Here is a 55,991-nt window from a genome sequence, read left to right on the forward strand (position 1 = left end):
CTATGGAGCCGCTGCTCCGGGTGCCCCGCTCGTTTCGCCTTCTTTCGCGCTCGACGGCGGCGAAGAGCCTGAGATGGCCGGCATCTACGTCATCGCCAAGGACGGCACGCCGTTTCGTATCGGCTTTGCCCTTTCGAACGAGTTTTCCGATCACGTCACCGAGCGGATCAACTATCTCTACCTCGCCCATTCGAAGCTGCGCCCGGCAAGCTTCGGCCCGGAAATCCGCATCGGCGTTGCCCCTGAGGATATCCGCGGTGCGTCGCGCATCAAGCGCGGCGACAAGGTGATTTTCGAAAAGCCGTTCCTGTCGGGCGAAGCGAACATGTCGCACACTTTTGCCAATCTGGAATATCACCATTTCAAATATGGCATCTTCCGCGTACCCGGCGATGTGCATGTACATATGTTCGGTACTGCGACGCTTTCCTTTGCCGATGGCATCAAGACGGAAGAGGGCGATGTCTTCGAAATCGAGGTGGCCGAATTCGGTCTGCCGCTGCGCAACCCGCTGAAGATTGCCGCCGAAGAAGAAATCGCCGTCAAGCAGCTCTGATATTCGAGGTCCGGCCGTGTCTTGCGCGCGGCCGGCTCGCCTTTTGTAAGCGGTAGAGGAGGCTCGTTAAGCCCATGACCATTTATCAAAACCTGATCGCCGGCGAATGGGTCGGTTCGGACGCAACGAAGAATATCAATCCATCGGACACGAATGAAGTCGTCGGTCTCTATGCCACGGGCAGTGCCGAAGACACCAAGGCGGCGATCGCGGCTGCCAAGGCGGCCTTTCCCGCCTGGTCCCGTTCCGGCATCTGGGAACGCCACGTCATCCTGAAGAAGGCTGGCGACGAGATCATGGCGCGCAAGGACGAACTCGGCGCTCTGCTCGCCCGCGAGGAAGGAAAGACGCTGCCCGAGGCGATCGGTGAAACGATCCGCGCATCGCAGATCTTCGAATTTTTCGCCGGTGAAGCGCTGCGCCTGGCAGGCGAGGTCGTTCCCTCGGTGCGTCCTGGCATCGGTATCGAGATCACCCGTGAGCCGCTCGGCGTCATCGGCATCATCACGCCCTGGAACTTCCCGATCGCCATTCCCGCCTGGAAGATCGCTCCGGCGCTCTGCTACGGCAACACTGTCGTCTTCAAGCCGGCCGATCTGGTTCCCGGCTGTTCCTGGGCGATCACCGACATCCTGCACCGCGCAGGCCTGCCGAAGGGCGTGCTGAACCTCGTCATGGGCAAGGGCTCGGTCGTCGGTCAGGCCATGCTCGATAGCCCTGACATTGCCGGCATCACCTTCACTGGTTCGACCGGCACGGGAAAACGCGTCGCCACCTCTTCTATCGAGCATAACCGCAAGTTCCAGCTGGAAATGGGCGGCAAGAACCCGATGGTCGTGCTCGACGATGCCGATCTGACCGTCGCCGTCGAAGCTGCCGCCAATTCCGGCTTCTTCTCCACCGGCCAGCGCTGCACGGCTTCGTCGCGGCTGATCGTTACCGAGGGCATCCACGACAAGTTTGTTGCCGCGTTGACCGAGAAGCTGAAGACCATCGTCGTCGACAACGCCATGAAGCCCGGTACCCATATCGGCCCTGTCGTCGATGAGCGGCAGCTGAAGACCGATACCGATTATATCGAAATCGGCAAGAAGGAAGGCGCCAAGCTTGCCTTCGGCGGCGAACTGCTCTCGCGCGAAACGCCCGGCTTCTATCTGCAGCCGACGCTCTTTATCGAGGCGACCAATCAGATGCGCATTTCGCGCGAAGAGATCTTCGGGCCCGTTGTCTCCGTCATCCGCGTCAAGGATTACGAAGAGGCGCTGGCGACCGCCAACGACACGCCGTTCGGCCTGTCTGCCGGCATTGCCACGACGAGCCTGAAGCATGCGACGCATTTCAAGCGCAACTCCGAGGCCGGCATGGTGATGGTGAACCTGCCGACCGCCGGCGTCGACTTCCACGTTCCCTTCGGCGGCCGCAAGGGCTCGTCCTACGGCCCGCGCGAGCAGGGCAAGTACGCCGCCGAATTCTACACAACCGTCAAGACGGCCTACACCCTGGCTTGAGACGAAGTGCGATAACCCTGATCGTACGAGGCGGTCAGGGGGTATCCTGAAGGACAGAGATTATGAAGAAGAAAGCAGAATGGCCGCGTAAGCTGAGGTCGCAGGAATGGTACGGCGGCACGAGCCGCGATGTGATCTATCACCGCGGCTGGCTGAAGAACCAGGGATATCCGCACGACCTGTTCGACGGCCGTCCGGTCATCGGTATCCTCAACACCTGGTCGGACATGACGCCGTGCAACGGTCATCTGCGCGAGCTCGCCGAAAAGGTGAAGGCAGGCGTTTGGGAAGCCGGCGGCTTCCCGCTCGAGGTGCCGGTCTTTTCGGCTTCCGAAAACACCTTCCGCCCGACGGCGATGATGTACCGCAACCTTGCGGCTCTGGCGGTCGAAGAAGCGATCCGCGGTCAGCCGATGGATGGCTGCGTGCTGCTCGTTGGCTGCGACAAGACCACGCCGTCGCTGCTGATGGGTGCCGCCTCCACCGATCTTCCGTCGATCGTCGTCACCGGCGGTCCGATGCTGAACGGCTATTTCCGCGGCGAGCGCGTCGGCTCCGGCACGCATCTGTGGAAGTTCTCCGAGATGGTGAAGGCCGGCGAGATGACGCAGGCCGAATTCCTCGAGGCCGAAGCTTCGATGAGCCGTTCGTCGGGTACCTGCAACACGATGGGTACGGCCTCCACCATGGCTTCCATGGCGGAAGCGCTCGGCATGGCGCTGTCCGGCAATGCCGCGATTCCAGGCGTGGATTCCCGCCGCAAGGTCATGGCGCAGCTCACCGGCCGCCGCATCGTGCAGATGGTCAAGGACGACTTGAAGCCTTCCGACATCATGACGAAGCAGGCCTTCGAAAACGCCATCCGCACCAATGCGGCGATCGGCGGATCGACCAATGCCGTCATCCACCTGCTGGCCATCGCCGGCCGCGTCGGCATCGACCTTTCGCTCGACGATTGGGACCGTTGCGGCCGCGACGTGCCGACCATCGTCAACCTGATGCCGTCGGGCAAGTACCTGATGGAAGAGTTCTTTTATGCTGGCGGCCTGCCGGTCGTGCTGAAGCGCCTCGGCGAAGCCGGCCTGCTGCACAAGGACGCGCTGACGGTGTCGGGCGAAACCGTCTGGGACGAAGTCAAGGACGTCGTCAACTGGAACGAAGACGTCATCCTGCCGGCTGAAAAGGCGCTGACCTCTTCGGGCGGCATCGTCGTCCTGCGCGGCAATCTTGCGCCGAAGGGCGCGGTGCTGAAGCCGTCTGCCGCTTCGCCGCACCTGATGGTGCATAAGGGTAGGGCGGTCGTCTTCGAGGATATCGACGACTACAAGGCCAAGATCAACGACGACAGTCTCGATATCGACGAGAACTGCGTCATGGTCATGAAGAACTGCGGTCCGAAGGGCTATCCGGGCATGGCCGAAGTCGGCAACATGGGTCTGCCGCCGAAGGTGCTCAAGAAGGGCATCACCGACATGGTGCGCATTTCCGACGCGCGCATGTCCGGTACGGCCTATGGCACCGTCGTGCTGCACACCTCGCCGGAAGCGGCCGTCGGCGGCCCGCTCGCTGTTGTCCGCAACGGCGACATGATCGAGCTCGACGTGCCGAACCGTCGCCTGCATCTCGATATTTCCGAAGAGGAACTGGCGCTGCGCCTGGCCGAATGGCAGCCGAACCATGATCTGCCGACCTCGGGCTACGCCTTCCTGCATCAGCAGCATGTCGAAGGGGCCGATACCGGCGCCGACCTCGACTTTCTCAAGGGATGCCGCGGCAGCGCTGTCGGCAAGGACAGCCACTGATCCAGCCTATTCCGGACTGAACATTGAAAGGCGGGGCGAGAGCTCCGCCTTTCAATTATATGCCGTGCAGTCAGTATTTGTCGCGAGACTGAGATCTTGGCGGGTTTTGCGACAAACCGCATCGATCAGTGTGCGGGAGGACGGCCAACGGTAAGGGACTTACCGCATCTGAGCGTTCTTATTTCCCCTTTTTCTCCAGGAAATCATGCAGGATCTGTCTTTGCCCCTTGTGCATCTTAAACTCCGCTTCCTTGGCGCAAAACCAACCTGCACGGTCGACTTCGGGAAAGACCTCCGTCTTCCCCGAGCGCGGCGGCCATTCCAATTTAAAGGTTGAACTGAGTTCGACTCTGGGCTCGAAGCCACTTTCGGCTTCCGTGAGCCAGACGATAACGAGCTTTCCGCCAGGCTGCTTGTATTCGCCAAGACGCTCGAAGGGGCCGGAGACATTGACTCCAAGTTCTTCGAAAGTCTCCCGGCGGGCAGCGGCAAGTTCATCTTCGCCCTCTTCGACAAGACCCTTTGGTATCGACCACGCGGCCTCATCCTTTCCCTTCCAGAACGGTCCGCCGGGATGGACAAGCAGCACTTCCACCGCCGTATCTACAGAACGGTAAATAAGGAGCCCTGCGCTTCGGACAGCCATCGGGGATTCCTGACGTTAACCAGGAGAGGTTCTAAACAGCCGACGGCGAAACGCGATCGGAAGGTGCCGCTACAAGTTCTGCCATCATTTCCTTGGCCCGGACGATCGCCGCTTCGTCTTGCATGCCAGGCTCCGCCGACATTCGAACAGTGATCAAGTCGTTTCCTTCGCCCCGGAATTCCACCGTAATCGTTCCAGCCGTCGTTCCTGCAACGTTCGTATTTTCCAGCCGCATCGCGACCTCCGTTGAATAAGCGTAGCGTTTCTCCGCGAAAATGGATGATGGCGGACCTGCCTGACAGTGGCCGAGGCGAACGCGACAGTCTTCATTCTATTCGCCGACGGCCCTGATGGAAATGGTCCGGCGACCAGACGCGATGCACTCCGGTTCTTCCGGAAGACGAGAGTGCAAGCCAGGGGATTTCCGTCCAAGCGGCTAGCCTATCGTATAGGCGGCCCCACCTTCGAGTATGATACTCGTCGTGACTTCAATGCAGCTAACTTCTCATCGGACAACCAATGGAGAATTCGATGAGAACGAAGTCCGAAGTATCCGAGATGCCGATTTTCCCGCTCTTCGTGATCGGCACAACTATGCTCGCAATCATCTTGTATCTGGTCGCTTCCCAAGCGCTACTACCTAAGCTACGCGGAAACCGCGTCTACGTACCGTCGGCCTACGGCGTCTCGGATGATCTATCTTCGGCGCAGGCCATGGCCACTTCATCCGAGTTTACCTTCGAAAAGCCTAGACACATCGGGGCCGGCGGCCCTTGATCGCGTGTCTGCCGGGTTTGACGGCCGACCAGTTCGTCCAGGACGAAGCCGCGCTTTTGTCAGCTCTGGCTTTGGCTCTGCATCTGGCCGCCGTCCTGGACCTTCACGATGACGGACAGCTTTTCGCCCGGCGTGCCGATGCGCATGCCCGAGACCGGCGCGGCGTCACGGTAGCAGAGGCCGGAGGCCGTGCGGACGTAACGGTCATCGGGGCAGATCTTATTGGCGGGGTCGAAACCGACCCAGCCGAGGCCCGGAATATGAGCCTCGCCCCAGGCATGGGTGGCAGCCTGCTCGACCTTTTCTTCCATCATCAGGTAGCCGGAGACGTAGCGCGACGGAATATCCAGTAAACGCGCCGCAGCGACAAAGATATGGGCATGATCCTGGCAGACGCCGCTCTTGTTCTCCAGCGCCTGTTCGGCTGATGTTTCGGTGCTGCTGGTGCCGGGCTTGTATTCCACCGCCTCGTGGATTGCCGCCATCAGCGCATGCATGCGGGCAAGCGCGTTCTCGCCGCTTACCTCCTTGATCAGTTCCCTCACCAGCTTGCCGCTCTTCGTCAGCGGCGTCTCGCGCAGGAAGAGCCAGAGCGGGCAGAAGCCGGTGTGAGGCCCGATAACGCCGTTGCGATCCTCGGTTTCGACCTCGCCTTCCGCGACGATGCGCGTTACCTGCTGCTCGCCTTCCAGCGAGACGAGGTTCACATGGTTGCCGTACTGGTCGTCATATTCGACTTCGGACTTGGCGCCTTCCACATGCAGCGACCAGTTGATCACGGTCTGGCCCACCGTGGTCGGCGGCGTCAGGCGCAAGCGCTGCAGGGAAAACTGCGCCGGCTCGTCGTAGCGGTATTCGGTGAGGTGGCTGATTTTCAGTCTCATGATCTGACCCGCTTAAGCATAGAACCGGTAGCCATCGGAGATCTCGTTGCCGAGCTTGTTGTTGCGCGAGACGAAATCCTCGAGGAACTCATGCAGGCCCTGATCCATGATATCCTTGATCTTCAGGGTCTGCAGTGCTGCGCGGATCGCATCCGCCGTGTCGTGGGCAGGCAGGCGCTCGTCGTAGTCCTTGGCGATATAGCCGAGATTGCTGACGATCTTCTCGTAGCAATAGGCGAGCGAGCGTGGCATCTGGCCGTTCAGGATCAGGAAATCGGCGATGTTCATGGCGCGGTATTCGCCGTCATAGGCCCAGCTGTAGGAACGATGGGCAGAGACCGAGCGCAGGATGGATTCCCACTGGACATTGTCGACCGAAGAGCCGACCTGCGAGATCGACGGCAGAAGCACGTAATATTTCACGTCGAGGATGCGGCTCGTATTGTCCGCGCGCTCGATGAAGGTGCCGATGCGAGCGAAATTATAGAGCTCGTTCCTCAGCATTGAGCCGTGGAATGCGCCGCGGATGAGGCCGGCGCGATGCTTGATGACATCGATGACTTCGGGCAGTTCGGCGGCCTTCAGCTTTTTCGACAGCAGCTCCTTGAGGTCGATCCAGCATTCGTTGGTCGCTTCCCAGGTCTCGCGTGTCAGCGCGGTGCGCACCATGCGGGCATTGTTGCGGCCGAAATCGATGCAGGACATGACGCTCGACGCGTTGGAACGATCACGCAGCAGGTAGTCGATCGCGTCGGGGCCGGTCAGTTTCGTATGCGTCTCGTCGTAGAGTTCACGCACGCCGGCACTTTGCAAGACACCGTCCCAGTTGTCGTCGCCGGAATCGCTGCGGGTCAGCGACATGCGCAGGCCGGCATCGACGAGGCGTGCGATATTCTCCGCGCGCTCGATATACCGGAACATCCAGTAGAGCCCGTTTGCAGTTCTTCCGAGCATCAGTCCTCCAATACCCAGGTGTCTTTGGTGCCGCCGCCCTGGCTGGAATTGACGACCAGCGAGCCCTGCTTCAGTGCCACGCGGGTGAGCCCGCCCGGAATGATCTGCACCTTGTCGGAGACCAGCACATAGGGGCGCAGGTCGACATGGCGGGGTGCGATGCCCTTGTTGACGAGGATCGGGACGGTGGAGAGCGAAAGCGTCGGCTGGGCAATGTAGTTGCTCGGCTTGGCCTTCAGCTTCTCGGCGAAATCCGCGCGTTCCTTCTTCGATGCGGTCGGGCCGACAAGCATGCCGTAGCCGCCGGAACCATGCACTTCCTTGACGACCAGTTCTTCCAGATGTTCCAGCACATATTTCAGGCTCGATGCTTCCGAGCAGCGCCAGGTCGGCACATTCTCGAGGATCGGCTTGCGACCGGTATAGAACTCGACGATCTCGGGCATGTAGGAATAGATCGCCTTGTCGTCGGAAATGCCGGTGCCGGGCGCGTTCGCAATCGTGATGTTGCCGGAGCGGTAGACATCCATGATGCCGGGAATGCCGAGCGCCGAATCCGGCCGGAAGGTGAGGGGGTCGAGGAAGTCGTCATCGACGCGGCGGTAGAGTACGTCGATCGCCTCATAGCCGCGCGTGGTGCGCATCTTCACCTTGCCGTCGATGACGCGCAGGTCCGAGCCTTCGACGAGTTCGACACCCATCGTGTCGGCGAGGAACGAATGTTCGTAATAGGCGGAATTATAGATGCCGGGCGTCAGCACCGCGACACGCGGCTTGCCCTTGCAGCCGGGAGGGGCGAGCGAAGCAAGGCTCTGGCGCAGAAGATAGGGATAATCCTCGACGCGCTGCACACGGTTCTCATGGAAGAGCTCCGGGAACATCTGCATCATCGTTTCCCGGTTCTCCAGCATGTAACTGACGCCCGAGGGTGTGCGGGCATTATCCTCCAGCACATAGAACTGGTCTTCGCCCGTTCGGACGATATCGGTCCCGACGATGTGGGTGTAGACGCCGCCCGGCGGACGAAAGCCGATCATTTCGGGCAGGAAAGCATCGTTCTTTTCGATCAGCTCGCGCGGGATACGGCCGGCGCGGATGATTTCCTGCTTGTGATAGATGTCGTCCAGAAAGGCGTTGAGCGCGATCACCCGCTGCTCGATACCCTGGGCGAGCTTGCGCCATTCGCGGCCGGAGATGATGCGGGGGATGATGTCGAAGGGGATGAGCTTTTCGGAACTGTCGGCGTGGCCGTAAACTGCGAAGGTGATGCCGGTTTTGCGGAAGATATTTTCCGCATCGCGGGATTTTGCAATCAGATGCGCTCGGTCTTGGCTGTTGTACCACTCAAAGTATTTTTCATATGGCGTTCGGGGACTTTCGTCGCCCGTGATCATTTCATCAAATGCCAAAGGTGTGGCTCCCCTTTTTTGTTCATTTGAATACAACGCAAAAGGCAATGCAAGAACCATGCACAGTTCGCATGGAAGATTCATAAAATCTTTTGCAGCGCAAAAAGCGGCTGAAAAACTGGGCATTTACCAGGGCTTAGCGGGATGCGAGTTCATATCGAACCTGACATGTCGCACAAAAGATGAGCAGGTGATTATTTCCTGCTCCGCCAATGGACCAAACTCTATCCGGTGCAGAAGGTCGTAGACGGGCAAAAGGAAAGGGCCGGATCGCTCCGGCCCTCATGATGTCTCAAGCTTATGCGCGTTCGCGGCGCTGGCCGCCGCCCTTGCGGCGCATGCCGCCGCTACCGTCACGGCGCTGCTCGCCATTCTGCTGGTCGCCGTGATTGCGTGGCGGGCGGCCATGGACGTGCTGCTTGTTGCCGCGATGATGGCCGGTCGCTTCAGCCGGCTGAGCCGGGCGCTGTTGCTGCTTGCGGGAAGGGCGGAAATCAGAGGTCGACGCCAGATCGTTGTCAGGGCCGAGATCCGGTGTCCGTTCGTCGCGACGCTGGCCGCGGAAATCCTGGTTGCGGCGATCGTTGCGCTGCGGACGGTTGCGACGCTCCTCACCGGCACGGACTTCAGAAGCTTCGCCTTCGTGGCGGGGACGACGGTCGCCGTGGCCGGCGGGACGACCGCTGCCGTTGCGGGTTTCGCTGCGGCCGCCTTCGCGGCGCTCTCCACCGCGCTGGCTGCCTTCGCCGCGACCACCTTCACCGCGACTACCCTGGCCACGTTGCTGGCCCTGGCCACGGCCGCGATTGGTGCTGCGGGGAGCCGCACGCAGATCGGCCGGCGGCTCGCCGCTGGCAACGGTGATCTCGATGCCCATCAGCTTTTCGATATCGCGCAGCAGGCGGGCCTCATCTGGGGCGCAGAAAGCAATGGCAATACCGTCGCGGCCGGCACGCGCCGTGCGGCCGATGCGGTGGACGTATGCATCCGGCACTTCCGGAAGATCGTAATTAAAGACGTGGCTGACAGCAGGGATATCAATGCCGCGGGCGGCGACGTCGGTCGCAATCAGCGTCTTGATGGAGCCGTCGCGGAAGCCTTTGAGCGCCCGTTCGCGCTGGCCCTGGCTCTTGTTGCCGTGAATGGAGGCGACCGAGTAACCGACCTGTTCCAGATGCTTGGCGAGCTTTTCGGCGCCGTGCTTGGTGCGCAGGAAGACGATCGCGCGGCCGTCAGGATTTTCGGTCAGCGACTTCTTCAGAAGAACGGTCTTGTCGTTCTTGCCGGGAACGAAGTGCACGTACTGTTCCACCTTGTCGGCAGCCTTGCCCGGAGGCGTCACTTCGACCTTGACCGGATCGGTCAGGTAATCGCCGGCGAGATCGGCAATCGCCTTCGGCATGGTCGCCGAGAAGAGCATGGTCTGGCGGCGCTTCGGCACCATCTTGGCGATCTTGCGCAGGTCGTGCACGAAGCCGAGGTCGAGCATCTGATCGGCTTCGTCGAGCACGAGGTAGCGCACGGCGGTCAGCGTGATGGCGTTGCGGTTGCAGAGATCGAGCAGGCGACCGGGTGTGGCCACGAGGATATCGGAGCCACGCTCGAGCTGAAGCTGCTGCTTGTTGATGGAGACACCGCCGACGACGACATTGATGCGCAGCGGCGACTTGCGGATGAACTTCCGCAGATTGTCGGCGATCTGGTTCACCAGTTCGCGGGTGGGAGCCAGGATCAGCGTGCGGACCGAGCGATTGTCGGGGCGCTTTTCTTCCTTGAGCAGGCGCTCGAGGAGCGGCAGGCCGAAGGCTGCGGTCTTGCCGGTGCCGGTCTGGGCGAGACCGATGAGATCGCGACCCTGGATGAGGAGAGGAATAGCCTGTTCCTGGATGGGCGTCGGGGTTTCGATGCCGAGCTGGAACAGAGTGGCGACGACCGGCTTGGAGACGCCGAGCGATTCAAAATTGGTCAAGTCATAACCTTTTAGGGCGCGCCAAAAACAAACGCCGGCTCGCGACATTGCGGTCCGGTGTCAATCTGGCGTCAAGAACCCCGCGTGAAATGGGAACTTGTAAGTTGGAAAAAGCTTTCCAGCGCGTCTTGCCGCTTTTGGAACACGGCATCATCAGAATGCGCTCTATCCTTCTTCAGCATCTGTTGCAGTGGCACGCTCACGCGGCGGCCGGAAGGTGAAAGCTGAGTGCCATGTGGTCTATTTCCTACCGAAAGTCAAGGGGATCAGCCAATAGCGGGTTCTGAAGGCATTGAAAGTACGAAAGCTCCCGAGGCTGTCTCCGCGCCATTGATGAGAATGACGACACGATGTTCGCCGGGATAATAGCGCCGCGTCGTGATCGGCCGCATCGCGTGGCGGCGCTGAACCACATGGTCTTCACCGGCTGCCAGCGTGACGGTTTTCCATTTGAAGACCTTCGGCGAGAGCGTACCGTCAGCCTTCATGTGATAGATCGCATAGTCGATCATCAGGGATTGTGCGGCCCTGCCGGCATTGCGCACACGGATTTCGAAATCCAGCCCCTCGCCGAAAAGCACCGATGGATTGAGCAGCCGCAATTCGCATTTCAGAGCTGATGCCGCGCCGAAGCCGAAATTGGCGAGCGCCTGAGCATGGCCCTTCTTCAGCAGCGTGCGCGAGGCGTGTTTCAGGAGCCAGCGGCGCTCGGCCGATGCAGCTTCGATATGGTCGGCGATGAAGGCCGCGACGAGATCCGGGTGATCTTTGGCGATATCATTCAGGCTGTTTGCGACGGAGCGGCGGACATAATCTTCGGGATCGTCCATCAGCGCTGTCAGGATCGGCAGGATGGGAGAGGGGTCTTTGATCAACTGCGGCAGTCGCATCGCCCAGGGCAGACGCGGGCGGGTGCCCTCGCTCGCCAGCCGGCGGACGTGGTGGTTCCGATCCTCAACCCAGCGGGCGATCGTTGTAAGCGCGCGCTGTTGATCCTTATGAATGAACTGGCGGATGCCGAATTCTGCCGTGAAATGCGGCGTCAGTGCTTTCAGGAGCTCGAGTGCGATATCGAAATGCTCAAGGCCGCGCGCGGCGATGAACTGGTTGACGGGCAGCAGCATCCAGCCCGAGAGTCCTGCCCTGCCTGACGTCGGAAGGCTCGCCTTCAGGATGGCGGCGGCTTCAGGAAAATCCTTGGGAAGGATTGTAAATAACGCGTCTCGGATCAGCGCCGATCGCTCCATCAGTTCCAGAGCTGCGAGGCCGTCGGTTGCGAGCCTTGCGAAGCGCTCCTTATCGAAGGACGGTGCGTTGCCGGCAATGAGATCGGCCATGTCGCCGACCAGCCCTTCATGCAGCAGGTTCTTGAGCGGTTCGGGCATCGCATGTCCTCCCTTGGGTCATGCGATGCATGGACTGGCGCCGCCGGGAGGTCAAGCGGCGCCGGATGTGGGTTTCTATTCGGAGCAGACTTTGATGCGGTAGGGGTCGCCCCAATCGTCATAGCGCCATTCGAAATGGCAATAGCGCGGACGGTAGTAGGTGGGATAAGCGGGGTAATAAGCGTAGGGGCGCGGATAGTAAGCGTAAGGCGCCGGATATGCCGGACCAGAGGCGATCGCTCCGCCGACCAGGCCGCCGACGACGCCGCCGGCGAGACCGCCCCAGAAGGCATCGCGCGGTCGGGCATTTGCGGTATCGGCGGTAGCCAGCGAGGCACCGGTGAATGTCAGTACAATCAGGCCCGCCGCCATTGTCTTATGAAGAACGGACATGTCGAATTCCTTTCCTGCTAGGCTCGTCGTTGAAGCCGTGAGCAGAATCCACCTCGATCGCGGCGCGTTGATGGTTGCGCAAACCGCGCCTGAATTAAATTTTCTCCATAATCGTCGCTCTCGAATTGGGCTGCCGATGTTTCTCCCGTGAATTTCGAGTCTTTTCAGCTTCGTGCAAGCCTTTGTTGCCACTCTGATTCATCAACCTCATGAGCCGGCTTCGAATTCTCGCCTCGGAATTTTATGGTTAACAGCTTGTTAAAAGCCTTGGCGTTATAGTTGTTGTAGGGGATATTTCGTTCGTTGCGGGAGTGAAGATTTTTTGAATTCGAGCGGGGAACTCTTGGAATTGGCCTGTCGCCGGATCGCTGATCTGGATACCCCTGCTTATGTCAAGAACAGCGAACTGCGCTATGTCGCCGTCAACGAGGCCTATGCCCGGTTTTTCGGCCGCGAAATCTCTGATTTCATCGGGCGGCGCAGCCGCGAACTCTTCGACCGGCCGGAAGAGGAAGAGCGCGAGGACCGCGAGCGCCGTGCGCTGGTTTTCGGCACGGAAGAAAACGCCATCGCCTTCGATGCGGCCGGCTTCAGCCATGAGCGGGTGCTGATCGAGAGCTTCTCGCCCTCGCAGGATCGGGCCTATGTGCTCGGGATTTTCGAAGCGCGCGAACCACGCCATGCCATTCCCGAAATCGCCGATACGATGGCGGCCGATCTCGGCCGTATCCGTGAGACGCTCGAAAATTTCGATCATCCGATCGGCATCTTTGCCGATGATGGCCGCCCGCTGATCGTCAATGCCGCTTATCGCAGTGGCAGCAGGTATGCGCCCGATGGCAGCAGGTATGCGCCAGATGGCAGCAAACCCGCGCCGGCGGGCGAGACCGCTTGGCATGAGAGCGTGCGGGAGCGCGACCTGCTGCGCACCATCATGGAGGATCTTCCGGTCGCCGCCTTCGTGCGCGACGAGGATCACCGGCTGGTCTATGCCAACCAGTATTACGAGACCTTCACCGGCCATGCCCGTTCCAAGGCGCTCGGTATGACCGAGCATGACATGTTTGGGCAGGAAGCCGGAGAGGCGATCTATCGGGAAAACCAGCAGGCGCTGGAAAACGGCGTGTTGACCGAGATCGAGAGCACCCTGCCGAATATCCACGGCGAGATCTTCCAGGTGATCTCCCGCGTCAACCGCGTCGTCACGCCTGACGGCAGGCGGTATGTCGTCGGTTCCTTCTCTGACATCACGTCACTGAAAGCGCGTGAAAAGGAACTGATCGAGGCGCGCCAGCATGAGGAAGCGCTGCATCAGGAGATCGAGAGCATCCTGCGCTCGCTACCGGTCGGCGTGCTGATCCTCGATAACGATCACACGATTCTCTACGTCAACGACGAGTTCTACAACATCTGGGAACTGCCGCTCGACGATCGCTTCGACGGGCGACCCTTCATCGACGTCGTCAAGCGCAATTACGAGCTCGGCCGCTACGGCGACACGCAGACGCCCGAAGAGATCTATGCTTTCCGCAAGGGGCTGTTCGAGGCTGCAAATCCGGAGCCGATCCAGCTCGATTGGGCTGCCGGCAAGTCAGTCATCTTCGACTCCAGGCGCATTTCCTCCAACCGTATCCTGCTGACCTATTCCGACATTTCTGCCGTGCGCGAGCGCGAGCAGGAAATCCAAGAGGCGCGCGTAGCACTGGAAAGCCTCGGCGAGATGATGCGCGATGCGACGCACGCCATGTCGCAGGGGCTGGCAATCGTCCAGGACGGCGTGATCAGGCTCTCCAATGACGGGCTCGCCGACGTGCTGCGCATTCCGTCCGAGCTCACCGAAGCGGGCCGAGGCTGGATCGACCTCTTCCAGTTCTGCGCCAATCGCGGCGATTTCCACGACAAGGCGGTCGAAACGCTGGAAGAGTGGCGCGCCAATATCGCGGCCCGTCAGCCGATCTCCACCGTCTTCCACGTCGGGGGCGAGCGCTGGGTGAATATGGAAGCCACCGTCAGCACACGGCAGCACTGGGTGGCACTGTTTACCGATGTCACCGACCTCAAGCAGCGTGAGGAGGAGCTGACGCAGCTTCTGTCGCGTGCCGAGGCTGCGGATCGCGCCAAATCGGAATTCCTCGCCAATATGAGCCATGAGATCCGCACTCCGATGAATGGCGTGCTCGGCATGGCGGAACTGCTTGCCAAAACCAATCTCGATACCCGCCAGACGACCTTTGTCGACATCATCGTCAAGTCCGGCAATGCGCTCTTGACGATCATCAACGACATCCTGGATTTCTCGAAGATCGATGCCGGACAGATGAAGCTGCGCAAGGCGGCTTTCGATCCGGTCGAGGCCGTCGAGGACGTGGCGACGCTATTGTCCTCACCCGCAGCAGAAAAGGATATCGAGCTTCTGGTGCGTGCTGCGCCCGATCTGCCTGCCGCCGTTATCGGCGACGCCGGGCGCTTTCGGCAGATCGTTACCAATCTCGTCGGCAATGCGGTGAAGTTCACCGAACGCGGCCATGTCTTCGTGGATGTCGGCTTCGAACCTTCTGCCGGCGGCGAGATCATGGTCAACGTGCGCATCGAAGATACCGGCATCGGCATTCCGCCCGAAAAGCTGGAGTCGGTCTTCGACAAGTTCTCGCAGGTCGATTCTTCCTCGACCCGACGGCATGAGGGTACAGGTCTCGGCCTTGCGATCACCGCCGGCCTTGTCGATCTCTTCGGCGGCTATATCAATGTCGACAGCGAATGGGGCAAGGGCTCGGTCTTTACCGTCCAGCTGCCTTTTGCGGTCGCTGCCGCCCGTATCGAGCCGAAGCCGCTGCCGATCAATGTGCAGGGTGCGCGCATCCTCGTCATCGACGACAACGAGGTCAATCGCCGTATCCTGACCGAACAGCTGAGCCTCTGGGGTTTCGATGGCGTTGCTGCAGAAGATGGCTCCACCGGCTTTGCCATTCTGGAAGCCGCCGCCGATCTTGGCATCAAGGTCGATGCCGTCGTGCTCGATTATCACATGCCCGAGATGAATGGCGCCGAAGTCGCGCGCCGCCTGCGCGCAGACAGCCGCTTCGTGGATCTGCCGATCATTTTCCTGACGTCGATGGATATTTCCGGCACCGAGAAGGAATTTGCCGCGCTGAACGGCCATGCGTATCTGATGAAGCCGGCGCGCGCCAATGTGATGCGCAATACGGTCGTCGAGGTCGTGCGTGCAAGCCGCGTCAAACAGGCGTCCGAAGCGGAGATCGCGCGGCTGCAGAAGGAGGCGGAGGTGCCGCCGCCACCTGCAGCTCCGGCTCCGGCCCCGCGACAACGGGCAGCAGATTTCGTCGATGTTCTCGTGGCCGAAGACAATGAGGTCAACCAGATCGTCTTCACGCAGATCCTGCAGGGAACCGGGCTTTCTTTCGTCGTCGTCAATAATGGCGAGGAGGCCGTGGAGGCCTGGGAGCGGCATACGCCGCGGCTCATCATGATGGACGTCTCGATGCCGATCATGAACGGTCATCAGGCGACCAAGTTGATTCGCGAGAAGGAGCAGGGGCAGGGCCATCGCGTGCCGATCATCGGCGTCACCGCGCATGCGCTGGAAAGCGACCGCGAGCTTTGCCTCGATGCCGGTATGGACGACTATATGTCGAAGCCGATCAGTCCGGAGCTTCTGGAAGACAAGATCCGCCAGTGGCTTGGTTACGGCCAAATGCAGCCGGGCCGCTCAGGTTACTGAGACTTTACTCCGCAGAGCATTTCCCGCTTGCCGGCAAAACCCTTGCGCCGCTCGACAACAAAGCCGGCCGCCGCGAGATTGCGGCGCACGAAACCCGCAGCCGCGTAGGTGGCGAAGCGTCCGCCGGCAGTGGTCTTCTCGCAGACGAGGCGCATCAGTTCTTCCGACCACATATCGCTGTTGCGGGAGGGAGCGAAGCCGTCGAGATACCAGGCGTCAAATCCGGGAGCCGCTGCAGCGACGCCGTCGAGTGCACGGCCGCAGACAACACTGAGCCTCGTCTGGCTGTCCAAATCGAGAGAGACAATGCCTTCGGGCATATCAGGCCAAGCGGCTGCCAGCGCCTGTCTTTCGGCATCGATCTCGGGCCAGTGGGCCAGTGCGCGATCGATTTCCTCGCGGCGCATCGGATAGAGTTCGAAGGACATGAAATGCAGATGCTGACCGGGCTGGCGATGGAGCTTCCATTGGCGCCAGGTCTCCGAGAAATTCAGTCCGGTGCCGAAGCCGAGTTCGCCGATGAGAAAACTCGGGCGACCATTCCACCGTTCGGGCAGGCCATTGCCGGCGAGGAAGACGTGACCGCATTCCAGCCTTCCATCGGTCTGGCAATAAAAATGGTCGCCAAAGGCGGTCGAATAGGGCATATCGCCGTCGCGCCATTCGAGGGGCTGCGGCTTGCCCGCGCCGATCTGATCGGGATTGATATCTGTCATGGAAAAAGCCGATAGTCCCGCCCCGGTCTCGGGTCAATCATCCATCGACCTTCTGATTGTCGGTGGTGGCATTATGGGTCTATGGGCGGCCGTCCACGCCGAGCGTCGCGGCATGAAAACTCTGCTTGTCGATGCCGGACATCTCGGCAGCGGAGCGAGCGGCGGGCTGCTCGGCGCCTTGATGCCTCATATGCCGGATCGCTGGTCGGCGAAGAAGCAGTTCCAGTTCGATGCGCTGGTCTCACTAGAGGCAGAGATTGCCACCATTGAGGAGGCGACCGGCCTTTCGGCCGGTTATAGGCGCTCCGGCCGGCTTATTCCGCTGCCAAAGCCGCATCTGCGCAAGATCGCGCTTGGCCATTCCGCTGATGCCGAGGTTTATTGGAGAGCGGGAGAACGGCGTTTCCATTGGCATGTGCTGGACCGGCCGCCGGGTGAAGGCTGGCTCGACCCGGCCGCCGGCGAAAGCGGTTTCGTGCACGACACGCTTGCCGCTCGTGTTGCGCCCCGTGGGCTGGTTGCTGCCCTCAAGGCCTTCTTGCTGACGGCACGGCATGTGCGCGTGCTCGAGAATACGGAGATAACGAAGCTCGATCCGGCGCGGGGGACTGCGGCGATCGAGGGCGGAACAATCGCTTTCGGGCGCAGCATCCTTGCTGCCGGGCATCGCTCCTTTCCCTTGCTCGCGACCCTGACGACGGGATTGCAACGTCCTCTCGGCCAGGCTGTGAAAGGCCAGGCGGCGCTGCTTGCCGCCGATATCGACCCTGGCTTGCCGACCATCTTCCGAGACGGGCTTTATGTAGTGGCGCATGAGGGTGGACATGTGGCTGTCGGCAGCACCAGCGAGAACAGCTTTGCCGATCCCTTTTCCACGGATGAACAGCTCGACGCGCTGATTGAAGCCGCGCGCGAGATGGTGCCCGCGTTGCGCGACGCGCCAGTTGTCGAGCGCTGGACCGGACTGCGGCCCAAGGCGATCGATCGAGATCCGATGGTCGGCGCACATCCCGAGAGTCAGAATCTCATCGCCCTGACCGGCGGGTTCAAAGTCAGTTTCGGGCTCGCGCACCGGCTGGCGGAAGCGGCAATATGCATTGCAAGCGATGCAAATGCAGAATTTTTATTGCCGGAAAGCTTTGCGATTTCAAACCACATCGCAGTCTCTTCACGTTAAACGTGAATTAGAAGCCGCTCCGTTTCGTTATTCTGTCATGCAAATCACCTATCTGCTTGCGCATCGAAAGCGCGGAATGTGATCCGCGCTCACCTCAATCAGTTGGAGGAAATTGCATGCGCTATGCCATTTGCTTCACGCCATCAGCGAGCGATCCGCTCTCGCATGTGGCCGCCAATTGGCTTGGCCGCAACGTATTTTCAGGCGAAATGGTCGAGCCCCCGGCAGTCCGCGGTCTCGGTATCCACGAGATCGCCTTTCATACGGCAGTGCCGCGTCGCTACGGGTTCCATGGCGTGTTGAAGGCTCCTTTCCACCTCTCTTCAGAGGTTTCCGAATCGCAACTCCTGCGCGATCTGATGCGATTTTGCGGGACGCTTACGCCTTTCCAGATTCCGCGTCTGGAGGTTGCGCGCCTCGGCACCTTCTATAGCCTCTCTCCGATCCGACCCTGCGATCAGGTTCACTATCTTGCCTCGGCAATCGTTCAGGAGTTCGATCGTTTCCGCGCGCCGCTAAGTGAAGCGGATATCGAACGCAGCGATCCGGACGGTCTTTCGGCGGCGCAATTCGCCAATCTGCATCGCTGGGGCAACCCCTACGTGATGGATGAATTCCGCTTCCATATGCCGGTTACGGGACCGGTCAACGCTGTCGACATGCCGCGCATCGAACAGGCGCTACGCTCTGTCTTCGACGCCGTGCTGCTCGAACCGGTGACGGTCTCGAATGTGGCGCTGATGATCGAGGAAGGTACCGGCGGACCATTCCGCGTGCACTCGCTGCACCCGATGGGCAAGGTGAGCGCGCGCAAGATCGCCTGAGGCGCGCGCTGAAGGCCGAAAGGCGATACCGCAGTTTTACGGCTCGACATTCCGCCCGTGGATGCTACCGTTTCACCTGTCTTTTCAGAAGGTGATTTGATGGTATCCGAGACCTATCCGCGTAATCTCGTCGGCTATGGGCGCGCCACGCCCGATCCGAAATGGCCCGGCGAGGCACGCGTCGCAGTGCAGTTCGTCATCAATTACGAAGAGGGTGGCGAAAGCTCTATCCTTGACGGCGATTCGGCTTCGGAAAATCTCCTGTCGGAGATCGTCGGCGCGCAGCCCTGGCCGAACCAGCGCAATCTCAACATGGAGTCGATCTACGAATACGGCTCCCGCGCCGGTTTCTGGCGGCTCTGGCGTCTCTTCACCGATCTCAAGGTTCAAGCGACCGTCTATGGCGTGACTCTCGCGATGGCGCGCAACCCGGAAGCGGTCGCCGCCATGAAGGAAGCCGGCTGGGAGATCGCCAGCCACGGCTATCGCTGGCTGGAGTACAAGGATTTCTCTGAGGAACTGGAGCGCAAGCACATTCAGGAAGCCGTACGGCTGCATACGGAGCTGACGGGCGAGCGGCCCTACGGCATGTACCAGGGCAAGCCCTCCGATAATACGTTGCGGCTGGTGCAGGAGGAGGGCGGTTTCCTCTATTCGTCGGACTCTTATGCCGACGATCTGCCCTATTGGGTGAAAGGCATCGACGAAAAGCCTTTCCTCATCATTCCCTATACGCTTGAAACCAACGACATGCGCTTCGCCACGCCGCAAGGCTTCAATTCCGGCGACCAGTTCTTCACCTATCTCAAGGATGCGTTCGACACGCTCTATGAAGAGGGCAAGGAAGGCAGCCCGAAAATGATGTCCGTCGGCCTGCATTGCCGTCTCGTCGGCCGGCCGGGTCGTGCGGCGTCGCTCAGGCGTTTCATGGAATATGTGCTGAAGCACGACAAGGTCTGGATCCCGCGCCGCATCGAGATTGCACAGCACTGGCATGCGAACCATAAGCCGGAGACGATCTGATGATTTCGCGTAGTGAATTCGTGTCCCGCTTCGGCGGCGTCTTCGAGCATTCGCCCTTCATCGCAGAGCGAGCCTATGATGACGGCTTTGTCGGTGAAAAGCTGACGGTGGACCGCGTGCACACGGAGCTCGTCGCCATTTTCCGTGCGGCAAGCAAGGAGGAGCGTCTCGGCGTCTTGCGCGCTCATCCCGATCTTGCCGGGAGGCTGGCGATATCGGGTGAATTGACTGAAGAGAGCAAAAAGGAACAGGCGAGCGCCGGGCTCGACCGGTTGAACCCTGAAGAGCACGCCCGTTTCACCGAGCTCAATGCCGCCTATACGCAGAAATTCGGCTTTCCTTTCATCATCGCGGTGAAGGGGCTGAACAAGGACGATATCCTCGCCGCTTTCGAAAAACGGATCGACAATACCAGCGACGAAGAATTCGTGACTGCGGCAGCCGAGGTCGAAAAGATCGCGCTGCTGCGCCTGACATCCATGCTTTCGGAGACCTGAATGACCGATACGACCGATACCAGCCTGCCGGCCTTTGCCAACGGCGCCATCAACCTCGCCTCGGCCCGTCTCGGCGCCAAGGGGCTTTATGCCACGGACGAGTTCTTCGCGCCGCTAGAGCGCATGCTGCAGGATGTGCCGGCAAGCTTCGATCCGGATCTTTACGACGACAACGGCAAGTACATGGACGGCTGGGAAAGCCGCCGCAAGCGCGTTCCCGGCCACGACTGGGCAATTGTCAAGCTCGCCATGCCAGGCCGCATCTTCGGCTTCGATGTCGATACCAGCTTTTTTACCGGCAATTACCCGCCGCATTGCTCCATCGAAGCTGCCTTCGTCGAGAGCGGCGATCCAACCGATGCGACGGCATGGATCGAAATTCTGCCGAAGTCGCCGCTTGGCTCCAGCGCGCATCATTTCTTCGAAAATGCCGACAAGCAAAAAATCTGGACGCATCTGCGCCTGCATATCTATCCGGATGGTGGCGTGGCGCGTCTTCGTGTCTACGGCTCTGCCTATTTCGACTGGTCGAAGGTCGGTCCCACCGAGGAGGTCGATCTTGCCTATATCTTCAACGGTGCAAAATCGCTTGCCTGGTCGGATGCGCATTACGGCCATCCCGACAAGATGCTCGGTCCCGGCCGCGGCCTCAATATGGGCGACGGCTGGGAAACCAAGCGGCGCCGCGGCCCCGGTCACGACTGGGCGATCATCCGCCTCGGCCATGCCGGCACGATCAAGCGCGTGATCGTCGATACCGCCTTCTTCAAGGGCAATTTCCCCGACACCTGCGAATTATTCGGTGCGTATCTGCCCGATCTCGGCGACACCTTGTCTGAGGCCGATATCGCCGCATCGGAAAACTGGAAGCCGATCCTGCCGCGCAGCAAGCTGCAGATGGATCACATCCACGAATATGGCAGCGATGCGATCGCCGATATCGGCTCGATCACGCACGTGCGTTACGCTATGCATCCGGACGGCGGCACGATGCGTCTTCGGCTCTTTGGGGTGAAGGCTTGAGTTCTTTCCTCTTTCAGCCCCGTCCCTTATATTTGCGGCATCAGGAGTGATGCCGCAATGAGACCGTCGGAAGTATTGGAAAGGAACAGGCAGGCGATCCGCGAAGCGACCAAACGCTTCAACGCGGCGAACCCGCGTGTCTTCGGCTCGGTTGCGCGCGGTGAGGATCGGCCGGACAGCGATCTGGACATTCTTGTCGATGCACTGCCAGGGACGACACTATTCGATCTTGGCGGATTGCTGGAGGAATTGCAGGATATTCTGGGGATCAAGGTGGATCTGGTTACTGCGGGTGGATTGCCGGAGCGCATCAAACATCGTGTCCTGTCGGAAGCCTCCGCCATATGAGCCGCGAGCGTCTTCTTGAACATGTGGATCGCATGCGGGAGGCCGCGCAACAGGCCTTCAACCTGACAGAGGGCATGAGCCAGGAACAGTTTCTCCATGATATCCGCACTCAATTGGCGGTGACGATGTCGCTAGTCCTCGTCGGCGAAGCGGCAGCCCGAATTTCGGCAGGCGACCCCGGCTTTATCCACGATCATCAGGAAATTCCGTGGACCCGGATCAAGGGCATGCGAAATTTGATCATTCACGATTATTATCGGGCAGAATTGCCCGTCATCTGGCAGACGGTAAGAACCGACCTTCCGGCTCTGGTTTCCCAACTTGAAAATGTTCGCCACTGGCGCGTTCAGGGCGAATAACACCGTGTCCCAATATCTCGAAATCCAGCCCCTTACCAAATCCGCCTTCGCACCGTTCGGCGAGGTGATCGGAGCCGATCCGACGACCATGCGCTATATCAATGGCGGCAATACCGAGCGTTTTCATGCGCTTGCGGCGCCTGAAGCCGTGGGCGAGGGTGCGCGGGTCATCATCAATCTCTTTCGCGGCCAGCCGCGGGCTTTCCCATATGAGCTCGGCATGATGGAGCGACATCCTTTCGGCAGCCAGAGTTTCTCGCCGATATCGGGCCGCCCCTTCCTCGTGGTTGTTTCTGAGGATGAAGGTGGTCGTCCGGGCCGTCCGCAGGTCTTTCTCGCACGTGGGGATCAGGGCGTGAATTACCGCCGCAATGTCTGGCACCATCCGCTGATGGCTCTCGGTGAGCCGAGCGATTTTCTGGTTGTCGACCGTGACGGGCCGGGCAACAACCTGGAAGAATTTTTCTTCGAAGATCCCTTCATCATCAGAGAGCCAGAGCTATGACCGGACTGACCACGCATGTTCTCGACACGGCTCTTGGCAAGCCGGCACAGGGGCTGAGGATCGATCTCTTCCGTATCGAGGGTGAGGCTCGCCACCATCTCAAGTCCGTCGAGACCAATGCCGATGGCCGCGTCGATGGCGGGCCGATGCTGATTGGTGAGAGCTTTCGCGCCGGAACCTATGAATTGCTCTTTCATGCCGGCGACTATTTACGGGCAAACGGCACGCCGCTGCCGCATCCGGCCTTCCTCGATCTCGTGCCGATCCGCTTCGGCATTGCCGATACGTCGGCGCATTATCATGTGCCTCTGCTGATCTCGCCCTATGGCTATTCCACCTATCGGGGCAGCTGACATGCGCTTTGCTGCCATCGCCGATATTCACGGCAACTATCCGGCGCTGGAAGCGGTGCTTGCCGATATTGCGGCACACGGAATTACCGATATCGTCAATCTCGGTGATTGTTTCAGCGGTCCGCTGGAGGCAGGCAAAGTGGCGGACCGGCTGTTGTCGCTTTCCATTCCGACCGTGCGTGGCAACCATGATCGATATCTGATCGAGAAGCGGCCGGAGGATATGCATCTCTCTGACTCCGCTGCCCATGCACAGCTCAATGGTGAGCATCTTGATTGGCTGCGGTCGCTGCCGGCTGAACAGATTTACAGGAACGAAATCTATCTCTGCCACGCGACGCCTGCGGACGATAATCTCTACTGGCTGGATATGGCCATCGCCGATGGCAGCGTCGTGCTGCGGCCGCAGGCGGAGATCGAGGCGCTGGCAGAGGGTATCGATGCGCCGCTGATCCTTTGCGGCCATACGCATATTCCGCGCATGGTGGCGCTTTCCGGTGGTCGTCTCATCGTCAATCCCGGCAGCGTCGGCTGCCCAGCCTATGACGACGACAAACCGTATCCGCACAAGGTCGAAACCGGCCATGCGATGGCGAGTTATGCGGTGCTGGAAAGATCCGCTGCCGGCTGGACAGCGCAATTCCGCAACGTCCGCTATGACAATATGGCCATGTCGGCGCTGGCAAAGGCCAATGGACGCCTGGAATGGGCTGCTGCACTCGCGACCGGCCGAATGCCCTGATCCTACTGGCGTCCTAATATAATCGAGGAGTCGATGTCCTTGATGTCGCGCTTGCCGCAGAGCGCCATGGTGATGTCCATCTCCTTGCGAATGATCTCCAGCGCCAGCGTGACGCCCTCCTTGCCCATGGCGCCGAGGCCATAGAGGAAGGGGCGGCCGATATAGGTGCCGCGCGCGCCGAGCGCCACGGCCTTCAGCACATCCTGACCGGAGCGGATACCGCCATCGATATGCACTTCGACACGGTCGCCGACGGCATCGACGATCCGCGGCAGCATGCTGATCGTAGACGGGGCGCCATCGAGCTGGCGGCCGCCGTGATTGGAGACGATGATAGCATCGACGCCGGTTTCGGCTGCCTGCCTCGCATCCTCGACATCGAGAATGCCCTTGATGATCAGCGGCCCACCCCACTGTTCCTTGATCCAGGCGACATCTTTCCACGACAGCTGCGGGTCGAATTGTTCGTTTGCGAAGGTCGTGATCGAGGGAAGGTCGGCAAGGCCCTTGGCGTGGCCGAGGATGTTGCCGAAGTTGCGCCGTTTCGTCTTCATCATCTCCACGCACCAGAAGGGGCGCGTCGCCATCTGCCAGATATGTTTCGGCGTGAATTTCGGCGGCGCCGAGAGGCCGTTGCGCAGATCCTTGTGACGTTGGCCGATGATCTGCAGGTCGGCGGTCAGCACCAGCGCAGAGCATCTGGCGGCCTTGGCGCGGTTGATGAGATCAACCACGAAACCTCTGTCGCGCATGACATAGAGCTGGAACCAGAAAGGCTTGGTCGTGACCGAGGCGACGTCCTCGATCGAGCAGATGCTCATGGTCGACAGCGTGAAGGGCACGCCGAATTCTTCCGCCGCGCGCGCCGCCAGCATTTCTCCGTCCGCATGCTGCATTCCCGTCATGCCGGTCGGAGCGAGGGCCACTGGCATGGAGACCTTCTGGCCGATCATCGTCGTCTCAAGCGTGCGATTGGTCATATCGACGAGAACCCGCTGGCGCAGCTTGATGTCGCGGAAGTCGGCCTCGTTGGCTGCATAGGTGGATTCTGTCCAAGCGCCGGAGTCCGCATAGTCGAAGAACATCTTTGGCACGCGGCGCTGGGCCATTTTCTTGAGATCGTCGATGGTCAGCGGCTTGGCCATGAAGAGAACCTTCATATCTGGAGGGTTCTCTCCTGTACCATGCTTTTTCGGCCCTTTGCTATTTGATTTCAGGGCCGTTTTTATATTAGGCGGCAGGTTCGGAAAGCTTGGCCTTCATCGCCACGCCAGCCACGTAGGTCTCGGCCACAGCACGGTCGTCGCCCATGGTTTGCAGCAGGAACAGCTCTTCGGAAAGCGTCTTCACCACGTCCATCTTCAGCGCCATGGCCGGCGTTGCGGCGGCGTTGAGAACGACGAGGTCGGCGTCGGTGCCCGATTCCAGCGTGCCGATCCTATCGGCGAGCGACAGCGCCTCGGCATTGCCGAGCGTCATGTAATAATAGCTGTCGAGCGGGTTCAGGCGTTCGCCCAGAAGCTGCTGGATCTTGTAGGCCTCGTCCATCGTGCGCAGCATGGAATAGCTGGAGCCCCCGCCGATATCGGTGGCAACGCCAATACGGACCGGCTTGTCGCGGCGGGCGAGCGCCTTCAACGGGAAGAGGCCGGAACCGAGGAAGAGGTTAGAGGTCGGGCAATGGACGGCGATTGCGCCGCTCTCGCTCATGGCGTCTGCTTCGCGGTCCGACAGATGAATGGCATGGCCGAAGAGGCTCTTCGGCCCAAGCAGGCCATAGCGGGCATAGATATCGGTGTAGTCGGTCGCCTCGGGGTAGAGCTCGCAGGTGAATTTGATCTCGTCGTGGTTTTCCGAGAGGTGCGTCTGGATGTGCAGGTCGGGGAATTCGCGGGCGAGGGCGGCCGTCGCCTCCATCTGCTTCGGCGTGGAGGTGATAGCGAAACGCGGCGTGATGGCGACATGGTTGCGGCCCTTGCCGTGCCAATCGGCGATCACCTGGCGGGTCTCGTCGTAACCCATCTGCGGCGTGTCGAGCAGGCCCTGCGGTGCGTTGCGGTCCATCATCACCTTGCCGCCGACCATGCGCATGTTGCGGCGCACGGCTTCCGCGAAATAGGCGTCGGCTGAGGTCTTGTGAACCGAGCAATAGGCGGCGGCCGTCGTCGTGCCGTGGCGGATCAGCTCGTCGTAGAAATGCGTGGCGATCCTCTCGGCATGGTCGCTTTCGACGAAGCGACATTCCTCCGGAAAGGTGTAGGTGTTCAGCCATTCAAGGAGATTGGCGGCATAGGAGGCAATCACCTGCATCTGCGGGAAATGCAGGTGCATGTCGATCAGGCCCGGCAGGATGAGATGCGGGCGATGATCGACCTCATTGACGCCTTCAGGTGCCTTCGCCTTGATATCGGCATAGGTGCCGGCTGCGGCGATGATCCCGTCCTCGATCAACAGGCCGCCATCCGTCTCATAGAAATAACTTTCGCTATCGGCGAGGCTGAGCGGGGCACGGCGGAAGGAGAGCAGGCGCCCGCGCAGGAGTGTTGTGGTCATTCTTGTTTGCTTTCGACTGCGCTTTCGAACCAGGCGACGAGCAGCTTGCGCTCGTCGGGCGTGATATCGGTCACGTTGCCCGGCGGCATGGCATGGCTGCGGCCCGCCTGTATATAGATTTCGCGCGCATGAGCGGCAATTTCCGCGTCATTCTCCAAGATTACGCCTTTTGGTGCCCGGGCGATACCTTCATAGGCCGGCTCTGCCGCGTGGCACATGGAACAGCGCGTGCTGATCAGTTGCTTGACATCAGGGAAATGCGGATCGCCGGCAAATTGCTGGAAGGCGGGTGCCACGGATGCACTCTGATCCTCGCCGGTCAGGATCTTCGGCGCGGTCGACAGCCACATGATGAGGATGAAGAGCACGACGGTGACGATCCAGGTCCAGGTCGGCCGACCCTTGCGGGAATGCGTGGTATTGAACCAGTGGCGGATCGTGACGCCCATCAGGAAGACCAGTGCGGCAATCACCCAGTTGAAGGCGGTGCCGAAAGCCAGCGGGTAGTGGTTCGACAGCATGAAGAAGATGACGGGCAGCGTCAGGTAGTTGTTATGGAGGGAACGCTGCTTGGCCATATAGCCGTATTTGGCGTCCGGCGTGCGGCCGGCGATCAGGTCTGCGACGACGATCTTCTGGTTGGGAATGATGATCATGAAGACGTTGGCCGACATGATCGTTGCGGTGAAGGCGCCAAGATGCAGGAAGGCGGCGCGGCCGGTGAAAACCTGCGTATAACCCCACGCCATGAAGACCAGCACGACATAGAGAACCGCCATAAGGCCCCAGGTGTTCTTGCCGAGCGGCGATTTGCAGAGCAGGTCGTAGATGATCCAGCCGAGGCCAAGCGATGCCAGCGAGATCAGAATGGCGACCGGCTTCGAAATATCGAGCACATGGCGGTCGATGAGGAAGAGATCGGCCCCGGCATAATAGACGATGCAGAGCATCAGGAAGCCGGAGAGCCAGGTGAAATAGCTCTCATATTTGAACCAGGTCAGATGTTCCGGCATCTCGGCCGGCGCCACCAGATATTTCTGGATGTGGTAGAAGCCGCCGCCATGGACCTGCCATTCCTCGCCATGGACGCCCGCAGGCAGATGCGGGCGCTTCACCAGACCAAGGTCGAGCGCGATGAAATAGAAGGACGACCCGATCCAGGCGATCGCGGTGACGACATGGAACCAGCGCGCCGCAAAGGCCAGCCACTCCCAGGCTATGGCATATTCATACATTCAGTTCCCCTGTTCTTTTTCCGACTCGTGAGATTGCGAGAAATTCCGGCGCGAGGAAAGGGGGGATCGTGGGTTTCTTGCCACGGTGGACATTGCAGGAAGAGCATGCGGGGCAGGAAGAGCTTGCCGGGTTCGGCATTTATGCTAAGGCATCGCCAAAGACGCTGTTAAGGAGCCGCTGAAATATGCAGATCGAAGTCCCTTGCCCGAAATGCCGGAACACGCGCATGAAGTTTCCGCGCCCGCAGCCGATCGACAGCGACATCATCACCTGCTTCAGCTGCAATTTTGAGCTCGGCACCTACGGCTCCATCAAGAAAAAGATGGTGGCGATGCTGAACCGCGTCGCGGCTGCCGAGCAGCAGCAGAAGAAGCACTAGGCCACGGATCAGGGTGTTCAGCTGCATCGGTCGACGCCGCTGTCCGGGTGCATTGCGCAGACGCGCGATCGCTACCGGCGCCCTCTCCGAACGGGCGCCCACTGGCGTCGAGCAGCGCCTTGAGCAGAACGATCGCGCGCTGGCTGAGTGGGACTGGCTGGCCATCCCGCTGCGGCATTCCACTGCCGAGGTCGCGCATGAACCGGCCAAAGGCATATCGGCTCTTCCATCTGAGCTTTCATATCCACGCAATTTGCGGTCGCAATCGCGCTGAATGCTGCGCTGCGGCGCTGGATTGTCAGTGGCATGCCTTAAAAAATGGCGGATTTCTGCGACATTTTATCCACTGCGAATGCGCCGGCGTGGAGCAGGCGATTCCTTGAAATGTGAAATTTGGGTTACAGTTTTTAAACCTTGGCCGCCGGGATGAGGTGGAAACCGCACGACACTGGCGGCGCATTCATCGACGGAGAAGATGCCCATGCGAAGCATTCTGACATGCGTGATGATTGCATATGCGTCGTTTGCGACAGCCCACGACGCCGCTACAGGTTGGAGTTACGACCCCTATTGTTGCAACGGAAATGCCCATAACGGCGATTGCCAGATGATCCCGTCCAAGACCGTGGCCATCACCCCCGATGGCTATCTGCTGACGTTGAAGCCCGGGGATCACCGGCTTGTTACCCGCGATCATGTCTTTTTGCTGCCGATGACAAAGGCGATGCATTCGGGCGATAGCGATTACCACCTCTGCCTGTTCCCTAACGAGGATACGCCGCGATGTTTCTATGCGCCCGATATGGGCTTCTGAGCGAGATCTAGATCTGTCGCCCTGGCGCGACGAGCTCAATCCTGCTCGACATTGAATTTCTCCAGCAGCCATTTCCGGAAGTTTCTGATTTTCGGCACGTTGCGTCTATTTTCGGGATAGGCGAGCCAATAGTCGCGCCCGTCATTACCCGTCAGTTCGAAGGGCTGGTAAAGCCGACCCGCAGCGACATCGTCCTGAAAATGGCCGGGATTGAGCATCGCAACACCGCCGCCGGCGATCGCGATGCTGGCATCGAGGATCTGGGTGCCGAATTCGCTTTTCGGATAGCGCGAGAGATCGGCATCCTTGACGCCGGCCGCCGCAAACCATTCGGCCCACCAGGAATCGCCGGCGCTGATCAGGAACAGTTTCAACAGATCCGCCGGCTCGTGGATGCCGCCGATTTCGGCCGCGAGTTTCGGGCTCAGCATAGGGGAGTAATCGAGTTTCATCAGCCGATGGCTGATCAGGCCCGGCCAATCGCCGCGGCCCCAGCGGATCGCCACATCGGCAGCCTCCTTCTGGAAGTCGACGATTGTGCCAGATGTGACAAGCCTGACGGCAATATTGGGAAACTGCAGCTGGAACGCACCAATGTAGCGCGATAGCCATTGCTGGGCGAAGGTCGCGGTCGAATGGATCGTCAGCGTCTCCTCGGTCGTCTTGCGCAGCGAAGCCATCGCTTCGGCGAGAATGGCGAAAGCATCCGACACTTTTGGTGCCAGCCGTTCGCCCACTTCCGTCAGCTCGATCTGGCGCGGGCGGCGCAGGAAGAGGGGTTCGCCGATGTTCTCCTCCAGCAGCTTGATCTGATAGCTGACGGCGGTCTGCGTCATGCCGAGTTCATCACCTGCTCTCGTGAAACTGCCGAGACGCGCCACGGCCTCGAAGACGCGCAGCGCATTCAGCGGGAACTGCTTCGACAGTTTCATGGATAAGTTCTCTTTATGGGCGCAGACGGAAGTTCGATTGGAATTGCAGCATTTTTCTCGGCAAACTGCAATCATCTCATCAAACTATCGAGGTGATGTCATGAATTGCCAAACTATCGAAGAGAGCAATTCTTCCGCAAGAGAGGCATTGATCACCATCGTTGTCCGACGGTTGATCGGTGGGATCGGCAGCCGGATGCCTCGGCTCGATATGGACGTCACGCCCGATCGTATCAAGCGTGATCTTGGTTTTCTCGACGGGCGCGAACCGCGCTATGAGGAAGATGGCTCGCGATAGGCCGCAAGCGCGGCGAGGATTTCGGCAGCGGTCATGGCGGCGATCACTTCGGGCCGTTTGTCCTTCACAGCCGATCCGCCGATCGGCAGCGTCAGACGAGTAAGCCAGGAACGCTCGCCACCTGCCTCACGGGAAAGCCAGTTTGCAAAAGTCGCCCGCTTGGTCGCCGAACCGATCATGCCGACATAGGCAAGATCGGTTCGGGCGAGCGCTTCGCTGGCGATGAGGAAATCCAGCGCATGGTCATGGGTCAGGATGACAAGTGCTGCGCCGGCGGGGATATCCTTCACCAGAGCCTCGGGCATCGGCACTAACAGGCTTTTCGTCGAGACCGGGAGATTGGCAAGCTCATCCCGGCGGGTTTCGATGACGGTGACCGAAAGCGGCAACGGAGCAAGGGCTGCCGCTAGGGCACGGCCGACATGGCCGGCACCGAAGACATAGACCTCGGGCAGACGTTCCGCTTCATCTTCCTGTTTCTTCTCGAGTTCATCGCTCACCGCATCCGTCACGCGCCGGAAGCGCAGCTGCGTGCGGCCGCCACAGCACTGGCCGATCTCGGGGCCAAGGGCAATGTCCATGACATCGGTGCCGCCGGTGCCAGCGAGCATCTGGCGGGCGTTGCCGATGGCGATGAATTCAAAATGGCCGCCGCCGATCGTGCCCCAGACGCGCTTTGCCGAAACCAGCATGAAGGTGCCGGCCTCGCGCGGCGTCGAACCTTGCGTACCCGTTACCTCGACGAGCACTGCATCGGGTTGCAAGGCAAGGAAGGAGCGGAAGTCGCTGCTGAGCACAAAACCGGAAAGGATTTCGCGCCGCGTCATTGTTACACCCTCTTCATCCTCTCGACCGCCATCAGCACACGTTCGGGCGTGGCAGGCGCATCGAGCTGGGGGCAGACGCGGTAGTTGGCGACACTGGCGACCGCCATGGAGAGCGCTTCCAGCACTGATATGGCCAGCATGAAGGGCGGTTCGCCAACGGCCTTGGAACGGCCGATTGTGGCTTCTGCGTTTTCAGACCACTCGGCCAGGCGCACGTTGAAGATCTTCGGCCGGTCGGAGGCGAGCGGAATTTTGTAGGTGGAGGGCGCATGCGTGCGCAGGCGGCCCTTGTCATCCCACCAGAGCTCCTCGGTCGTCAACCAGCCCATGCCCTGAACGAAGGCGCCCTCGACCTGGCCGATATCGATTGCCGGGTTCAGCGAGCGGCCGACGTCGTGGAGGATGTCGGTGCGGTCAACGAGATATTCGCCGGTCAGCGTATCGATCGAAACTTCGGAGCAGGCGGCGCCATAGGCGAAATAGTAGAAGGGTGTGCCACGGCCGGCCTTGCGGTCCCAATGGATCTTCGGCGTCTTGTAGAAGCCTGCGGCCGAAAGCTGGACGCGGGCCAGATAGGCCTGCTTGATGAAATCAGGGAAGGGGATATCCAGATCGCCGACCCGAACGCGGTTCGGCAGGAAGACGATTTCCTCGGCCGGGACGCCCCATTTCTCCGCCGCAAAGGCGATCAGCCGCTCCTTGATCTGGCGGGCGGCGTCGAAGGCGGCCATGCCGTTCAGGTCCGAACCGGAGGAGGCGGCGGTGGCCGAGGTGTTCGGCACCTTGCCGGTCGTCGTGGCCGTGATCTTCACCTTGTCGATATCGACCTGGAAACTGTCGGCCAAAACCTGCGCCACCTTGGTATAGAGGCCCTGGCCCATTTCGGTGCCGCCATGATTCAGGTGGATCGAGCCGTCCTGATAGATATGGACGAGCGCGCCGGCCTGGTTGAAGGCGGTCGTGGTAAAGGAGATACCGAACTTGACCGGCGTCAGCGCGATACCCTTGCGGATATAGCGGCTGTCGCGGTTGAAGGCGACGATGGCGTTGCGCCGGGCGCGGTAATCGGCGCTTTCCTCGAGCTCCTCGACCACGCGGGCGATAATATTATCCTCGACCTCCTGATGGTAGGGCGTCGTCGTGCGCCCGGAGCCAGGCTGGCCGTAAAAATTCAGTTTGCGGATATCGAGCGGATCCTTGCCGACGGCATAGGCGATCTCCTCGATGAAGCGCTCGGCACCGAGCATGCCCTGCGGGCCACCGAACCCGCGGAAGGCGGTATTGGAGACGGTGTGCGTCTTCAAGGGCTGCGAGGTCAGATGCACATGCGGGTAGAAATAGCTGGAATCGGCATGAAAGAGGGCGCGGTCGGTGACCGGGCCTGAGAGATCGGAGGAGAAGCCGCAGCGGGCCGAATAGGTGGCGTCGACGGCGTGGATGCGGCCTTCGTCATCGAAGCCGAGTTCATAATCGACGCGGAAATCGTGGCGCTTGCCGGTTGCGCTCATGTCCTCGTCGCGATCCGGACGGAACTTGATGGCGCGCTTCAGTTTCTTGGCTGCGATCGCAGCGAGGGCCGCAAACTGGTTGCCCTGCGTTTCTTTACCGCCGAAGCCGCCGCCCATGCGGCGCACATTGACGGTGACAGCATTCGAGGGAATGTGCAGCACATGGCCGACGATGTGCTGGACTTCGCTGGGGTGCTGGGTGGAGGACCAGACGGCGACTTCATCGTCCTCGCCAGGGATTGCCATGGCGATGTGGCTTTCGAGATAGAAATGCTCCTGGCCGCCGATGCGCATGCGGCCGGTCAGCCGGCGCGGGGCATTGGCCATTTCCGTTTCCGGTTCGCCACGCTTCAGTGTCATCGGCGTGATGACGAGCGGGCTGCCATTGTCAATCGCGCCGTCGATGTCGCTCCAGTGCGGCAGGTCGCGATATTCGATCTTGGCCTTGCGGGCGGCGCGGCGCGCAATCTCGCGGGTTTGCGCGATGACAGCGAAGATCGGCTGGCCGTGGAATTCCACCCTGGTTTCGGCAAGCAGCGGTTCGTCATGACTGCCGTTCGAGCTGATGTCGTTGACGCCGGGAATATCCTTGCCGGTGAAGACCCAAACGACGCCGGGATAGGTCTGGACCTCGGAGAGATCCATCGCGACGATCTCTGCATGGGCGCGATCGGACAGGCCGAGCGCACCGTGCAGCAGGTCGGACGGTTCCGGAATATCGTCGATATAATCGGCGCTTCCGGTGACATGCTTATGCGCTGAATCATGGCGCAGCGAGGCGTGCATCTGGCCGTTGATGAGCTTGCGATCCTCGAAGGTGGACTTGTCCATCAGATGGCTCCTTCGTGATGAGATGTGGGGCCGTGTGGCCCCCTCATCCGGCTGCCGCCACCTTCTCCCCGCTGGGGAGAAGGGGATGCCGCGCCGTCTCGTTTTCCCCTTCTCCCCCCGGGGAGAAGGTGCCCGAAGGGCGGATGAGGGGGCCACACGGCACCAGCGTGTACCATCTTCATCAGACAACCTCCTCGAACCGCTTCAGTTCGGCGGGCGCGCCGACAGTTTCGAGATAGAAGCGCGTCAGCAGGTTTTTTGCGGTGAGCTGGCGATATTCGGCAGTGGCGCGCCAGTCCGTCAGCGGCTGGAAATCGGCATCGAATGCGGGGCGGGCGGCCTCGATGGTTGCTTCGTTCCAGGGCTTGCCGATCAGTTCGGTTTCGACAGTACGGGCGCGCTTCGGCGTTGCCGCCATACCGCCGTAGGCGATGCGGATGTCAGTGACATGCCCGGTTTCGTCCAGCACCAGATGGAAGGCGCCGAGAACAGCGGTGATATCCTCGTCACGGCGCTTGCTGATCTTGTAGACGGCGAATTTGGCGTCTGCAGCCGGATAGGGCACGAAGAGGCTTTCGACGAATTCGTCCCGCCTGCGATCCTGCCTTCCATAGGCGATGAAGTAATCTTCGAGCGGCAGCGTTCGCGTGCCTGCGGTAGAGCGCAGGGTCAGTTGTGCGCCGAGCGCAATCAACGGCGGCGGACTGTCGCCGATCGGCGAGCCGTTGGCGATATTGCCGCCGATCGTGCCCATGTTGCGCACCTGCTCGCCGCCGATGCGAGTGATGAGGCGGGCAACGGCCGGGATTTTCCGGGCGATCGTCGCCAAGGCTCGAGTGTAGGTGACGCCGGCACCGATGGTGATACCGGTTTCGCCTGCAACGATCGACTGAAGCTCCGTCAGATGATTGATGAAGACGACCGGGTTCAGCTGCCGCATCTGCTTCGTCACCCAAAGACCGACATCGGTGGAGCCGGCGACGATCGTCGCCGTCGGCTCGGCCGCGAGGATCTTCGCCAGCGCTTCGACCGAGCGCGGCACGATCAGCCGGCCCTCCTCGGACGTGATCGTCAGCGTCTCGGATGCCTGCATGGCCCAGAGGCGGGCGATAATTTCGGCGCGGGTCTTTGCAAGCGGATCGAAGAGCGTGCTCGGACGGTGCAGGCTCACCTGCTCGGCAGCCTTGACGATGGGCTCATAGCCGGTGCAGCGACAGAGATTGCCCTGGAGCGCCTTTTCGATCTCCGCGCGGTCCGGCTTCTCGTTGGAGAGCCAGAGACCATAAAGGGACATGACGAAGCCCGGAGTGCAGAAGCCGCATTGCGAACCGTGGCAATCGACCATGGCCTGCTGCACCGGATGCAGCGTGCCGTCCCGGGCTGCGAGATGCTCGATCGTTACCACATGGGTCGCATGCAGAGAGCCGATGAAACGGATGCAGGCATTGACGGTTTCATAGAAGAGTTTGCCGTCGATCAGCCGGCCGACCAGCACGGTGCAGGCGCCGCAGTCACCCTCGGCGCAGCCTTCCTTCGTACCCGTCAGCCGCCGCTTCAACCGCAGAAAATCGAGGAGAGTCTCGGTCGGCCGGACGCTGTCAAGAGAAACGTCCTCGCCATTGAGGATGAAGCGGATGCTGTCGTTCATGATATTCCCGGTTGTTTTTCCAAAATGGTTATGCCGCCGTCCAGCCCCCGTCAATCGAGATATGCGTGCCGGTTACCTGCCGGGCTTCCTCGCTTGCAAGGTAGAGGGCGAGTGCGCCGATCTCCTCGGCCTTGACAAATTCATGCGTCGGCTGCGCCTTGAGGATGACTTCGGTCTTCACCTGTTCTTCTGTCATGCCGCGCGCCTTGGCTGTATCCGGGATCTGCTTTTCGACCAGCGGGGTCAGCACATAGCCGGGGCAGATGGCATTTACCGTCACGCCGAATCCGGCAAGCTCGAGGGCCGCCGTCTTCGTCAGGCCTAATATACCATGTTTTGCTGCTACATAGGCAGATTTGAAGGGCGAGGCGACCAGGCCGTGGGCTGAGGCGATATTGATGATGCGGCCATGCTTCCTGGCTTTCATCAGCGGGATCGCAGCGCGCATCGTATGGAAAGAGCTGGACAGATTGATGGCGATGATCTGGTCCCATTTCTCGATCGGGAAATCCTCGATCTTTTCGACATGCTGGATGCCTGCATTGTTGACGAGAACATCGATCGTCCCGAAGGTCTTGCCGGCGGTTTCGATCAGGTCGGCGATCTCGGCGGGCTTCGTCATGTCGGCCGGGTGGTAGATCGCCTTTGCCTTCGACGATGATTCAAGGCGCTCGATTATATCATTGATTTCCTCAACCTTTCCGAAGCCGTTAATGACGACATTGTCGCCCCTGGCGGCAAAGGCAGCGGCAATTGCAAGTCCGATGCCGCTGGTGGAGCCGGTGACGACGACTGTTCTGCTCATGCTTCTTCCTCCGTTGATGCGAGAGATGCTGCGTCGCAGCGTTGGAGCGAGGTTATGCCCAAAGCCGGCAGGCTGACAATCGGGAAGTCGCCGATGGGCAATGCCAACACTTACACCCTTCCAAGCCGGACAGACCTGCCCTATTGATTTGCCGCGACAACAGGATGTGAGCGGGAGGAATCGCATGGGTGGATATATTCTGGCGGTCGATCAGGGAACGACCTCGACACGGGCGATCGTCTTCGACGGCGACATGAAGATCGCCGGCATGGGCCAGAAGGAATTCACGCAGTTCTATCCGCGCTCCGGCTGGGTGGAGCACGATCCCGAGGAAATCTGGGATTCAGTGGTTTCAACAATTAATATGGCGCTGCGCGAGGCCAAGGTGACGGCAAAGGATATTGCAGCACTCGGCATCACCAACCAGCGCGAAACAGTCGTCGTCTGGGAGCGCGAAACCGGGAAGCCGATCCAGAACGCCATCGTCTGGCAGGACCGGCGCACGGCCAGCTATTGCGACAATCTCAAGCGGCAGGATCTGGAGCGCACCTTCACGAAGAAGACCGGCCTCCTTCTCGACCCCTATTTCTCCGGAACGAAGCTTTCCTGGATGCTTGCCAACGTGAAGGGTGCGCGGGCGAGAGCGGCGCGCGGCGACCTCTGCTTCGGCACGATCGACACCTTCCTTATCTGGAGGCTGACCGGCGGCAAGAGCTTCGTTACCGACGCGACGAATGCGTCGCGCACGCTGATGTTCAATATCGCGACGAATGAATGGGACGAGGATCTGCTCGACATCCTGCGCGTGCCGACCGCCATGCTTCCCAAGGTCAAGGATTGCGCCGATAATTTCGGCACTGTCGATCCGGAGCTTTTCGGCGCCGCTATCCCAATCCTCGGCGTTGCCGGCGACCAGCAGGCGGCAACGATCGGTCAGGCCTGTTTCCAGCCGGGCATGCTGAAATCGACCTACGGCACCGGCTGCTTCGCTCTCCTGAATACAGGCGGTGATATGGTCCGCTCGAGGAACCGTCTGCTGACCACCATTGCCTATCGCCTTGATGGTGAGACGACCTATGCGCTTGAGGGCTCGATCTTCATTGCAGGAGCGGCGGTTCAGTGGCTGCGCGATGGCCTCGGCATCATCGATAAAGCATCCGATACCAATGAGTTGGCAAAGACAGCGGATCCGACACAGGAGGTCTATCTCGTGCCGGCCTTCACCGGGCTTGGAGCGCCGCATTGGGATGCCAAGGCGCGCGGGGCGATCTACGGCTTGACGCGCAACAGCGGCCCGGCGGAGTTTTCGCGCGCCGCGCTGGAGGCCGTCTGCTATCAGACGCGCGACCTCCTGGAGGCCATGCAGAAAGACTGGAAGAACGGCACTGACGATACAGTCCTGCGCGTCGATGGCGGCATGGTTGCCTCCGACTGGACGATGCAGCGGCTTGCCGACCTCTTGGAAGCGCCTGTGGATTGCCCGGTGATCCTGGAGACGACGGCGCTCGGGGCTGCCTGGCTTGCCGGCAGCAGGGCCGGTGTGTGGCCGGATCGCGAGAAGTTCTCTTCGACGTGGAAGCGGGCGCGGCGCTTCGAACCATCAATGGACGAGAAAACCCGCGCCGCGAAGCTGCGCGGTTGGAAGAATGCTGTGAAGCGGACGTTGAGCGAGCTTTGATCGGTTAGCTCGCCGAACTCATGTGGGCGTACTGCTTGCGGTATTCTGCAGGCGTCACGCCGAGATGGCGGGCAAAGGCCCGGCGTAAGGTGTCGTCGTCGGCAAAGCCGCATTCGCTGGCCACTTGTTTCGGCGCGTGACCGCTTTCGAGCAATCGGCGGGCAGCGGCGATGCGGGTGGATTCCACCCAGGCCGCCGGCGTCATGCCGACTTCATCGCGGAAAAGGCGGGCGAAATGGCGGGGGCTGAGCTCCATCCGGCGGGCGAGTTCCGCCACGCTGTGATCGGCCGCCGGATTGGCGGCAATCCAGCGCTGTACCTCCTGCAGGGCCGATCGCCCGGCGGGGGCGGCTTCGCCCTTGCGGCTGAACTGCATCTGACCACCGGGGCGCTTGAAGAACATGACGAGCTGGGCAGCCGTTCGCATCGCCACCTCGCGGCCGAGATCCTCCTCGACGAGAGAGAGGGCGAGATCCAGTCCGGCCGTCACACCGGCCGCCGTCCGTAGCTCGCCGTCGGCCACGTGGATGGCGTCCTCTTCGACGGTCACGAAGGGGTAGGTCCCTCTCAGTCTCTCGGCAACGGCCCAATGGGTCGTGACCCGCCTGTGGTCGAGCAGGCCGGCGGCGGCAAGCAGGAAGGCGCCACTGCAGACGGAGCCATAGCGTCGGGCACTAGGTGCCGTCTTTCTGAGCCATGTCAGCAGTTTCGTGTCCGGCGCGGTCTCTGCTGCATTCGGACGACCGGCCACGAGCAGCGTATCCAGCGGTCCCATCTCGTTCCCGATCGTGTAATCGGCGACCAGCCGGACACCGGAGGAGGAGCGGATATGGCCGTGCGTGACTGAGATCACGATGGGGCGATAGGCCTCCCTGCCGCTCTGGAGATTGGCTTCGGCGAAAACGTCGAGCGGACCGGAGACATCCAGAAGCTGAACGCCGGGAACGGCAAGAATGGCGATGGTCTTCGGTTTCATCTGCTGGCCTCATGTCTGCAACGGAATGGTTTTGGCAGAAATTGCCTGGTTCCGTCGATTGATGACACATTTCGCCGCTTTTACTCTCCTTGACATCAACCATCAAGGAGAAAGACGATGACATTGACGATTGGTGGCATCAGCATTCCCGACAGCAAGCTGGCGCGAGACATTACCGAACTGGTTCGGGATATGGAATCGCCTCTGCTCTTTCACCATTCCAGCCGCGTCTATTACTTCGGTGCGCTCTCGGGCAAACGCCGCGGGCTGAATTTCGACCCCGAACTGCTTTATGCCGGCGCCATGTTCCACGACATGGGGCTGACGCATCAGCACAGTTCGGAACATGAGCGTTTCGAGGTCGACGGCGCCAATGCCGCCCGGGATTTCCTCAGGAGTTATGGCATCTCACAGGCCGATATCGATACGGTCTGGACAGCGATCGCGCTGCATACGACGCCCGGCATTCCGCAGCACATGCATCCGGTCGTGGTACTGGTGACGGCAGGCGTCGAGATGGATGTGCTCGGGATCGATTATCACGGATTCGGCGATGCCGACCGCGAGGCGGTGGTGCATGCCCATCCGCGCACGCCGCATTTCAAAGAGGATATCATCCAAACCTTCTACGACGGCATCAAACACAAGCCGGAAACGACCTTTGGCAATGTCAAGGCGGATGTGCTGGCCGACAAGGAGCCGCATTTCCACCGCGGCAATTTCTGTAGCGTGATTCGTAACTGTGCCTGGGTCGGCTAGATCCTAGTCGCCAAATTCCGAGACAGGCGGCTTTGGCGCCGCCTGCCTGATTTCCCTATTTTTTCAGCCAGGGCGTCGCCGTGCTCCAGAAGATCACGTTGGCACCGAGATAATCCTGGGCGAAGGCGGTGAATTCTTCCCTGGTGAAGGGCTTCTTGGTTGCAGGGTTCCTGTAGGTCAGCGTCGGCTCCTGCACGGCGAGGCCGACATAGGAAAGCTTGCCGTTGTATTTGTTGAAGAAGGGATAGGAGTTCTTCATCTGCGCCTTGCGGTTCGGCACGATGTCGGGACCGCCGAGGCCAACATTGTTCTTCTCGGCATAATCAAAGAGGCGGCTCATGTAATTATGGTCGTTCTCCCATTCGCAGGGCCAGAAGTTCACATATTGCACGACCAGTGACTTTTCGAAGACCCTGCGGGCGAAGGCGAGGTTTTCCATCTCGGCTGAGAAATAGGTGTCGCAGGAAAAGCCCTTCGGCTCGTTCTTGGGATCGAGATCGATCGATGTCTCCGGCAGATTGATGCCATAGACCTGGCCGTCGAACTTTTCAGCGAGTGCCTTCAGCAGCGCCTGGTAGCGGGCGCGCACCGCCGGATTCCACTGCTGGGCGACCCAGCCGGAGCCGACAGGCTTGTTTTCGCCGGGATTGTCGAACTGCGGCGTGAGGCCACCGTCATATTCCGGTTCGGTCAGCATATAGTCGGGAATGTTGCGGGCCTTGGGATTGAAGAAGCGATCCTGCACCTGGATGAACATCTTCTTGTTCAGGCCCTTGGCAATGGCGAAATCCTGCTCGATCGCGGAGAAGTCATATTGGCCCTTCGCCGGTTCCAGGCTTTTCCAGTTATAGACGACCTGGACGCCGCCGATATCCGGCCGGGCGAGCGTGGCCTTTGCGGCGGCAAGATTTCCAGAGCTCGTATAGAGGAAGTTTTCCGGGGCGGAGGCAGCATGGGCAGCCTGTATCGGCAGCACGAGGGCGGCAAGTGCGACGAGAAGTCTTTGAGATATGTTCATGGGGTTCTCGAATGGAATGGTGATGGAAAACGCCGACAGGTCTCCGGATCAAATTGGGCAACTCAACGGCGGCGATTGCGGAGCCAGTGCGCATAGTTAATCGGGATGCTTCAATCAGGTATGCCGGCCTTCCAGCCATAATTTTTTGATGCGGCCTGTCGGCCAAACGGTTACTCATTCGTCATTCGGAAAGAGGAGTGACCGATGCTTTATGCAATCCTTTGCTACGCCAATGAGGAAACCGTCTTCGCCTGGACCAAGGAGGAAGAGGCCACCGTCATGGAAAAGCTCTATGCCGCGATCGAGCCGCTTGCCGCGGCAGGCAAGCTAGGCCCGACCGGCCGGCTGATGCCGACGACGGCCGCCACGACCGTGCGCAAGGGCAAGGATGAGGCCTTCGTCGTCGACGGTCCATTTGCGGAAACGAAAGAGGCGCTTCTCGGCTTCTATACGGTTGATTTCGAAACGCTGGATGAGGCGATCGCCTTTTCCAAGGAGCTTTCGGCGGTCAATCCGGGTTCCACCTCTTACGAAATACGGCCGTTCTACACCTTCAGGCCGGGAGAGATCGCATCATGACAGACATTGCCTGGATCGACCTTGCGCTTGCCTCGGCCCGGCCGAAGGCGCTCGGCGCACTGTTGCGCTATTTCCGCAATCTCGACACTGCGGAGGAAGCGTTTCAGGAGGCGTGCCTGAGGGCGATCCGGACATGGCCGGAAAAGGGGCCGCCGCGTGATCCGACGGCCTGGCTGATCTTCGTCGGCCGCAACAGTGGCATCGACGCGGTGCGCAAGCGGGCGAAGATCCAGGCGCTGCCGGACGAGGACCAGATTTCGGACAAGGAGGATGCCGAAAGCGATATTGCAGAGCGGCTGGACGATTCCAATTATCGCGACGACATCCTGCGGCTGCTCTTCATCTGCTGTCATCCGGATCTGCCGGCGACCCAGCAGATTGCAATGGCGCTACGCATCGTCTCCGGCCTTTCGGTCTCGCAGATCGCCCGTGCCTTCCTCGTCTCGGAAACCGCCATGGAACAGCGTATTACGCGGGCCAAGGCGCGTGTGGCAAAGGCCGGCGTGCCGTTCGAAACGCCGAGCCCGCAGGAGAGGGCCGAGCGGCTGGCGATCGTCAGCACGATGATCTACCTGATCTTCAACGAGGGCTACAGCCAGGCCGATCCGGAACAGGAAACGGCCGCCTTCAGCGACGAGGCGATCCGCCTGGCGCGATTGATGCTGCACATCTTTCCTGCCGAGCCGGAACTGATGGGGCTGCTTTCCCTGATGCTCTTACAGATTTCCCGCCGGCAGGCGCGTTTCAGCGCCGAAGGCGAGATCGTGCTGCTCGAAGATCAGGACCGCTCTCTCTGGAACCAGCCTTTCATCAACGAGGCGGTGGTGCTGCTCGACAAGGCGCTGCGCCACCGCAGGCCGGGTCCCTATCAGCTGCAGGCGGCGATTGCCGCGGTCCATTCCCGCGCCAAACGCGCTGCGGATACCGATTGGGTGGAGATCGATCTGCTTTATCGGGCTCTCGAACGTGTCCAGCCTTCGCCCGTGGTGACGCTCAACCGCGCCGTCGCGGTGTCCAAGTTGAATGGTCCGCAGGAGGCGCTCAACCTGGTTGAGCAGCTTGGTGAGAAGCTCGACGGCTATTTCTATTACCATGGCCTGCGCGGCAATCTCTTGAAGCAGCTCGGCCAGATCGGCCAGGCACGCATCGCCTTCGACCGCGCAATCGCGCTTGCCCATTCGGCGGCTGAGGCTGCCCATATCCGTCGTGAGATCGACAAGATGCAGGAAGAGGCAGGACGGCAGAGCGCCAAGACCTGATTGCAGCTCAAGCTATCGGCACCTGTTCGATGCGACTATCAGCGCGCGCTCATCATGGGTATTCTGGCCGACAGGCGGTCATGCTGAAGAGATTTCAAACTATCGATTTTCTCGAAGATATCGTTCCAGAATTTCCGTTTGCTCTTCGCCCACCGCATCCTTATCTCCGGGCTGAATTCAACAGGATGCCGACGATGGAACTGGGCCTATATACATTCGCAGACGTCAATCCCAATCCTTCCCGCAGCAGGGGAGTGGAAGCGGCCGAGCGGATCAACCATCTGATCAAAGAGATCGAGCTTGCCGACCAGGTCGGGCTCGATGTCTTCGGGCTCGGCGAACATCACCGGCCTGATTATGTGGCCTCGGCGCCGGCGGTTGCGCTTGCTGCCGCTGCTGCAAAGACGAAGAACATTCGCCTCACCAGCGCGGTCACCGTCCTCTCCTCCGACGATCCGGTGCGGGTGTTCCAGCAGTTTGCGACGCTCGACCTGATTTCCAACGGCCGGGCCGAGATCATGGCGGGGCGGGGCTCCTTCATCGAATCCTTCCCGCTCTTCGGTTACAATCTCGAAGACTACGACCAGCTCTTCGAGGAAAAGCTCGATCTTCTTTTGGCTCTCTGTGACGACGAGGTCGTCAGCTGGAAGGGCGAGTTGCGCGCGCCGATCCAAGGACGCGGCGTCTATCCGCGGCCGCTGCAGGATCCGCTGCCGCTGTGGATCGCGGTCGGCGGCACGCCGCAGTCCGTGGCGCGTGCCGGTGCGCTCGGCCTGCCGGTGGCGCTTGCCATCATCGGCGGCGAATATCCGCGCTTTGCGCCACTCTTCGACCTCTATCGCGAAGCTGCCCGCCGGGCAGGGCAGGATGCGGCGAAGCTGAAGACCAGCATCAATGTGCACGGGTTCATCGCCGATACGACGGAGGCTGCTGCAGACCAGTTCTACGGTCCGCAGGCCGAAGTGATGAACCGCATCGGCCGCGAGCGCGGCTGGGGTCCGACGAGCCGAGCGCATTTCGACATGTCGCGCGGTCCGACCGGCAATCTCTTCCTTGGCGATCCGGAACTGGTGGCCGAGAAGATCATTGCTGCGCACAAGGTTTTCCGCAATGACCGTTTCCTTCTGCAAATGGCGATCGGGCAGATGCCTCACGACCAGATCATGCGGGGCATCGAACTCTACGGTACAAAAGTGGCGCCGATCGTGAGAAAGGCATTGACTGGGGCTGCCGAAGGCGCGAAAGCCACCGCTTGACGAAGAGCCTGTCGCTCTCGGCAACGCCGGAACGTGTCTATGGTTATCGAGAACGACGAAGAACTTTCCAAGCTCAAGGAGATCGGCCGCATCTGCGCCAACGCCATACAGGTGATGGCAGCGGCGATGGAGCCGGGTATGACGACGCTGGAGCTCGACCAGATCGGCCGCAAGGCGCTGGAAGATGCGGGTGCACGTTCGGCACCTGAATTCTGTTACCAGTTCCCGGGGGCGACTTGTATCAGTGTCAACGAGGAAATCGCCCACGGCATTCCCGGCCCGCGCGTCATTCGCGCCGGCGATCTCGTCAACATCGATGTTTCAGCGGAAAAGGACGGATTCTTTGCCGATACCGGCGCTTCCTTCGCTATGCCGCCGGTGAAATCGAAGATCGAGAAGCTCTGCCGGGATGGCAAGCGAGCGCTCTGGGTCGGTCTCAACCAAATCAAGGCGGGCGAGCCGCTGGCCAAGATCGGCAATGCCGTCGGTGCCTTCGCGCAGAAGAACCGCTATACGCTCGTCACCAATCTCGCCAGCCACGGCGTCGGCCGCTCGCTGCATGAGGAGCCGGCCGAGCTTTCCACCTGGCCTGATCCGTCCGAACGGCGCATGATGACCGAAGGCCTCGTCTTTACGGTCGAGCCCTTCCTCTCTCTTGGCGCCACTTGGGCGGAAGGCGGCGATGACGCCTGGACGCTTTATGCCGATCCCAAGGCCCCGACGGTGCAGTATGAACATACTGTCGTTGCAACCCGCAACGGGCCGATTATTTTGACATTGGCGGCTTGAGGGTCAAAACCCTCGCTGCTGGAGGTTTAGAGCCTTTCCTGGTTAGATTGATGCATTCTGTTGGCTCAAACGGAGTCGGATGGTCGACCGGTCGATCAGGCGGCCCGTTTCAGCCAACCCCGGTGGTTTGCTTGCAAACCAGCTAGGGCCGGGCATCTTTGCACCAGGATCAAAGGCGTTCGGCTCGGACGTACCTTGGGGTATGCCCTTCGCCAATCGCCTTTGCCCTGACACAAACCTGCTCCGGCAGAATCCTGCAATCTAACCAGGAAAGGCTCTAAATGGCTGTTGCCTTCACCAAGGAAGAAAGTGCCGAAACGGCTGCTGAAACGCTGCTGCCCGACCGTGCGATTTCGCCTCATCCCAATCTTGTGACGGAAGCCGGGCTGAAGGCATTGGAGCTGCAAGTGCAGCAGGCGCGCGAGGCCTATGACACCGCAAGCATGATCGAGGATGTCAACGAAAGACGGCGCCAGCAGGCAAATCCGTTGCGCGACCTGCGCTATTTCGTCGAACGCATCCGCACTGCCCAGCTCGTCCCTGATCCGACCTCGACGGAGGTCGTGGCCTTCGGAAGCACCGTCACGTTCAGCCGTGATGATGGACGGGTCCAGACCTATCGTATTGTTGGAGAGGATGAGGCCGATCCGAAGGCGGGATCGATCTCCTATGTCTCGCCGGTTGCCCGGATTCTTGTGGGTAAGGCCGTTGGCGATGTCGTCACCGTCGGTCAGCAGGAGCTTGAAATCATCGAGATCGCGTAGAGCGCCACATCGTCTTCAGACGCGGCGCTCTTTCAGTTGACCTTGAAATCAGGCGGCATGTGGCAGGCGTGCGATGACCTTGATTTCAAAATCGAAACCGGCCAGCCAGTTCACGCCAACTGCCGTCCAGTTCGGATAGGGCGCCTCGCCGATTTCCTTCATTCTGATGCCGGAGATTATCGGCCACTGCGCCTCGGGATCGGTGTGGAAGGTGGTGACGTCGACGACATCATCGAAAGTGGCGCCGGCGGCGTGGAGTACGGATTTCAGATTGTCGAAGGCGAGCTGGACCTGCTTTCCGAAATCGGGCTCGGGGGAGCCATCTTCACGGCTGCCGACCTGGCCAGAGACGAAGAGCAGGTCGCCGGAGCGGATCGCCGCCGAATAGCGGTTGATTTCGTAGAGGGCCTGACGGCCGGCGGGGAAAATCGCATCGCGTTTGGTCATTGTTTTCTCCTGTTTAGGCAAAAGGGTACCCGTCGCCGAACCTTCGTCCGTCGAATGAGGTAGCTGGGTGTGGGTACGAGTTAGCCGTTATTCGGAGTCGCAATTGATATACCCTCCGTATGTAGATATAATCAGACATACGGTGCGTATGTCAATACGCATACGAAGCGTATGTGTATTATGAGGAAGCAGATGGCCGCAAAGACCCGGGCGCAGATGATGGAGGAGACGAGGGCGAAGCTTATTCAGGCTGGCCGGAAAGCCTTCGCCATTAAAGGCTATGCAGCTGCGTCGATGGATGATCTGACCGCCGATGTCGGGTTGACGCGTGGGGCGCTCTACCACAATTTCGGTGACAAGAAGGGCTTGCTGCAGGCCGTAATCGATGAGATCGACGCCGAGATGGGGGAGCGGTTGCGCATCGCGCGTGACCGGGCCGAGACGGCCTGGCTCGGCCTTCTGGCGGAATATACTGCTTATATCGAAATGGCTTTGGAGCCAGAAATCCAGCGTATCATGCTGCTCGACGGGCCGGCGGTGCTTGGCGATCCCTCGCAGTGGCCCACCCAGAATGCCTGTCTTCAAACGACGACCCAGACGATTCAGGCGCTGATCGACGAAGGCACGGTCAAGCCCGTCGATGCCGAGGCTGCCGCTCGCCTGCTCAATGGAGCGTCGCTCAGTGCTGCGCTCTGGATTGCCGCGGCGGATGATCCGCACAGCCTTCTGAAAAAGGTTGTCGAGGCTTTCCGTGGTCTTGCGACCGGCCTGCTGAAGACCTGACATTGACGTGGCGGCGGTTCCCGTCGCCAGTCGTTCTGGCAATTTTAGTCCCGCTGCGAGTCGGCTTTGCCACCTTGCAGGATTTCCATGGCGGCGCGTTCCAGGATTCCGGAAATCCGCGCGGCTTCAACTGCCGACCAGGGATAGCGCATCCGCAGCGCCGAGCGCAGCAATTGACGGGCAGCGCGGACATTGCCGTCATCGCGACCAAAATCCTCGTCTTCCTCGTCGCGACGGTGCCGCCCGCCGCCTCCACCCTGGGCCTGCTCGGGGTCGAACATGCGATTGACGAAGGCCATGCCTTCGGCAATGCGCTCCAGCTTGGCAAGCGCCTGGTCGATCGTAGCGCGGTTATCGTCCACCTTTTGACGACCGGCCTCGGTGATCTTGTAGAGCTTCTTTGCCCCTTCGTTTTCCACTTCCGCCAGTCCGGTCTCTTCCAGATAGGTCAGGGCCGGATAGATGACGCCTGGGCTCGGCATGTAAAAGCCACCGGAACGCTCCTCCAACGTCTTGATCAACTCGTAGCCATGGCGCGGCCGCTCTTCCAGCAGTGCCAGAAGGATTACCTGCAATTCGCCCGCTGAAAACCTGCGGCCCATTCCCATACGCATCGCTTCACCGACGAAGCCACCTCGAAAACCTCTCATGCCACACTCCTTTTGTTTCGTTGTATCGCTCACTATGTCGTGAAACATATATCGTAAGATATGTCGTTCAAGAGGGGCGACGGAAAATCTGTTCGCGAAATTGAAGGATGCATCAGAATTACTCATTTGTGGCGAGCATGCTGCAGCGCGATAAACGGACCATGTTGGCTCCCAGTAACGACCGCCAGGTCAATCTCCTCACCACAGCGCTTGCAGGCGCCGTCGCCATGGCGGCGGCCATGGGCTTTGGGCGCTTTTCCTTCACCCCGATCCTGCCAGGCATGATGGTCGGCGTGCCGCTTTCTGCAGCCGACGCTGGTTTCATCGCCTCCGCCAATTTTGTCGGTTATCTCGTCGGTGCGGTTCTCGGCGCCTATGGTTGGGCGGCGGGGCGCGAGCGGCTGGTGGCGCTTCTTTCCTTGGCTGCGACGGCAATCCTGCTGGCTGCCATGGCGGCGACGGACTCGGTGATGCTCTTTGCCGTTATCCGCTTCCTGGCCGGTGTGGCGAGCGCCTTCACGCTGGTTTTCGCATCCGCAATCGTGCTGAGCCATGGGGCCGCTGCCGGCAATGACCACGTTCAGGCGGCGCATTTCGGCGGACCGGGAGCAGGGATCGCGATTTCTTCTGTCATGGTGTTCGCGCTTGGCTATGCCTTCGACGATGCGGCAGGCGGCTGGCGTGCGGACTGGATCGGCGGCGCGCTCTTCTGCATCGTGAGCCTCGTCATCGTTTGGGCATTGCTGCCGAAAGAGCCGGTGCGCAATGGGCAGGCGAAGGAGCCGCCTCTGGCTTGGAACCGCCCGATGGTGTTGCTGACGCTGTCTTATGGCCTTTTCGGTTTCGGCTACGTTATCACTGCAACCTTCCTGGTCGCCATCGCACGCATGAACGCGTCCGGGCCGATCGTTGAGTTTCTTTGCTGGTTCATTGCCGGGTTGACGGCGACGGTCGCGCTGTTCACGTGGAGGCCCTTTGTGCGCTCGCTCGGGATCGGCGGTGTCTATGTCGCGGCGCTCGTCATAGAGGCAATCGGCGTGCTCGCAACGGTGGAGCTGCCGCATTCAATGGCGCCATTGATCGGCGGTGCGCTGTTCGGCGCGACCTTTCTTGCCATCACCGCCTATGGATTGCAGATCGGCCGGCGGCTTTCACCTGAAAGCCCGCGCCGCATTCTGGCGATGATGACAGCCGCCTTCGGCATCGGTCAGATCATCGGCCCCATTGTTGCCGGCTGGATTGCGCAGGTGACGGGAAATTTCGTGCTGCCGACCATCATCGCCGCCATTGTGCTGGTTTTCTGCGCGCTTCTGGTCATGCCGGTGATGAAGAAAATCCCTTAAGTGGTTACAAGTGCGTAACAATGGGGGGAGCCCATTGCCGCTTTCTTTGAACTGCCTTAATTTCCGGGCAATCAGTGGTTCGCCACTCTTCCGTGACTCGAGTTCAGGAAAGCAAATTCCCCGTGTTTCACTCCTTCTTCCCCCAGCCAAAGGCGTTCTTTACTTCGCTCGTAGTCTGGACGCTGGCTGCAATTTTCGGCTGGTATTTCTTCGCCGCCGATCTCGGTGCTTCGCTTGGCTTTACGCCGGTTCCCGAGGAGCAGCAGCCGATTGATCTCTCGTTCTTCCTGCTACCCGAGAATCTCTGGTTTTACGGCTACTTCTTTTTTGCCACGCTGATCTTTTGCGGTTTCTGGCATTTGAAGGCGCTCAGCCATCCGTGGAAGATGTGGTCCATCTGGGGCTCGGCGCTCATCATTTTTGTGACCTATTTTGGAGTGCAGATCACAGTCGTCATCAACAACTGGCGCCGGCCTTTCGGGGATCTGCTCCAAAATGCGCTAACGAAGAAGCCGGGTATCACCGTCGAGAACTTCTACGATCTATTTCTGATCTTCGCGCAAATCGCTTTCCTCAGTATGTTCGTGTCGGTCCTGACTGACTTTTTCACCAGCCATTACATCTTCCGCTGGCGGACGGCGATGAACAATTTCTATATGGCGAATTGGGAAAAGCTCCGCCATATCGAAGGCGCATCCCAGCGTGTTCAGGAAGACACGATGCGCTTTTCCAGCACCCTGGAAGGTCTCGGCATCAACCTGATCAATTCGGTGATGACGCTCGTCGTCTTCCTGCCGATCATGCTGGCGCTATCACATTACGTGACGACGCTTCCGGTGCTCGGTGAAGTGCCGAACTCTCTCTTCTGGCTGGCGATCTTCTGGTCGGTCTTCGGCACAGTCCTACTTGCTGTCGCCGGCATCAAATTGCCCGGGCTGAATTTCAAGAATCAGCGTGTGGAGGCGGCCTACCGTAAGGAACTGGTCTATGGCGAGGATCATGCCGACCGAGCGCAGCCGCTAACGGTCCGGGAGCTATTCTCAAGGGTGAGAGCGAATTATTTCACGCTTTATTTTCACTATATGTATTTCAATATTGCCCGCTCGTTTTACCTGCAGGCGGACAATCTATTCGTCTATTTCTTTATGGCACCAACCCTCGTTGCCGGCGCTATCACCTACGGTATTTTCCAACAGATCGCGACTGCTTTCGGCCAGGTGAGCAATTCCTTCCAATATCTTGTCAACTCCTGGTCGACGATCATCGAACTGCTCTCCATCCACAAGCGCCTGAAGACCTTCGAGGCGGCGATCGACAATGAGCCGCTGCCGGATATCGATCGGCACTATCTGGAGCATGAGGTTGGTGTCGTACACGCCGACGGCTGATACGAAACATAAGGGCCATCATTGCGGTGGCCCTTTTATTTTGAGATTCAGTCGAGAACCGTCAGTTCGGGCGAGTGCGTACAGGCAGACGTTGTATATTCAATATTAAGAGGCGTCAGGGGCTTACAACCCTGATGCCTGTTCCAACTGGCCGCGTGCCTTGATCATCGGGATCGCTTCCGAATAGCTGACGCAGGCAACATCCGATCTGTGGCAGACGTCGCTGACCAGCCTATCGAGCGCGCGCCAATAGGCGCCACCGTTCATTTCCACGAAGTGGAAGCCGAGCTGTAGGGGAATGCGGCTGCCGGCATATTGCTTGTCGAACGCCTCTTTAAAGGCCGTATAGGCTCGCTCCTCGAAGGCGGCGCTATCGGCGGCATCTTCTTCGCCCTTGGAGTGTCGGACGAAGAGATTGTAATCCATGCCGATAACAGGCTTTTCGCCCGGGCCTTCGGGAATGAGCGGCAGACCGAAGCGGAGGACGCCTTCTTCCTCGACGGGCATGGCCGGCCCCTTGGTCACGAGGCTTGCGTCATAAGTGAAGCCGGCCTTCCTTTCGGCTGCGATCATGTCAGCACCGCCGCCGGTCGATAGGTAAGGGGCGCGAAAGCCCTTGATGCCGCGGTCTACGAGATCCTGCCAGCCGGCTGGTTCCTGAAGGCCGACGCTTTTCCAGGCGTTCTTCAGTGTGGACTTGAAGGTCGCGTATTCGGCCGACCAGTCGGCCTCGCTCCACTGTCGACCGTCGAAATGGCCGCAGGCATGGCTGGAAATATCGTGGCCCTCGAGATGGGCGTGCCAGATATTGCCGAGGCGCTCGCGGATTTCATCGTCGCTTTGTGCAAAGCCGACATTGGACCTTCCGCGTTTCTGATGCGGGGCCTGATAGTCCTTCTTCGCCTCTTGATTCATCAGGAAGGTGCAGGAGAGGAAATAGGTGAAATGCGCGCCGTTCTTTGCCGCCATTTCGCGGCTCTTCTGCCAGAGCGCATTATCGTGAGCGCCGTCGAAGGAGATGATGACGAGCTGTTCTGGCTTGTCGGCGGCGTCAGCCGCGATAGGAAAAATCAGCGAGAGGGCAAGGGAGGCGAAAAAAATAGAACGAAACATGGGCACCGCGACAATTTGCATTGCGGTTTTCCTGTTACAGAAATGCGGCGAAGCTGCGGTCTTACTGGCATTTTTTCCCGCCAGCCGGTAAGCCATGGCAAACGGCACGGAAGGGATCCGCAATGACATTGCTTATCATCGGCATCGTACTTTTCCTTGGGGTGCATCTCGTGCGGGTCGTAGCTCCGGACTTCCGCCGCTCGATGATCGCAAGCCTCGGCGAGAAGGGCTGGCGAGCCGGCTATTCGATCGCGAGTATCGCGACGCTCATCCTGTTGATCTATGGTTTCGGGCAGGCACGGCAGGTGACCGGCATGCTCTATTATCCGCCGGTTTGGATGGCGCATATCACGGTCGCGCTGATGCTGATCGCCATGATCTGTCTTGTCGCTTCGCTGCTGCCGGCGGGACATATCGCGACGAAGACCAAACATCCGATGGTGCTGTCGGTGAAGATTTGGGCGCTGGCGCATCTTCTCGCCAATGGCGAGACGTCGTCGGTCTTGCTGTTTGCGGCCTTTCTCGCCTGGGGCGTCATCATGCGCATTTCGCTCAAGCGGCGCCAGAAGCGTGGCGAGATCACCCTGCCAGTATTCGTTTCGGCCAGGTATGACCTCTATGCCGTCATCATCGGCGCGGTTGTCTGGGCGCTGATCATCTGGCGCGTTCACGAATGGCTGATCGGCGTTGCGCCATTGCCGATGCTCGCTTCGTGACGATTCTGCGATATCCCCCTTACAACCGCCGCAAAATGGAGTAGAAGGCCCGACAATGTGCGTTTTGCACTGTGTATGGGTAATCCCCGGCCGGAGACGAGAATGGCATTCAACGACGACAGCTTCATTCGTGAAGTCAATGAGGAACTGCGTTCCGACCAGATGAAGGGCGCTTGGCGCCGGTTCGGCCGCTACATCATTGCCGTTGCCATTCTCATCGTGCTCGGGACCATCGGCAAGGTCGCTTACGACTACTGGGACAACAATGCATCCTCCGGTGCCGGTGACCAGTTTCTGGCGGCAATGAAGCTGGCCGATGAGAACAAGACTGATGAGGCGCTGGCCGCGCTCGACAAGCTGGAGAAGGAAGGCCACGGCGCTTACCCGGTTCTGGCGCGCATGCGTGCAGCGACCGTACAGTCGCAAAAAGGCGACAATGCTGGCGCGATTGCTTCCTTCCAGAGCATCGCCAAGGACAAATCCGTTCCGGCTGCCGTGCAGGATGCCGCCAAGATGCGCGCTGGCTGGCTGCTGATCGAGAACGGCACCTATGAGCAGGTTTCCGCCGCCGTCGAGGAAATGGCGGTGCCGGGCAATGCCTTCCGCCATTCGGCACGCGAGGCTCTCGGTCTTGCTGCCTATAAGGCCGGAAACACGGCCCAGGCGCGGCAGTGGTTCCAGTCGATCGTCGACGATGTGGAGAGCCCGCGGGGTGTTGCCAATCGTGCCCATATGATGCTTGATCTCATCACCGCATCCGGCAAGGCGCCCGCCGCGCAGGGCTGAGTTAAGGGAAAAGAATGAGCTTTACGGTCGCCATCGTCGGTCGCCCGAATGTCGGCAAGTCGACACTTTTCAATCGGTTGGTTGGAAAGAAGCTTGCGCTTGTCGATGATACGCCGGGCGTGACCCGCGACCGCCGGCCAGGTGAAGCACGTCTTGTGGACCTGCGCTTCACGATCGTCGATACCGCGGGCCTGGAAGAGGCGACGGATGAGAGCCTGTCGGGCCGCATGCGCCAGCAGACGGAGGCGGCGATCGATGAGGCCGACCTGTCGCTCTTCATCGTTGATGCCAAGACCGGTCTGACGCCCGTCGATACCGCTCTCGGCGAGATGTTGCGCCGCCGCGGCAAACCCGTCGTGCTCGTCGCCAACAAGTCCGAGGCGCGTGGATCCGACAGCGGTTTCTATGATGCTTTCTCGCTTGGGCTCGGCGAACCCGTGCCGATTTCGGCCGAACACGGCCAGGGGATGCTCGATCTGCGCGATGCCATCGTAGCTGCAGTCGGCGAGGACATTGCCTTTCCGCCGAAGGAAGATGTCGCCGTCACCGATGTCGACCTGCCGCAGTCATCGGACGAAGGGGGAGAGGAAGACGAAGAGCCGGTCTATGACGACAGCAAGCCGCTGCGTGTCGCCATCGTCGGCCGCCCGAATGCTGGCAAGTCGACGCTCATCAACCGCTTCCTCGGCGAAGACCGGCTGCTGACGGGGCCGGAAGCCGGGATCACGCGCGATTCCATCTCGGTGGAATGGGAATGGCGCGGCCGCACGATCAAAATGTTCGATACGGCCGGCATGCGCCGCAAGGCCAAGGTGATCGAGAAGCTGGAGAAGCTCTCCGTCGCCGATGCGTTACGCGCCATTCGCTTTGCCGAAACCGTCGTTATCGTCTTCGATGCGACGATCCCCTTTGAAAAGCAGGACCTGCATATCGTCGACCTCGTGCTGCGCGAAGGTCGCGCGGCCGTTCTTGCTTTCAACAAGTGGGACATGATCGAGGATCGTCAGGCCGTGCTTGCCGACCTGCGCGAAAAGACCGACCGGTTGCTGCCGCAGGCGCGCGGCATCCGGGCCGTGCCGATTTCCGGACAGACCGGCTGGGGCCTTGATAAGCTCATGCAGTCGATCATCGATACGGATCGTGTCTGGAACAAGCGCATCTCGACCGCCAAGCTCAATCGCTGGCTGGAGCAGCAGCAGGTGCAGCATCCGCCGCCCGCCGTTTCCGGCCGCCGCATCAAGCTCAAATATATGACGCAGGTTAAGGCTCGCCCCCCGGCTTTCATGGTGTCCTGCACCCGCTCGGATGCCCTGCCGGAATCCTACACCCGCTACCTGATCAACGGGTTGCGTGCGGATTTCGATATGCCGAGCGTGCCGATCCGGATCCACTACCGGTCGCCGGACAACCCCTATGAGGGAAAGAAGAAGCGAACATAATCCGCTTCTGTCGCCTGCCGGGTTAACGCAACGGGTAATGTCGGGTCCGTTTCCCCGCGCGGCGACTTCGTAGCGCTACCGCGCGCCTGTCTCAACGAGCCACTACGTGCCGTCTCTCACGCCTGAAGGCTCAGTCCGTGGGCGAAAGCGGTCCGGCGCGTTCGCCGGGCTTTCTGCTTCTCGGAAGAGACTTGGTGGCGTATTGCCAGGCCTTCTTCCATTTCGGCGTGATGACGCCATTGGCGGCGCGGATATTGTTGATGAACTGCAGCGTCGCAGCTTCCCAGGAATATTGCATTGCAAGCTCGCGCGCCTTCTCCCGCGAACAGGAGAGGGCGGCAAGGCAGGCGGCCTGCAAATTGTCGTCGAGCGCGCCGACGAGGCTATCCTCGCCGATGATATCCAGTGGACCGGTGACCGGATAGGCTGCGACCGGAACGCCTGACGCAAGCGCTTCCAGAATGGTGTTGCCGAATGTATCCGTCAGTGACGGGAAGACGAAGACATCGGCCTGCGCATAGGTCTTGGCCAGGTCCTCACCGAATTTCACGCCAGTAAAATGCACGTCCGGATAGCGCTCTTCCAGCTCGGCGCGTGCCGGGCCGTCGCCGACCACCACCTTCGAACCGGGCAAGTCGAGATCGAGGAAAGCCGGCAGGTTCTTTTCCAGCGCCACGCGGCCGACTGTCATGAAGATCGGGCGGGGAAGGCCGAAGGGGTTTTCCTCAAGGGGCATCGGATGGAATTGCGTGGCATCGATGCCGCGGCTCCAAGGCATGAGATTCTTGATGCCCTTTGCAGAGAGCTCGCGGGCGAGGCTCGGCGTTGCCACCATGCAGCCTGCGCCGCCATTGTGGAACCAACGCACGAAGGCATAGAGCCAGCTTTCGGGGATCGGCAGCCGCGCAGAGACATATTCGGGAAAACGGGTATGGTAGCTGGTGGAGAAAGGCATGCGCTTCCTGAGGCACCAGCGGCGCGCCGTCAAACCCAGCGGACCTTCCGTCGCGATGTGGACGTAAGAGGGGTTATGCTTTTCGATCTCGCGCGCAACGCGGCTGTACCAGGCGATCGACAGGCGAATCTCAGGATAAGTAGGGCAGGGCACGCTGGCGAAGCGCTCCGGCGTTACCATCGAAACTTCGACGCCCATCTTGGCGAGTTCCCGATTGGTATTTTCGATCGAGCGGACGACGCCGTTGACCTGCGGATGCCAGGCGTCGGTCACGATCACCAGCCGCTCGGGCACGGCTCCGGCGGCTGCGGCACTGGCCCAGCTTTCGCCGCTATATGAATTTGACGGACGTTGCAGCATGCTTCCATTTCCATCAGCGTCGCATGGTTCTGGCAACGCACCACCCCTGGCGGGGTTCCGGAATGGCGATTCCCGCTTTCTTATTTTGGCGGAAGTGCATGATGGAAATATTACAGCCCTGTGCGAGTATTTACAGGACTTTACGGCCGCTGCGGCCGGGAATTGTGTCGGCAGGAAAAAGCCGGAAGGCGGGAGTGTCTTGAAAAGAAACGGCGCCGGCGGGGAGGCCGGCGCCGCTGTGAAACTTAGGCTGCGGCCGAAGCGAAACCAGAAGTCGGGACTTCCGAGATCGTCTTCAGAACCTGCGACGCGATCTTGTAGGGGTCGCCCTGAGAGTTCGGGCGGCGATCTTCGAGGTAGCCTCGATAGTCGTTCTTGATGAAGGAGTGCGGAACGCGGATCGAAGCACCACGGTCAGCGACGCCATAGGAGAACTTGTTCCACGGAGCCGTCTCGTGCTTGCCGGTCAGGCGCTTGTCGTTGTCGGGGCCGTAGACATTGATGTGGTCCATCAGGTTCTTTTCGAACTGGGCCATCAGCGCCTCGAAATAGGCCTTGCCGCCGACTTCGCGCATGTATTTGGTCGAGAAGTTGCAGTGCATGCCAGAGCCGTTCCAGTCGGTGTCTCCGAGCGGCTTGCAGTGATACTCGATATCGATGCCGTACTTTTCAGTCAGGCGCTGCAGCAGGTAGCGTGCCATCCAGATCTGGTCGGCGGCCTTCTTGGAGCCCTTGCCGAAAATCTGGAACTCCCACTGGCCTTTGGCCACTTCGGCATTGATGCCTTCGTGGTTGATGCCGGCTGCGAGGCAGAGATCGAGGTGCTCTTCAACGATTTCGCGGGCAATCGAGCCGACATTCGAATAGCCGACGCCGGTGTAGTATGGGCCCTGCGGAGCCGGGTAGCCGGACTCGGGGAAGCCGAGCGGGCGGCCGTTTTCGAAGAAGAAATATTCCTGTTCGAAGCCGAACCAGGCATCCTCGTCATCGAGAATGGTTGCACGAGAGTTGCTCGGGTGCGGTGTCACGCCATCGGGCATCATGACTTCGCACATGACGAGCACGCCGTTGGTGCGTGCCGGATCGGGGTAGATGGCAACCGGCTTCAGCACGCAGTCAGAGCTGCGGCCTTCGGCCTGCATCGTCGACGAACCATCGAAGCCCCAGAGCGGGAGCTGTTCGAGCGTCGGGAAACTATCAAATTCCTTGATCTGCGTCTTGCCACGCAGGTTCGGTACCGGGGTGTACCCATCGAGCCAAATATACTCGAGCTTATACTTTGTCATCGCGACTCTCTCTGCTGCGAACTTGAGCAAATCCTGAGGCAGAAGACGCAAGCGCGCGCCTTCCCGCCAGGGGATGTCTAATCTAAAGCACGTAGCGTGCCAGTTCGGGCTGCTGACATAAAAAATTTACGAATCACCGGATCGCAGCTGATTTTCGGGTGGCACCGATAGCTGGCGAAGCGGCGTGGCGTTGTGGCTATCCTGATTTGCAGCAGCCATTTTCGAAG

At 60.2% G+C, this 55,991-nt stretch carries 55 protein-coding genes (1 of these 55 cut by a window edge); 31 read left to right on the forward strand and 24 right to left on the reverse strand.

Annotated features, from left to right (window positions below):
* From araD1 to araD, 3 genes are all read left to right on the forward strand, one after another.
* Positions 1-556 carry the 3' portion of an AraD1 family protein gene (gene araD1 / locus FHX08_RS01385; RefSeq protein WP_165911910.1) on the forward strand. 440 nt of this gene lie to the left of the window's left edge, so only the last 556 of its 996 coding nucleotides appear in the window; the start codon falls outside the window, past its left edge; it ends in the stop codon at positions 554-556.
* Between the two features lie 74 nt (positions 557-630).
* Positions 631-2,064, forward strand: coding sequence for an aldehyde dehydrogenase family protein (locus FHX08_RS01390; RefSeq protein ID WP_132653526.1), 1,434 nt, complete (start codon positions 631-633; stop codon positions 2,062-2,064).
* A 62-nt stretch (positions 2,065-2,126) separates the two neighbouring features.
* Positions 2,127-3,866, forward strand: coding sequence for an L-arabinonate dehydratase (gene araD / locus FHX08_RS01395; protein ID WP_132653527.1), 1,740 nt, complete (start codon positions 2,127-2,129; stop codon positions 3,864-3,866).
* A gap of 178 nt (positions 3,867-4,044) precedes the next feature.
* Here the strand turns inward: araD and FHX08_RS01400 are convergent, their stop codons facing one another.
* Together FHX08_RS01400 and FHX08_RS01405 are read right to left on the reverse strand one after the other, a co-directional pair.
* Complete coding sequence (locus FHX08_RS01400) at positions 4,045-4,512, reverse strand: NUDIX domain-containing protein (protein ID WP_132653528.1); 468 nt, start codon at positions 4,510-4,512, stop codon at positions 4,045-4,047.
* Between the two features lie 31 nt (positions 4,513-4,543).
* On the reverse strand, positions 4,544-4,747 hold the full coding sequence (locus tag FHX08_RS01405) for a hypothetical protein (RefSeq protein WP_132653529.1): 204 nt from the start codon (positions 4,745-4,747) through the stop codon (positions 4,544-4,546).
* Between the two features lie 296 nt (positions 4,748-5,043).
* On the opposite strand from FHX08_RS01405, the gene FHX08_RS01410 reads away from it, so the two are divergent.
* Positions 5,044-5,289 carry a hypothetical protein gene (locus FHX08_RS01410; protein ID WP_132653530.1) on the forward strand — a complete coding sequence of 82 codons (246 nt, stop codon included), beginning with the start codon at positions 5,044-5,046 and terminating at the stop codon, positions 5,287-5,289.
* Between the two features lie 59 nt (positions 5,290-5,348).
* Here the strand turns inward: FHX08_RS01410 and FHX08_RS01415 are convergent, their stop codons facing one another.
* From FHX08_RS01415 to FHX08_RS01440, 6 genes are all read right to left on the reverse strand, one after another.
* The gene (locus tag FHX08_RS01415; RefSeq protein WP_132653531.1) at positions 5,349-6,173 is read right to left on the reverse strand and encodes a transglutaminase family protein; all 825 of its coding nucleotides are present in this window, start codon (positions 6,171-6,173) and stop codon (positions 5,349-5,351) included.
* A 12-nt stretch (positions 6,174-6,185) separates the two neighbouring features.
* Positions 6,186-7,127, reverse strand: coding sequence for an alpha-E domain-containing protein (locus tag FHX08_RS01420; RefSeq protein ID WP_132653532.1), 942 nt, complete (start codon positions 7,125-7,127; stop codon positions 6,186-6,188).
* Positions 7,127-8,536 (reverse strand): circularly permuted type 2 ATP-grasp protein, encoded by a 1,410-nt coding sequence (locus tag FHX08_RS01425; RefSeq protein ID WP_132653533.1) that lies wholly within the window; start codon positions 8,534-8,536, stop codon positions 7,127-7,129. The genes FHX08_RS01420 and FHX08_RS01425 overlap by 1 nt, the downstream gene beginning before the upstream one ends.
* Before the next feature lie 298 nt (positions 8,537-8,834).
* A complete protein-coding gene (locus FHX08_RS01430; RefSeq protein WP_132653534.1) occupies positions 8,835-10,553 on the reverse strand; it encodes a DEAD/DEAH box helicase in 1,719 nt (572 codons plus the stop codon).
* 218 nt (positions 10,554-10,771) lie between these two features.
* Positions 10,772-11,890: a DNA alkylation repair protein gene (locus FHX08_RS01435; RefSeq protein ID WP_132653535.1), complete on the reverse strand. Its 1,119-nt coding sequence runs from the start codon at positions 11,888-11,890 to the stop codon at positions 10,772-10,774.
* 75 nt (positions 11,891-11,965) lie between these two features.
* Positions 11,966-12,283 carry a hypothetical protein gene (locus FHX08_RS01440; RefSeq protein ID WP_132653536.1) on the reverse strand — a complete coding sequence of 106 codons (318 nt, stop codon included), beginning with the start codon at positions 12,281-12,283 and terminating at the stop codon, positions 11,966-11,968.
* Between the two features lie 322 nt (positions 12,284-12,605).
* On the opposite strand from FHX08_RS01440, the gene FHX08_RS01445 reads away from it, so the two are divergent.
* Positions 12,606-16,022, forward strand: a complete 3,417-nt coding sequence (locus FHX08_RS01445; protein WP_132653537.1) for a response regulator — start codon at positions 12,606-12,608, stop codon at positions 16,020-16,022.
* On the opposite strand, the gene mnmD is transcribed toward FHX08_RS01445, so the two are convergent.
* Complete coding sequence (gene mnmD, locus FHX08_RS01450; RefSeq protein ID WP_132653538.1) at positions 16,016-16,738, reverse strand: tRNA (5-methylaminomethyl-2-thiouridine)(34)-methyltransferase MnmD; 723 nt, start codon at positions 16,736-16,738, stop codon at positions 16,016-16,018. The genes FHX08_RS01445 and mnmD overlap by 7 nt on opposite strands.
* Here mnmD and FHX08_RS01455 point away from each other — a divergent pair.
* The 10 genes from FHX08_RS01455 (at position 16,737) to FHX08_RS01500 (ending at position 23,589) form a co-directional block, all read left to right on the forward strand.
* Entirely contained in the window at positions 16,737-17,915 is a 1,179-nt protein-coding gene (locus FHX08_RS01455) for an FAD-binding oxidoreductase (protein ID WP_132653539.1), read from the forward strand. The two genes, mnmD and FHX08_RS01455, sit on opposite strands and share 2 nt — an antisense overlap.
* 116 nt (positions 17,916-18,031) lie before the next feature.
* Positions 18,032-18,739, forward strand: coding sequence for a DUF1045 domain-containing protein (locus FHX08_RS01460; RefSeq protein WP_132653540.1), 708 nt, complete (start codon positions 18,032-18,034; stop codon positions 18,737-18,739).
* 99 nt (positions 18,740-18,838) lie between these two features.
* Positions 18,839-19,762 (forward strand): allantoinase PuuE, encoded by a 924-nt coding sequence (gene puuE, locus FHX08_RS01465; RefSeq protein WP_132653541.1) that lies wholly within the window; start codon positions 18,839-18,841, stop codon positions 19,760-19,762.
* Positions 19,762-20,259 (forward strand): 2-oxo-4-hydroxy-4-carboxy-5-ureidoimidazoline decarboxylase, encoded by a 498-nt coding sequence (uraD, locus tag FHX08_RS01470; RefSeq protein WP_132653542.1) that lies wholly within the window; start codon positions 19,762-19,764, stop codon positions 20,257-20,259. Before puuE ends, uraD begins: the two co-directional genes overlap by 1 nt.
* Complete coding sequence (gene alc / locus FHX08_RS01475) at positions 20,260-21,282, forward strand: allantoicase (protein WP_132653543.1); 1,023 nt, start codon at positions 20,260-20,262, stop codon at positions 21,280-21,282.
* A 57-nt stretch (positions 21,283-21,339) separates the two neighbouring features.
* Positions 21,340-21,630 carry a nucleotidyltransferase family protein gene (locus FHX08_RS01480; protein ID WP_132653544.1) on the forward strand — a complete coding sequence of 97 codons (291 nt, stop codon included), beginning with the start codon at positions 21,340-21,342 and terminating at the stop codon, positions 21,628-21,630.
* Positions 21,627-21,989, forward strand: a complete 363-nt coding sequence (locus tag FHX08_RS01485; RefSeq protein WP_132653545.1) for a DUF86 domain-containing protein — start codon at positions 21,627-21,629, stop codon at positions 21,987-21,989. Before FHX08_RS01480 ends, FHX08_RS01485 begins: the two co-directional genes overlap by 4 nt.
* A complete protein-coding gene (locus FHX08_RS01490; protein WP_210288217.1) occupies positions 21,958-22,494 on the forward strand; it encodes an ureidoglycolate lyase in 537 nt (178 codons plus the stop codon). Before FHX08_RS01485 ends, FHX08_RS01490 begins: the two co-directional genes overlap by 32 nt.
* Positions 22,491-22,847, forward strand: coding sequence for a hydroxyisourate hydrolase (gene uraH / locus FHX08_RS01495; protein ID WP_132653547.1), 357 nt, complete (start codon positions 22,491-22,493; stop codon positions 22,845-22,847). The genes FHX08_RS01490 and uraH overlap by 4 nt, the downstream gene beginning before the upstream one ends.
* 1 nt (position 22,848) lies before the next feature.
* Entirely contained in the window at positions 22,849-23,589 is a 741-nt protein-coding gene (locus tag FHX08_RS01500; protein ID WP_132653548.1) for a metallophosphoesterase, read from the forward strand.
* Between the two features lie 2 nt (positions 23,590-23,591).
* Here the strand turns inward: FHX08_RS01500 and FHX08_RS01505 are convergent, their stop codons facing one another.
* From FHX08_RS01505 to FHX08_RS01515, 3 genes are all read right to left on the reverse strand, one after another.
* Positions 23,592-24,734: an alpha-hydroxy acid oxidase gene (locus FHX08_RS01505; protein WP_132654288.1), complete on the reverse strand. Its 1,143-nt coding sequence runs from the start codon at positions 24,732-24,734 to the stop codon at positions 23,592-23,594.
* Between the two features lie 85 nt (positions 24,735-24,819).
* Complete coding sequence (gene guaD / locus FHX08_RS01510; RefSeq protein ID WP_132653549.1) at positions 24,820-26,142, reverse strand: guanine deaminase; 1,323 nt, start codon at positions 26,140-26,142, stop codon at positions 24,820-24,822.
* Positions 26,139-27,377, reverse strand: coding sequence for a urate hydroxylase PuuD (locus tag FHX08_RS01515; RefSeq protein ID WP_132653550.1), 1,239 nt, complete (start codon positions 27,375-27,377; stop codon positions 26,139-26,141). The genes guaD and FHX08_RS01515 overlap by 4 nt, the downstream gene beginning before the upstream one ends.
* 227 nt (positions 27,378-27,604) lie before the next feature.
* Here FHX08_RS01515 and FHX08_RS01520 point away from each other — a divergent pair, with 227 nt between their 5' ends.
* Both FHX08_RS01520 and FHX08_RS01525 read left to right on the forward strand, forming a co-directional pair.
* Positions 27,605-27,757 (forward strand): hypothetical protein, encoded by a 153-nt coding sequence (locus FHX08_RS01520; RefSeq protein ID WP_165911887.1) that lies wholly within the window; start codon positions 27,605-27,607, stop codon positions 27,755-27,757.
* A 481-nt stretch (positions 27,758-28,238) separates the two neighbouring features.
* Positions 28,239-28,571, forward strand: coding sequence for a hypothetical protein (locus tag FHX08_RS01525; protein ID WP_132653552.1), 333 nt, complete (start codon positions 28,239-28,241; stop codon positions 28,569-28,571).
* Positions 28,572-28,606: 35 nt separating this feature from the next.
* On the opposite strand, the gene FHX08_RS01530 is transcribed toward FHX08_RS01525, so the two are convergent.
* Positions 28,607-29,503, reverse strand: coding sequence for a LysR substrate-binding domain-containing protein (locus FHX08_RS01530; protein ID WP_132653553.1), 897 nt, complete (start codon positions 29,501-29,503; stop codon positions 28,607-28,609).
* Positions 29,504-29,603: 100 nt separating this feature from the next.
* Here FHX08_RS01530 and FHX08_RS01535 point away from each other — a divergent pair, with 100 nt between their 5' ends.
* Positions 29,604-29,801: a hypothetical protein gene (locus FHX08_RS01535; RefSeq protein ID WP_132654290.1), complete on the forward strand. Its 198-nt coding sequence runs from the start codon at positions 29,604-29,606 to the stop codon at positions 29,799-29,801.
* Here the strand turns inward: FHX08_RS01535 and xdhC are convergent.
* The 4 genes from xdhC to FHX08_RS01555 form a co-directional block, all read right to left on the reverse strand.
* Complete coding sequence (xdhC, locus tag FHX08_RS01540; protein WP_132653554.1) at positions 29,777-30,628, reverse strand: xanthine dehydrogenase accessory protein XdhC; 852 nt, start codon at positions 30,626-30,628, stop codon at positions 29,777-29,779. The genes FHX08_RS01535 and xdhC overlap by 25 nt on opposite strands.
* Before the next feature lie 2 nt (positions 30,629-30,630).
* Positions 30,631-32,967, reverse strand: a complete 2,337-nt coding sequence (gene xdhB, locus FHX08_RS01545; protein WP_184326801.1) for a xanthine dehydrogenase molybdopterin binding subunit — start codon at positions 32,965-32,967, stop codon at positions 30,631-30,633.
* A gap of 181 nt (positions 32,968-33,148) precedes the next feature.
* A complete protein-coding gene (xdhA, locus tag FHX08_RS01550; RefSeq protein WP_184326802.1) occupies positions 33,149-34,615 on the reverse strand; it encodes a xanthine dehydrogenase small subunit in 1,467 nt (488 codons plus the stop codon).
* Positions 34,616-34,643: 28 nt separating this feature from the next.
* Entirely contained in the window at positions 34,644-35,420 is a 777-nt protein-coding gene (locus FHX08_RS01555) for a 3-hydroxybutyrate dehydrogenase (RefSeq protein ID WP_184326803.1), read from the reverse strand.
* Between the two features lie 184 nt (positions 35,421-35,604).
* On the opposite strand from FHX08_RS01555, the gene glpK reads away from it, so the two are divergent.
* A complete protein-coding gene (gene glpK / locus FHX08_RS01560; protein ID WP_184326804.1) occupies positions 35,605-37,098 on the forward strand; it encodes a glycerol kinase GlpK in 1,494 nt (497 codons plus the stop codon).
* Positions 37,099-37,102: 4 nt separating this feature from the next.
* Here the strand turns inward: glpK and FHX08_RS01565 are convergent, their stop codons facing one another.
* The gene (locus FHX08_RS01565) at positions 37,103-38,074 is read right to left on the reverse strand and encodes a GlxA family transcriptional regulator (RefSeq protein WP_184326805.1); all 972 of its coding nucleotides are present in this window, start codon (positions 38,072-38,074) and stop codon (positions 37,103-37,105) included.
* A 117-nt stretch (positions 38,075-38,191) separates the two neighbouring features.
* Here FHX08_RS01565 and FHX08_RS01570 point away from each other — a divergent pair, with 117 nt between their 5' ends.
* Positions 38,192-38,833, forward strand: a complete 642-nt coding sequence (locus FHX08_RS01570) for an HD domain-containing protein (protein ID WP_184326806.1) — start codon at positions 38,192-38,194, stop codon at positions 38,831-38,833.
* 55 nt (positions 38,834-38,888) lie between these two features.
* Here FHX08_RS01570 and FHX08_RS01575 read toward each other — a convergent pair whose 3' ends face one another.
* Positions 38,889-39,851 carry a hypothetical protein gene (locus FHX08_RS01575; RefSeq protein WP_184326807.1) on the reverse strand — a complete coding sequence of 321 codons (963 nt, stop codon included), beginning with the start codon at positions 39,849-39,851 and terminating at the stop codon, positions 38,889-38,891.
* Positions 39,852-40,055: 204 nt separating this feature from the next.
* Here FHX08_RS01575 and FHX08_RS01580 point away from each other — a divergent pair, with 204 nt between their 5' ends.
* From FHX08_RS01580 to greA, 5 genes are all read left to right on the forward strand, one after another.
* Positions 40,056-40,430, forward strand: coding sequence for a YciI family protein (locus tag FHX08_RS01580; protein WP_132653561.1), 375 nt, complete (start codon positions 40,056-40,058; stop codon positions 40,428-40,430).
* Positions 40,427-41,689: an RNA polymerase sigma factor gene (locus tag FHX08_RS01585; protein WP_184326808.1), complete on the forward strand. Its 1,263-nt coding sequence runs from the start codon at positions 40,427-40,429 to the stop codon at positions 41,687-41,689. Before FHX08_RS01580 ends, FHX08_RS01585 begins: the two co-directional genes overlap by 4 nt.
* Positions 41,690-41,883: 194 nt before the next feature.
* The gene (locus FHX08_RS01590) at positions 41,884-42,945 is read left to right on the forward strand and encodes an LLM class flavin-dependent oxidoreductase (protein ID WP_184326809.1); all 1,062 of its coding nucleotides are present in this window, start codon (positions 41,884-41,886) and stop codon (positions 42,943-42,945) included.
* A gap of 39 nt (positions 42,946-42,984) precedes the next feature.
* On the forward strand, positions 42,985-43,734 hold the full coding sequence (map, locus tag FHX08_RS01595) for a type I methionyl aminopeptidase (protein WP_132653564.1): 750 nt from the start codon (positions 42,985-42,987) through the stop codon (positions 43,732-43,734).
* Positions 43,735-44,015: 281 nt separating this feature from the next.
* Positions 44,016-44,498 carry a transcription elongation factor GreA gene (gene greA, locus FHX08_RS01600; RefSeq protein WP_132653566.1) on the forward strand — a complete coding sequence of 161 codons (483 nt, stop codon included), beginning with the start codon at positions 44,016-44,018 and terminating at the stop codon, positions 44,496-44,498.
* A gap of 48 nt (positions 44,499-44,546) precedes the next feature.
* On the opposite strand, the gene FHX08_RS01605 is transcribed toward greA, so the two are convergent.
* Complete coding sequence (locus tag FHX08_RS01605; protein WP_132653567.1) at positions 44,547-44,945, reverse strand: RidA family protein; 399 nt, start codon at positions 44,943-44,945, stop codon at positions 44,547-44,549.
* 192 nt (positions 44,946-45,137) lie between these two features.
* Between FHX08_RS01605 and FHX08_RS01610 the strand changes: the two genes are divergently transcribed.
* A complete protein-coding gene (locus FHX08_RS01610; protein ID WP_132653568.1) occupies positions 45,138-45,728 on the forward strand; it encodes a TetR/AcrR family transcriptional regulator in 591 nt (196 codons plus the stop codon).
* 44 nt (positions 45,729-45,772) lie between these two features.
* Here FHX08_RS01610 and FHX08_RS01615 read toward each other — a convergent pair whose 3' ends face one another.
* The gene (locus FHX08_RS01615) at positions 45,773-46,378 is read right to left on the reverse strand and encodes a PadR family transcriptional regulator (RefSeq protein ID WP_184326810.1); all 606 of its coding nucleotides are present in this window, start codon (positions 46,376-46,378) and stop codon (positions 45,773-45,775) included.
* Between the two features lie 137 nt (positions 46,379-46,515).
* Between FHX08_RS01615 and FHX08_RS01620 the strand changes: the two genes are divergently transcribed.
* Complete coding sequence (locus FHX08_RS01620; RefSeq protein WP_132653570.1) at positions 46,516-47,721, forward strand: MFS transporter; 1,206 nt, start codon at positions 46,516-46,518, stop codon at positions 47,719-47,721.
* A gap of 122 nt (positions 47,722-47,843) precedes the next feature.
* The gene (gene sbmA / locus FHX08_RS01625) at positions 47,844-49,109 is read left to right on the forward strand and encodes a peptide antibiotic transporter SbmA (protein ID WP_132653571.1); all 1,266 of its coding nucleotides are present in this window, start codon (positions 47,844-47,846) and stop codon (positions 49,107-49,109) included.
* Positions 49,110-49,232: 123 nt separating this feature from the next.
* Here the strand turns inward: sbmA and FHX08_RS01630 are convergent, their stop codons facing one another.
* Positions 49,233-50,222: a polysaccharide deacetylase gene (locus FHX08_RS01630; RefSeq protein ID WP_184327345.1), complete on the reverse strand. Its 990-nt coding sequence runs from the start codon at positions 50,220-50,222 to the stop codon at positions 49,233-49,235.
* 122 nt (positions 50,223-50,344) lie between these two features.
* On the opposite strand from FHX08_RS01630, the gene FHX08_RS01635 reads away from it, so the two are divergent.
* The 3 genes from FHX08_RS01635 to der all read left to right on the forward strand — a co-directional run bounded on the left by FHX08_RS01635 (position 50,345) and on the right by der (position 53,163).
* The gene (locus tag FHX08_RS01635) at positions 50,345-50,938 is read left to right on the forward strand and encodes an NnrU family protein (protein WP_132653572.1); all 594 of its coding nucleotides are present in this window, start codon (positions 50,345-50,347) and stop codon (positions 50,936-50,938) included.
* Between the two features lie 102 nt (positions 50,939-51,040).
* Positions 51,041-51,724 (forward strand): tetratricopeptide repeat protein, encoded by a 684-nt coding sequence (locus tag FHX08_RS01640; protein ID WP_132653573.1) that lies wholly within the window; start codon positions 51,041-51,043, stop codon positions 51,722-51,724.
* A gap of 14 nt (positions 51,725-51,738) precedes the next feature.
* Positions 51,739-53,163: a ribosome biogenesis GTPase Der gene (gene der / locus FHX08_RS01645; protein ID WP_184326812.1), complete on the forward strand. Its 1,425-nt coding sequence runs from the start codon at positions 51,739-51,741 to the stop codon at positions 53,161-53,163.
* A gap of 130 nt (positions 53,164-53,293) precedes the next feature.
* On the opposite strand, the gene FHX08_RS01650 is transcribed toward der, so the two are convergent.
* Both FHX08_RS01650 and FHX08_RS01655 read right to left on the reverse strand, forming a co-directional pair.
* Positions 53,294-54,478, reverse strand: a complete 1,185-nt coding sequence (locus FHX08_RS01650; RefSeq protein WP_184326813.1) for a glycosyltransferase family 4 protein — start codon at positions 54,476-54,478, stop codon at positions 53,294-53,296.
* 245 nt (positions 54,479-54,723) lie between these two features.
* Positions 54,724-55,764, reverse strand: coding sequence for a glutamine synthetase beta-grasp domain-containing protein (locus FHX08_RS01655; RefSeq protein WP_132653576.1), 1,041 nt, complete (start codon positions 55,762-55,764; stop codon positions 54,724-54,726).
* Positions 55,765-55,991: the final 227 nt, after the last annotated feature.

Source organism: Rhizobium sp. BK529 (genome assembly GCF_014194105.1).
Taxonomy (GTDB): Bacteria; Pseudomonadota; Alphaproteobacteria; order Rhizobiales; family Rhizobiaceae; genus Rhizobium.

Coding starts and splice junctions, on each gene's coding strand:
- guaD (WP_132653549.1), bottom strand. CDS start 26,142: ATGACCACAACACTCCTGCGCGGGCGCCTGCTCTCCTTCCGCCGTGCC.
- FHX08_RS01455 (WP_132653539.1), top strand. CDS start 16,737: ATGGAAAAAGCCGATAGTCCCGCCCCGGTCTCGGGTCAATCATCCATC.
- FHX08_RS01605 (WP_132653567.1), bottom strand. CDS start 44,945: ATGACCAAACGCGATGCGATTTTCCCCGCCGGCCGTCAGGCCCTCTAC.
- der (WP_184326812.1), top strand. CDS start 51,739: ATGAGCTTTACGGTCGCCATCGTCGGTCGCCCGAATGTCGGCAAGTCG.
- alc (WP_132653543.1), top strand. CDS start 20,260: ATGACCGATACGACCGATACCAGCCTGCCGGCCTTTGCCAACGGCGCC.
- FHX08_RS01505 (WP_132654288.1), bottom strand. CDS start 24,734: ATGGCCAAGCCGCTGACCATCGACGATCTCAAGAAAATGGCCCAGCGC.
- FHX08_RS01575 (WP_184326807.1), bottom strand. CDS start 39,851: ATGAACATATCTCAAAGACTTCTCGTCGCACTTGCCGCCCTCGTGCTG.
- FHX08_RS01630 (WP_184327345.1), bottom strand. CDS start 50,222: ATGTTTCGTTCTATTTTTTTCGCCTCCCTTGCCCTCTCGCTGATTTTT.
- araD (WP_132653527.1), top strand. CDS start 2,127: ATGAAGAAGAAAGCAGAATGGCCGCGTAAGCTGAGGTCGCAGGAATGG.
- map (WP_132653564.1), top strand. CDS start 42,985: ATGGTTATCGAGAACGACGAAGAACTTTCCAAGCTCAAGGAGATCGGC.
- FHX08_RS01485 (WP_132653545.1), top strand. CDS start 21,627: ATGAGCCGCGAGCGTCTTCTTGAACATGTGGATCGCATGCGGGAGGCC.
- mnmD (WP_132653538.1), bottom strand. CDS start 16,738: ATGACAGATATCAATCCCGATCAGATCGGCGCGGGCAAGCCGCAGCCC.
- FHX08_RS01535 (WP_132654290.1), top strand. CDS start 29,604: ATGAATTGCCAAACTATCGAAGAGAGCAATTCTTCCGCAAGAGAGGCA.
- FHX08_RS01610 (WP_132653568.1), top strand. CDS start 45,138: ATGGCCGCAAAGACCCGGGCGCAGATGATGGAGGAGACGAGGGCGAAG.
- FHX08_RS01390 (WP_132653526.1), top strand. CDS start 631: ATGACCATTTATCAAAACCTGATCGCCGGCGAATGGGTCGGTTCGGAC.
- greA (WP_132653566.1), top strand. CDS start 44,016: ATGGCTGTTGCCTTCACCAAGGAAGAAAGTGCCGAAACGGCTGCTGAA.
- FHX08_RS01520 (WP_165911887.1), top strand. CDS start 27,605: ATGAAGTTTCCGCGCCCGCAGCCGATCGACAGCGACATCATCACCTGC.
- FHX08_RS01620 (WP_132653570.1), top strand. CDS start 46,516: ATGCTGCAGCGCGATAAACGGACCATGTTGGCTCCCAGTAACGACCGC.
- FHX08_RS01420 (WP_132653532.1), bottom strand. CDS start 7,127: ATGCTCGGAAGAACTGCAAACGGGCTCTACTGGATGTTCCGGTATATC.
- FHX08_RS01580 (WP_132653561.1), top strand. CDS start 40,056: ATGCTTTATGCAATCCTTTGCTACGCCAATGAGGAAACCGTCTTCGCC.
- xdhA (WP_184326802.1), bottom strand. CDS start 34,615: ATGAACGACAGCATCCGCTTCATCCTCAATGGCGAGGACGTTTCTCTT.
- FHX08_RS01565 (WP_184326805.1), bottom strand. CDS start 38,074: ATGAAACCGAAGACCATCGCCATTCTTGCCGTTCCCGGCGTTCAGCTT.
- uraD (WP_132653542.1), top strand. CDS start 19,762: ATGATTTCGCGTAGTGAATTCGTGTCCCGCTTCGGCGGCGTCTTCGAG.
- FHX08_RS01585 (WP_184326808.1), top strand. CDS start 40,427: ATGACAGACATTGCCTGGATCGACCTTGCGCTTGCCTCGGCCCGGCCG.
- xdhC (WP_132653554.1), bottom strand. CDS start 30,628: ATGACGCGGCGCGAAATCCTTTCCGGTTTTGTGCTCAGCAGCGACTTC.
- FHX08_RS01410 (WP_132653530.1), top strand. CDS start 5,044: ATGAGAACGAAGTCCGAAGTATCCGAGATGCCGATTTTCCCGCTCTTC.
- FHX08_RS01515 (WP_132653550.1), bottom strand. CDS start 27,377: ATGTATGAATATGCCATAGCCTGGGAGTGGCTGGCCTTTGCGGCGCGC.
- FHX08_RS01435 (WP_132653535.1), bottom strand. CDS start 11,890: ATGCCCGAACCGCTCAAGAACCTGCTGCATGAAGGGCTGGTCGGCGAC.
- FHX08_RS01655 (WP_132653576.1), bottom strand. CDS start 55,764: ATGACAAAGTATAAGCTCGAGTATATTTGGCTCGATGGGTACACCCCG.
- FHX08_RS01440 (WP_132653536.1), bottom strand. CDS start 12,283: ATGTCCGTTCTTCATAAGACAATGGCGGCGGGCCTGATTGTACTGACA.
- FHX08_RS01635 (WP_132653572.1), top strand. CDS start 50,345: ATGACATTGCTTATCATCGGCATCGTACTTTTCCTTGGGGTGCATCTC.
- FHX08_RS01480 (WP_132653544.1), top strand. CDS start 21,340: ATGAGACCGTCGGAAGTATTGGAAAGGAACAGGCAGGCGATCCGCGAA.
- FHX08_RS01500 (WP_132653548.1), top strand. CDS start 22,849: ATGCGCTTTGCTGCCATCGCCGATATTCACGGCAACTATCCGGCGCTG.
- FHX08_RS01525 (WP_132653552.1), top strand. CDS start 28,239: ATGCGAAGCATTCTGACATGCGTGATGATTGCATATGCGTCGTTTGCG.
- FHX08_RS01430 (WP_132653534.1), bottom strand. CDS start 10,553: ATGTCGCGAGCCGGCGTTTGTTTTTGGCGCGCCCTAAAAGGTTATGAC.
- FHX08_RS01415 (WP_132653531.1), bottom strand. CDS start 6,173: ATGAGACTGAAAATCAGCCACCTCACCGAATACCGCTACGACGAGCCG.
- glpK (WP_184326804.1), top strand. CDS start 35,605: ATGGGTGGATATATTCTGGCGGTCGATCAGGGAACGACCTCGACACGG.
- FHX08_RS01615 (WP_184326810.1), bottom strand. CDS start 46,378: ATGAGAGGTTTTCGAGGTGGCTTCGTCGGTGAAGCGATGCGTATGGGA.
- puuE (WP_132653541.1), top strand. CDS start 18,839: ATGGTATCCGAGACCTATCCGCGTAATCTCGTCGGCTATGGGCGCGCC.
- uraH (WP_132653547.1), top strand. CDS start 22,491: ATGACCGGACTGACCACGCATGTTCTCGACACGGCTCTTGGCAAGCCG.
- FHX08_RS01590 (WP_184326809.1), top strand. CDS start 41,884: ATGGAACTGGGCCTATATACATTCGCAGACGTCAATCCCAATCCTTCC.
- FHX08_RS01570 (WP_184326806.1), top strand. CDS start 38,192: ATGACATTGACGATTGGTGGCATCAGCATTCCCGACAGCAAGCTGGCG.
- FHX08_RS01460 (WP_132653540.1), top strand. CDS start 18,032: ATGCGCTATGCCATTTGCTTCACGCCATCAGCGAGCGATCCGCTCTCG.
- FHX08_RS01555 (WP_184326803.1), bottom strand. CDS start 35,420: ATGAGCAGAACAGTCGTCGTCACCGGCTCCACCAGCGGCATCGGACTT.
- FHX08_RS01405 (WP_132653529.1), bottom strand. CDS start 4,747: ATGCGGCTGGAAAATACGAACGTTGCAGGAACGACGGCTGGAACGATT.
- xdhB (WP_184326801.1), bottom strand. CDS start 32,967: ATGGACAAGTCCACCTTCGAGGATCGCAAGCTCATCAACGGCCAGATG.
- FHX08_RS01400 (WP_132653528.1), bottom strand. CDS start 4,512: ATGGCTGTCCGAAGCGCAGGGCTCCTTATTTACCGTTCTGTAGATACG.
- FHX08_RS01530 (WP_132653553.1), bottom strand. CDS start 29,503: ATGAAACTGTCGAAGCAGTTCCCGCTGAATGCGCTGCGCGTCTTCGAG.
- FHX08_RS01490 (WP_210288217.1), top strand. CDS start 21,958: ATGTTCGCCACTGGCGCGTTCAGGGCGAATAACACCGTGTCCCAATAT.
- FHX08_RS01650 (WP_184326813.1), bottom strand. CDS start 54,478: ATGCTGCAACGTCCGTCAAATTCATATAGCGGCGAAAGCTGGGCCAGT.
- FHX08_RS01640 (WP_132653573.1), top strand. CDS start 51,041: ATGGCATTCAACGACGACAGCTTCATTCGTGAAGTCAATGAGGAACTG.